Below are 53,224 nucleotides of genomic sequence, written 5' to 3'. Positions count from 1 at the left end.
CGCCAGAAAGCGGGGCAGCTGATGGCGTTCGATCCTTCAACGCTACATCGAGAAGCGCAGAAAGCGCCGCAAGTGCATCGATCCTAACAAGCGGCTGAGTTGTCAGAAACCCGGCGTCATGGCATGCCGTCCGGTCGAACATCCATGCGGGAACTTCCAGCCAACGGTCTGCTTGCGATCCGTCCAGGGTGCAGCGAAAAACGACATCGTCGGCCTTGTCGATGGCCCCATGAACGCAAACTCGGCGCCCAAACCAAGGATGATGCCGATAAAGAACCTCGCGAAGAACGGTCCTGTGGGCGTTCTCAAACGCGTTGTACAACGATGCACGCCCACACTCGCGACTCGGATGGAAGACGCCTTCCGAGTTCGCCTTCACCTGCCATCCGCGACGGGATCCGGCGCTGCGCTGCGCTATGCCGAGGGCTCCGCGCCAGCTCCCGTCGCTGCCACCGCCCAACCGGGCAAATCCAACAGCCAGAGCGAACTCAGGTCTGGATAAAACTTGGGGGCAAGGTCAACCCGTGCTGGAAAAGGGAGACCATCCCCACAATCACCACGCCCACATCCTGCTTACCTTGCGGCAAGCAACACCGGAAGGATTGCGGCGGGTGAAGACCCGCGAGTGGAACAGCGACAGGGGCCCTTGTTGAGTGGCGGGCTCTTTGGGCCGAGCACCAGAACCGGGCGCTGGAGCGCGCCGACGTCGCCGAGCGGTTATTGGATGCCGCTCGGCAACGGCGGCTTCGTCATCAGCAACGTTCCGCAGCGCAGGCGACCGGATCGACCAGATAGTGGCTGCACATCTGCAAGAAGCGGCGATTGTAGAGACGCCCTTTACCGACGAAGATCGTCTCTACCGCGGTCTTCATGTTGTCGTAGATGCCGCGAGTGCAGGTGCCTTTGAACAGGGCGAACGCCCGGTCGTGGGCGTCGAACACCATCTCCTGCGTCTCCCGCGGATAGGCTCGCACGAACAGCATGCGGCTGTGACAGAGCCGGACATGGGCGGCCTTCACCATCACCGTGGTGCCGCTCCCCAACCGAGCGCGGCCGCGTGTGCGCCCGATTCCAGCTCGGCGATCAGAGGCGTCAGATCGGACACGTTCTGCAGCCTCTGGCGTTCCTCTTTTCGGCGCGCTTGCGCGGCTCTCGTCGCATCCTCCTGGCGCCACGTTTCGACCGTGCAGCGCGTAAGCCTCTCGAGCAGAGAAGCATATTCGCAACGCTCGACCCGATCGTAGGTCGACCAATATGCGTCGGGATCACTTCCACCGTTGACGATTTCGACGACGACGGCGAGTAGCCATGGCCGCCCAGAAGGTGCGATATCGTCGGCCTGCCGCAAGAGATCTTCGACGACCGCTGCGGAAGGGATTCGACAGGCAAGCGTGATGAACTTGTTGGTTGGAAGCCAAGGCCCGTCGGTTTCGTTCGCGGAAGCGATGATCTCGTTGAAGAATGCGACCTCGCGCGCCGGACAGTTCTCCAGCCATGTCTTGAATGCCTTCGCTGCCTCTGGCTTCAGGGACGACAGCCCGCCTCTTCGAGTGTTCGCAATCCACCGCCACAATGAAGTCGCCCTCGGCGCAGGGGTCGTCCGGATTGCCGCTGCAAGCGCGTAATCCAAGGAATGTCCGACTTCGACGCGATGGTCGCGTTGATTGTCATTGCCGGGCCGAGCCGGCATCCAGTCCGCGAGCGGTATTTCGAAGAGCTCGGGCATGGGATCGGCTTCGATTCGATCTTGCAATGGGCTTGTCCGACTTCACCGACACGAGCGTGCTCGGCATCACCGTCGCCGGCGTCGTGCTGGGACATCGGCTATACCACTTCCGGCTCGCCTTCTCGGGCTTCGAGCATGCCCATGTCGTGCTCGGCGGCGAGAGTTTTGTCGCGCTGGCTGAGGGTTTGCAGAATGCGCTGTGGGTGCTGGGGGGAGCGCCGCGCGAGCATCGTAGTGATAGTCTCTCGGCGGCATTCCGCAACTTGGACCGCGACGCGGAGGCAGATCTGACGCTGCGCTATCAGGAGCTGATGCGTCACTACGACATGATACCGAGCCGTAACAACCTCGGTGTTGCGCACGAGAATGGCTCCATTGAGAGTTCGCATGGGCAGAAGGCGCTGCAGGATGCACTGCTGCTGCGCGGCAGCCGCGACTTCGATCACCTGGACGGATATCGCCGCTTCGTCGACGAGATCGTTGGCCGACGCAATGCCAACAATCGCAAGCGGATCGAGTTGGAGCGACCAGCGCTCACTGCGCTACCCAGGCGCCGGACGGCCGATTACGAGGAGAAGATCGTCACCGTCACGTCGAGCGGCGGCTTCATCCTGCGCCGCGTCTTCTACACCGCGCCGTCACGGCTGATCGGCCATCGCCTGCGCGTGCATGTTTATGATGAGCGGCTCGAGTGCTTCCTCGGCGCAACGCCGATGATGACGCTGCGGCGGGGCCGGCCGGTATCGGAGAGCAAGGGCGGTCACGTCGTCGATTATCATCATGTGATCCACGCGCTGCGCAAGAAGCCGATGGCGCTCAACAATCTGGTCTACCGCGATCAGTTGTTCCCGCGTCCGGCCTATGCACGAGCCTTCGAGGCATTGCACCAGAGCCTGGGCGACAAGCGCGCCTGCAAGTCGACCGTCGAGTTGCTGGCGCTCGCACACGATCGCGGCTGCGAAGCCGAACTGGCAGAATTGATCGAGGCCGAATTGGTTGTGGGGCGATTGCCAGATTTGGCATTGTTGCGTGAACGGTTCGCTCCAAATCCGGCATCCGTACCGGCGATCAACGTGGCGTTCGTCACACTCAGCAGCTACGACGAACTCGCGGCCGTCCGCGCCGTCAGCCCGACCTCCAACCGGGAGGCTGTGGCATGACGACGACCAACCCTGTTGTTGATGCCGCCCGCGTCGAACTCCTGTTGCATGAGTTGCGCCTGCCGAGCATCAGGCTGATGTGGGCCAAGCTCGCCGAGCAATCCGACAAGGAGGGTTGGCCGGCGGCCCGCTTCCTCGCGGCGCTCGCCGAGCACGAGATGGCCGACCGTGGCCGCCGCCGCTTCGAGCGGCATCTCATCGAGGCGCGGCTGCCTGCCGGCAAGACGCTCGCCAGCTTCGACTTCGAGGCAGTGCCAATGGGCTCGAAGGCGCAGGTGATGGCGCTGGCGTCCGGCGATGCCTGGTTGGAGAAGGGCGCCAATATCCTGCTGTTCTGCCCGCCCGAGTCAGATTCATACTGCCCATCTCGCTACCCCCTTAGAGTTGAAGCTCTTTTTGACCCGGATCGCCAGACGATGGCCGCCGGAACCGCCGCGCATGCGCGGCGCGCTTGACATCGGGATGTTCCAGATCAACCGCTTTGATCATCCACGGTGCGCCTTTGCACAGCTGCTGCGCAGGCAAGCTCTGTTCTTCGATCAGACGGCGAACCGTCGAAGGACTGACTTTCAACGCAGTTGCAGCTTCGTCCAAAGTGACATCTCCACGCTCGGCGCGCTCGCCTTCTCGGTAGGCCGCGATGGCGTGTTGGTTGCGCAGGCTGCGAACGCGGACACGGGTCCAACTGTTGCCCCGCCCCGTCGACTTACTGGCGCGGTTGAGAACCGCGGCGATGGTGCTGTCGGGCATCTGACGCGCGAGGACACGAACGAGATCGACCACATCTGCCGCGGTGCTCCAGCGGTGCTCGCCGGTGCGGTTCTTCCTCACCTGCAATGCCGTGTGATCGCCGCCATGCCAGTGGACAATCAAGTCCAGCACCTCGTCGCGGATGCGCACAACAATCTCATGGATCAAGCTTCGGATGATCCTCTTGCGCGTCGCAGCCGTTGCACCCGGACTTTCCCAAGCTCTCTCGAGATCGGCACCAAGCGCAAGTAAGCGATCGCGATCGATGTCGCTCAAGGTCATCTCCGGCGTAGCCAGCAATGTCTCGCGCTCGCCCTCAAGCTCGCGGACAGCGACCAGGCGTTCGTTCCAGCGCCGCTCCAGCTCGCCGGCAACAAGGCGATTGTCCGGATCGACAGCCTCGTATCGCCGACGAGCGCGAGTTGCCTCGTAGCGTGCCTGCTCCAGAGTCAACTCGAGCTGACGCAGCTTGTCGGCGTGTTCACGCCCGCGCGCTTCCATGGCTGCCAGCGCCGCCTGTACACCCAGCGGCTGCAGCCGCGCGATGACCTCCGCGCTGATCGCGCGATCCGCGCGCAGACCGCCGAATGAGATGCACGGATCTCCACCATGGTTGATCTGGCTACCGCGGCAATGATAGCGCCCGACAGTACTGTGCGTGCCGCTGTAGGCAACGTGAAGTTTGCGGCCGCAGTGGCCGCAACGAAGAAGCCCCGCGAGAAGGCCTTCGCCGCGGCGGACCGAGCCACGACTCATGAAGCTTTTTCCGTTGGCGTTGTCGGTGATCAGGCGCTGATTCCTCTCGAACTCCGCCCACGTAATGTAGCCTTCATGGTGGTCCTTGATCAAAACCTCCCAGTCGTTTCGCTCGCGCCGGAAGCCCCGCACGATCCTCTTGCGGCCGGCCTCGATCGTCACCCGACTGCCCGAGCGCCCGAAAACATAGGCGCCAGCATAGGCGGGATTGGTCAGGATGTGGTAGATCGTATTGTACACTGGTAACTTCCATTCGACGTGGCGGCCCTCGGGGCCATGGCCGACCGCGGGCAAAGTGATTCGCTCCTGCCGTAACCAGAGGTGGACCTGGCGCAGTGTCTGCATCTCCGCAAACTTGGTGAACACGAGTGCGAGCGCCTCCTGAATGCGCCGATCAGGGTCCTTCTCGATCCGATCGTGGGAGACCTTGAGATAGCCGATGGCGACGTTGAGGAAGAGCTCACCCCTGCGTGCCTTTTGCTTCAAGGCTTCAAGCGAGCGTTGCCGAAAGATAGACAGCTCCATCTCGCTCATCGTGCCCTTCATGCCGAGCAGAAGGCGATCGTTGGGGTAGCGCGGATCGTAAACGCCATCCTCATCGACGATCAGTGTTCCAACGAGCCCGCAGAACTCCAGGAGCGTATGCCAATCCCTGCCGTTGCGGGCCAGCCGAGAGGCCTCAATCGAGACCACAGCGCCAACTCGCCCTTCGCAAATGGTGGCGAGCAGCTTCTCGAACCCGGGACGCGCGATGCCGCCACCAGAGCGACCGAGATCTTCGTCGATTACGACCACCTCGCTCCAGCCCAGCTGCCGCGCACGGTTGGCCAAGCCGTACTGGCGGCGCTGGCTCTCGCGGTTGTTGATAACCTGGTCGGCCGTCGACTGACGAATGTAGACGACGGCCTGACGAGCAAGGTGCTCAGGCGTGATCTTGCTCACCGCTGTCCTCCCGGTTGTGTGCCTCGACTGCGCTGTCGGTGAGCGCTTCGGTCAGAAGCTCCTTTAAGAGCTCCAGCATTTGCTGATGGGCTTCGATTGGATGCTGCTGTATGTCGGAGGGCTCTCGAACAGATCCCCCTGACGACGTGATGCGTCCGCCATGACCGCCTCCTCGCGAATGGGACGATTCCCTGGAAGAGGAGGCTAAGAGCGCGTCGACAAGAAGACGCGCCTCCAGTAGACGATCCACCGGAAGCCGCGGTTCAGCTTTGACATGGAAGGAAGCGGCGGCGGGAGCCGCCATCCATGCCGGCAGCAGCGTTAACGTGGCGTCAGGTTGTCTGATAACAAAATGCGTCTCACTCCCAAGTCGCTTGCAGGCGACAACGACGACTGACACTCCGCATCGCGGATGGAACGGGTAAAGGATCTCCACCTCAGATCCCAGACACCCGGCATTATGACGCTGGTCCGCCTGGCGGCGGCAAGAGCCATTTGTCGGCAGCGCTCGGGCTCGCTTTGGTCGAGAGTGGATGGCGCGTGCTGTTTGCCCGCACCACCGATCTCGTGCAACAGCTCCAAGTCGCTCGTCGCGAACTGGCACTCGAAAGCGCGATCGCCAAGCTCGACCGCTACGATCTGCTCATCCTCGACGACATCGCCTACGTCACCAAGGATCAAGCCGAAACCAGCGTGCTGTTCGAGTTGATCGCCGCACGTTATGAGCGGAGATCCATGCTGATCACCGCCAATCAGCCATTTGGCGAATGGGGCAAGATCTTCCCCGACCAAGCTATGACCCTCGCCGCCATCGATCGCCTTGTCCATCACGCAACGATCCTGGAGATGAATGTCGAAAGCTATCGTCGCCGCGAGGCCCTCGATCGAAAGCGCGGTCGCGGCCGGCCACCAACCCACGCGACAACCAAGGAAACGGAAAAGGCCGAAGACTGATTGACGCTCCGCGTCAATCAAAGCCTTGCCAAGACCGCGGCCAGCGTCAATTATCCATCCGCTCGGCTGCCTCGTCTCATCCAGATTGTCGCGCCGTTCTCATCCAGATTGTCGCGCGATACCTGAGAGGCGGATCAGAAAAGCGTTGTATCGACGAGGTCTATCCGTCCCGGATGCAAGATACAAACGCGGCACCGCATAGGCGTGCGGAGCTTGATGGGGCTCGACTTCGCGAGGTGATGGGAACTCTCGATCGCGCGTGTCGATCTCAGAATTTCTATGCGTTCTCAACTGCTGTGGTGGATCGTCTCGCCTCCTACGGCCACAGTGCCGTCAAGGCTTGAGCCTGATAGCTAGGCTGGGCAAGGCCTTCGGCAAGGGCAGCTAGGCGCCGCTGGAGGTCGCGCGAGAGTCCTCCCATGCCTGCGCCGAGACGTCGCAGGGCCGAGACGCGATGCTCAGGGTCGTTAAATCCCTCCGCCAGGGCAACGAGGCGCTCCTGAACTGCGGGCGCAACCCGTGCCAAGCTCCCCCCGAGGCTCTGCAAAGCCGAAACACGATGCGCAGGGTCGTCAAGCGCCTCGGCCAGGGCGACGAGGCGCTTCTGGAGCTCGGGCGCAAACTCCGCCAGGCGCTCTCCGAGGCCTTGCAAGGCCGCGACACGATGCCCAGGGCTAAACACCTCGGCAAAGCCAACGAGGCGCTCCTGGAGCGGGACGGCTAGCCGGCCTACACGCGCCCTTAGGGCCCATAGCGCCGAGAGGCGATCCATGGGTTGAGCCAGCCGCTCAGCGAGGGCAACGAGGCGCAGCTGGAAGTCGGGCGGAAGCCCTCCTACATGCATTCCAAGAGCCCACAGGGCCGAGACGCGATGCTCGGGCTCGTTAAGCCGCTCGGCGAGGGTGAGCAGGCGCCCCTGGAGCTCGGGCGCAAGCCCTTCCACACCCACTCCGAGGCTTCGCAGGGCCGAGACACGATGCTCGGGCTCGTCAAGCTGCTCGGCGAGGGTAATGAGGCGCTCTTGCAGTGGGGCTGCAATCCCTCCTACGCGCACGCCAAGGCTCTCCAAGGCTTGAGCACGATGCTCGGACTCGTTTAGCCCTTCGGCGAGAGTGACGAGGCGCCTTTGGAGTGCGGGCGCAAGGTCTGCCACGCGCACTCCGAGGCCCTCCACCGCAGAGACCCGATGCGCGGAGTCGTGAAGTCCTTCGGCGAGAGTGATGAGGCGTTCCTGGAGCGCGGGCGTCAGCTCTCCGACGCCCGTGAGGCTCGCCAGGGCTTGGGCGCGATGCTCGGGGTCGTCAAGCCCCTCGGTGAGGACGACGAGGCGCTCATGGAACCCGGGCGCAAACTCTCCCACATGCGCTCCGATACCCTCCATAGCTTGAGCGCGATGCTCGGGGTGGTTAAGCTCCTCGGCGAGGACGACGAGGCGCTCATGGAGGGCGGGCGAAAGCCTTGCCACGCCTGATCCGAGGCTCCACACGGCCGAGACGCGATGCTCCGGATCGTTAAGTCCCTCGGCGAGGACAACGAGGCGCTCTTGCAGCGTGGACGCAAAGTCTCCGATGTGTTCCCCGAGGCCCTCGATGGCGGAAACGCGATGCTCGGGGTCGTCAAGCCCCTCGGCGAGGGCAACAAGGCGCTCCTGCTGTGCGCGCGTAAGCTGTCCTGCGCGCGCTCCGAGGCCCGCGATGACGGAGGCGCGATGCTCCGGGTCATCAAGCCCCTCGGCGAGGATGAAGAGGCGCGCTTGGAGCGCGGGCGAAAGCCTTGCCACGTGCGCTCCGAGGCCCAACAAGGCCGAGACGCGATGCTCGGGAGCGTTAAGCTGCTCGGCGAGGGCAACGAGGCGCCCTTGGAGCGTGGGCGCAAGCTCTTCCAAGCGTGCCCCGAGGTCCTCTATGACGGAGACGCGCTGCTCGGGGTCGTTAAGCCCTTCGGCGAGTGCAACGAGGTGCTCCTGCTGCCCCCTGGTCAGGCAATTGACGTTGGGCGCGAGCGTTCGGATCGCACCGGAATTTATCAGCGCACCAAAGCGATCCGCGATGCCTGGGCGAGGCGTCGTCACCCTGTCCCAGACGGATTGAACCCGGATAGCTCTCTGGCGCGTTTCGTGAAGCTCCGGAGATAGCTGGGCGGCATCACGCAGTTGGCGACCTGCCCGCGACGTCATCAACAGATCGATCGGGCTGAGCTGCTCGGCAATCACACCGAGTACGTCCAGCGTCAGATGAGGGCCGCGTCCCTCAACAGGCAGTGCACCAGCATTTGATCCGTGAGGGTCAGAACGTGTCTGCTCCACGGCAGAATGGGATGGGCCGGCTCCTTCGAGGTCAATCGCTGGCCGAGTGGGAGAATCGTCCGCGCTGTCAACTTCGTCAGTGTCATATGCCACGATCGGCGCCTTGCCGCGTTCGTCAATACCCTTCATGATCCACCTCCTGCAAAGCGACAAACTGGATGAGTCCTCGTATTGCTGCACGACGATCATCATCCGGGCTGCCGCCGATAAAGGCGCGCGAGCCGTTCTTCCTAACGATCGCCTTTCGGTCGCTGAAGCACCCAGTCGACAAATATCTCTCCGCGCAGCGTCACCTCGTCGAGTGCTGTCTAGGCAAACTGAAGTAGTTTCGTCGCGTGACAACCCGCAACGCTAGGCTTCCGCAAGCATCTCGCTACCGTCACTGTCACAGCTACGCTGCTATGGCCGATAAATGTTCAAGTGACCGCGAAGAGCATCAATTATTCCGGCTTAAAGTTGATATGTATGAGTCGAGGGGCTCTCCAAGAGAGCCCACTCGCGTCGACGTGCATCTTGGCAGCAAGACGTCGAGGCCGATGGGACCGTCGCATTGGGCGGCGCCCATTCCTTTCCCACGTACGTGAAGATAGAGGCTCGCAATCTCCAGAACAAATAGATGTTCGTTATGAAGCAATATCTCTTGCCTATGGCTGCTACAAGAACCGCAGATCCGTCGCACCGGCGGCATGTTTCGGGCTGTTGAAAACTGCGAGCAACCATCAAGCTGAAGTCAGGACCGATAACCGGTCTCAGCCGCCAGTTTTCCGAGCGCCCGCAGAACCGTCGCGAGAGGTACAATCAGGTGCGATGGAATATACTCATCCACCAGGCCGTCCTTCAGGAGCGTGCGCGCTAGCGGAATGTTTCGCATCACCGGCACCCCCGCAGCGGCCGCGGCATCAATCATTTGCTGCGCCAAGCGATCGGTACCTATGGCATCGATCATGGGCAGGGGGGTGCGCTGCCGATCGTAGTAGATCGCCACTGCAATATGTGTGGGATTGGTGATCAACACGGTCGCTCTACGCGACTGCTCAATCGCGTCCTTGGCTAACAATTGCGAATGGAGGCGCCTGCGTCGGTCTTTGATCAGAGGGTCGCCCTCATTTTCCTTAGCTTCTCGTTTCACTTCGTCCAGCGACATCAAATTCTTGTTCGTGAACTGCCATCGCTGGAACGCAAAATCCGCAATTGCCACCACAAGATAGCTCGCCCCCACATAACCAGCAATCCCGAGCAGCAGGTTACCCGTCACGGCACTTAGGCACGATATGCCACAGCTCGGCGTCCACACAAGCGCATGCACACCTTGGCGCAGCACAAGCATTATGACGAGGCCGAGTATCAGCACCTTCACGATCGCCTTACCCAGATCGACGAGATTCTGCAGCGAGACTATCCTTCTGACGTTCTCACCGGGGCTCAGCTTTTTCAGCGACGGTGTGACAGCCTCGGGGGAGAAAATCGCCCCGTTCTGCAGCAGGTTAGCGCCCACGCCAAGGACCAGGACGATGCCGAGGAAAGGTGCGACCATACTTTGTACTTCACCGAAATAAAACTCGAGTAGCTGTCGGCTGACAATTAGGAAGTCCTCTTCAATAAACGATACGGGCAACAGGATCGTTGCCTTAAGTCGGTCTACTAGGCCAGGCAAAGAGGCGAAGAACAGCGCGAAGAACCCAAGGGTCACGGCCGCCGACACGACATCCTTACTGTGCGGAACCTGTCCCTTCTTGCGCAAGTCCCGCAGCCTCCTGGGGGTCGGCTTTTCGGTCTTTCTGCCGGTCACGACAATCACCTGGCGATGCGATTGACGATCGCGAAAGGCGACGGCATATGCTTGTCGGCATTGGCCAAAACAATCGTGAGCGATAGAATCAGCAGCAGAAGGGCGACTGCGCTCTTGACCGGCATGGCGAGAAAGAAGACCTCCAGTTGCGGCGCGAACCGGCTGACCAGAGCCAAGCCCAACTCGCTGAGAAACATCGCAACGATGGCTGGACCGGCGAGAAGCAATGTCAGCAGCATCACGAGGTCTGCAAGATCTAACATACCGGTGACGAAGGCCGGACCAAATGCAGGATGAAAGCTCCACAGCGGCCAGATGTCATGGGAGCGATAGAGCGCTTCTAGTAGTTTGGAAAAGCCGCCGCTGACGAACAGCCAAGTAGCGTAAAGCTGAGCTAGGAAGGTCCCAAGCGGCGAGTCCAAATTGAGGTTTCCCGGGCTCAAGAGGCTTGTCATCGTGGCCCCCCTCTGGTGGTCAATGAACGTGCCCGCGGTTTCCACACCCCACATAGTAGCGGCAACTGGCATGCCCAGGAGGCACCCGAGCAAGAGTTCCTTGAGCCCCAGGCCCAGGATCGGTGTTAGACGTGTGATGTCGAGATCCGCAGGCCTCGTTGTCCAAGCAAACACCATTATCGGGAGCGCCAATGCCATGATCATGCCGTTGCGCGCTAGCGCTGTCACCATGCCGCGTCCCAGAAAGGGCATGACCAGCATGATCCCTGTCACACGCGCTATCGCAAGCGCAAGAACAACAAGGAAAGTATGCAGATGAGCCAGATCAAGTGGCGACATGGCATGGATTGGTCGAGCCATGGACAGCCAGCTGGCGCCATTGCTCCTGTTGCGTGCCGCGCGGTGGGAGGCAATCGAGCAAGTCCCTGGAGCCTTAGCCTACATCCCGGCGATCTGGTCGAAGATGTTCACCGTATACCGGTTTAGTTCGCCGAACCAATTCGCGGTCGCGACCAGTATCAGGCTCACGCATATCAGCTTCGCCGCGAAGGAGAGTGTCTGCTCCTGAACTTGGGTCAGAGCTTGCACAACACTAACGATCAGTCCGACGCCCGTAGCGACGAGGACTGTGGGCATCGACAGGACAAGTGTCAGCTTGAGCGCGCCAATGGCGATGTTGGTGAGTGTGGCGGTATTCATGGTGCTGCTCCCGTGTAGGAAAAGATGAGGCCATGAATTAGGCGCTGCCACCCGTTCACGGCAACGAACAGGAACAGCTTGAATGGCAAGGATATGGTCATTGGCGAAACCATCATCATGCCCATTGCCAGAAGGATGTTCGAAACGACGAGATCGATGACGATAAAGGGCAGAAACAATAAGAAGCCGATCTTGAACGCGTCCTCCAGTTCGGATGTGATGAAAGTCGGAATCAAGATTATGAATTCGCTGCCCGTTATGGCGGCGGCGTCCTCCTTGCTCCACAATCCCCGAGTCGCATTGACGAAGAATTGCCGTTCCCGTTGCGACGTGTTCTTCAGGAGAAAATTGCGAAGGGGCTCAGCAGCTAGCGTAATCGTTGTCCCCAGTTCGCGGAGATCTTGGGATGCGATTGGCTTGTCGCGCACTGCTTCATACGCACCTTTGGCCACTGGCTGCATGATGTAGGCCGAGAGCAGGATGGCGATCGCATTCAGCGCCATGTTCGGCGGAATGTTCTGAACGCCGAGGGCATTGCGAATGAGCCCAAAGACGACGACGAGCTTCACGTAAGAGGTGACGGTAATCGCAACGAAGGGGGCGATCGCAATGGCGGCGATTAGGAAGATCAGCGTCGTGGGATCAGGCAGCTCCATCATCGTTCTGCTCGTGCTAATCGCAAGTCCAGCACGCGCACACCTGTTCGTTCGGCGATGCGCACCAGTTCACCGGTTGCGACGACCTGGCCATTGACGCGCAAGCTGATATTGGTAGTGGCATCAAAACCAAGATCCAGCACCTGCCCGATAGCCAATTCGCGAAGCTGCCTAAGCGACATGGTCAGGCGTCCAGCATCCACATCAACGGGTAGGTCAATGCTGTCGAAGGTTTCCGGTGGGAGCGGATCCGGTCTATCCATCATACAGTCCACAGCTGAAAGGACGGTAAGGCGGCCATTGCAGATCGAGGCGCGAAAGCAAGGATCGCCAGAGAGGCATAGGAGAACAGTTATGATGCCGTCATTACCCACCGGGCTGGTATCCAGCAGGATGACGTCACCTGACGCGAGTTGATGCAGATCCGTCAAGATAAGGCTGATGGGCTCGACCAGCAGAACGAGAGAAAGGGACAGATCATCGAGCGCGGCGCATACGACCGGAAGCCCAGAGCAACAGTCGGCGATCCATTGCAGTCCGCTGCCATCGAATTCGACCAGCCCGAGGATGTCGCTTGGACGCTCCAAGCGAAGAATCTCAAATGCGTACGGAAACCCTTCAGTGCTTTCGGCCGAAGACCAGATCGGCCGATGCCCACACCATTGTTCCACCTGGATCGCGAGATCTCGGAAGATAATGTCGAACAGGATTTCTCGCAGGCCGTCACCCGGAGGCAATGCGGTAATTTCCGGCCAATGTTGCACAGCCACCGCCGGAAGGAGCGTCGAGTCAATTGCGACTCGAATCCTGTGGCCGCGTGGGCGCATCAAAGCCCGGCAGTAATCCGCTGGAAGCCGCGGAGGTGTCGAGCCTGGCATGACAGCTTCCACGTCGATGCCAGCGATGTTGAAGGGGACTGGCAGACGTGTAGCAAGACGCGAAACGGCGGCAGCCTCACGTGGGCCATAGCAGGGTAGATCGATCACGCGCCCTTCTCAACTTTATAGTAGAATAGCGTCTCAAATGCGCGAGATCGCCGGTTACTGCCTTGTTCGTCCAATATTGAGCTGCAGGCGACGACGACCAGCAGGATGCGCATTTCAAGCTGATCGGACAAATCGCGCGCAAATGGATAGCCATGTACCTGCAGGATAGGCCAAAGCCGCTCGGATTCGATGCAAACCCTCAGGGTATCATGCTGGAAACTGACGATTACACGCGCATTGCCGAACAATTCGCGGTTCAGCATGATCTGCACCCCAGTATTGCCGGCATAGTCGCGGCTGACCAAAGTGCGCTCGGTGATCCTCCTGGTCAACTCGGCGAGTTCAACCGATCGTGACAGCTTTTCGGGCGCTCGCCGGCGCTGTATAGGGCTCGGCATGGCACCGATGATTGAATCGGCAATCAAGGGAGAAGACGTGGCGCTTTCGCTTTCGGCCAGATCATGCGGATCATTGTCGAAATCCTTGCAATTGGGTGCGCGATCGGATCCCTCGCAAGCGTCTAAGTTCGTCTCTTCGATCATTTGCGAGAACCAAGCGATATCCCCGGCACGCACGCACGTCGGCACCGGGGCCGCCACCGCAATTGAACGGTCACGTGGCGTGATGCACGACATCGCAGCCCTTTTCGCTAGTTGCATCCAACTCCCTCCGCTGAGTTTGACCGCTATGGGAATGCGTTACCTGGCGCAGCCGCGTTGACGCGCTCGGCAGGAAACTCCATTCACCATCACGGCGACTTACCGAACCACAAAAGTAGTTTTCACTGGGCCTACGTCTCCAGGACATCGTATTTGTCGGAACCTACTTCCTAGGAGAAGAGCAGGCAGCCGCTCAACGGAGTAGCATCCACCTCTCCATCTACTCACGGTCGACCAGAAGCCAATACAATTTCGATATGGTGTCAGCTGATGACGTTATGCCTTTCAGGAACAACATGCTCAGCGTCCGATGGCCGATTTGAATGAGCAGAGACCTGTGCGATTTTCGGAGGTCACTCACACATTCGGCTGATCGGCATGACGTCCCGTGACTGGCAAGGGTCTTCGCGGCGTGCTTGTCTGGTGAGACGCAGGCCATGTTATGTTTGGAGTGCTGGCCGACTAAGATGGACTCGATTTTCGATTCAGAGGCTTGACTGGAAACAGTCGCGCCGTTTGACAGATGGGCCGGTTAGTGTCCCGGCGTCTCGTGTGCGTGGAAAGCAATGATGCTTGCAAGCGAAGCGGTTACCGGATGGCTATGATCAGTTCACGATGGCTTGCAGTGCGACCGCTCGTCCGGAGTATCCCCGATCCCGGATGAGGCGTGGTCCATCTTTTTGGTGGCTGAGCTTAATCGAAGCGAAGTGTCCGATCCGTACGGAGTCGAAAGGCGCGCTTCCGTCGGAATGCCTCCTTCAATGATATGGGCCGGCGCCGGCGCCTGACGACGCCGTCCGCGTTCCTGAAGGCGTACTTCGGACGACGCGTGACGATCACACGGAACTTCGCCGGCACCACATCCAGACGCTCCGCCAGACGACGCTCACCGCCTTCGAGGAACTCCTTGGACCAGCCATAGTACATTGAGGCGGCAATGCCCTCGCGCCGGCACAGCTCGGGAATATTCTCCTCGCCCCGCAGCCCTTCCAACCGGGTCTTCTCTTCAGCTGAATACTGCCCGCGTGTCTGGCGCCGAATGTCCTTTACCACTTGTTCTGCCGGCGCTTTGCGCGGTCCGGGTTTCTGCTTCATCTTCGCTCTTGGCGGCTACGGTGAACCAGAAATCCTACCCCTCCGCAAAACCGTTCAATTTGTCTCACAAGCCCTGACGGCGAACACATCGCCGCTGCGATGCTCTGGATTAGAGCCGTCAACGCGACCTAGCTTTCCCAAGGTGAATGGCTTTCAACATAGAGCGGTCAGCTTCCAACTAAGAAGCCGGTTCAAGCGGTCCCGCCACGCGGGGTCCATTTCACGGCATCCTATTGCCGGGAGGCGCGGTCGGCGGCATACCGGAACTGGATGTATCGAACATCTGATGCTCATGATGTGCTTTTAAAGCGAGCCATTCCGTCCAGGAAATGGCATCCGCTTCTTACCTGGCGTTCTATGATCTGTGCACATTGCACTTTGTCGGAATTGTGCAACATGTCTGCCAGGGTCATCAGCAGCGTTGTACGCCCCATGCCGCTCCGGCAATGAACATGCAAATGAACATCACCCGTATGAGCGACGTTTCGCAACTCCGATACAAGTTTATCTATTTCAGCATCGGTGGGGCGCGCATGATCTGGTGTCGGAATGCGCAGATACGCCGCACCCTTTCTTTTAACTAATTCCTCTTCCGTTTCTATTTTCACTTTACCGAAGTCGAGAGCCTTTGGAGGCGCCGAAGAAGCCTTTCCCTTTACGACACTCCCGGATTCTATGGTCAGACCAGAAGGAAATTTAGTCGGTAGTTTTGCGAGCTTCTTTGTCTCCTTCGCGGGAATAATGTCAGCAGGCTTTTCCACGTTACCCCAATTGTAATTATCTGCAGCAAACCAGGATATTGGTTCTCCATTTGCGAATCCATGGAACTCTTGCCTAGTATCTATAATGACGAGTCGTTTTGAAACGCGCCGCTTGCCGGATCCGGCGGTGGGACCGAACACTGGACTGTCGTCGCGTCCCAGGTCGAGACCTGCAAGCTTAACGATGTCGATCCGCTTGCGTAACTCTGACGTCCTGATTAAGGTCACCAACGGACATCCCAACCGCGACATCGTACAGTTTCTGTCCTGCGCCTACCGCGCCCAAGCCCCCAAAGCCGTGGCCTGAGAACGACGCCCACGTTGGGGCGTCAGGTGCCGGCCGAGATCGGGGGCTAGCGATTCGAACTTCTCCCGCAGTTCCTCAGTCAAAGCCCGCGCATCGGCGCCACTCTCAACCACCCGAGGATTCAGTAACACCAAGAGCTCGGTTCGGTCCTTGGCGTGCTCCGTGCTGCCGAATAGAGGCCCCAACAACGGAATGTCCTTCAGCACGGGAGCCCCAGAATCCATCCGGTTGGTGCTATCCTGCATCAAACCGCCGATCGCGATCGTATCACCGTTTCGTGTCGATACGGTGCTTTGGAGGCGACGTACCGAAATGACCGGGGATTGGACGTTGGTCAGTGTGTTCTTGTTCGCCGTACTGACCTCCTGAAAGGTGTCGAGCGTCACGCTACCCCCGGCGCCGATGCGAGGTGTTACAGCCAAAATGACCCCCGTGTCGCGCAGTTCGACGTCGCTCACGATTGATGAACTCTGGCTTAGCGTGGATTGTGAGGATCGCGTGAGGACCGGAACCTGATCGCCCACTTCAATTGTCGCGGTTTGGTTGTCAACTGTGAGAATACGTGGCGCCGATACGACCTTGACGTCCCCGAGGCCACTTAGCGCGCGTAGCACAACGTTGACATCCCTATTTGGGAACACATAGGACAAACCACCTTGTGGAACGGCACCCAAATCCAGAGAGGAGAGAAGATAGTCGACACCGTATCGCAAATGATCGCTCAACCGCACCTCCGCGACAATGACCTGGATCAGGACCTGCCGCGGCTTGACGTCAAGCCGATGAACTGCGGTTTCGATGATTTTGTCGTCGTTCGGCGTTGCTAAGATCACGAGTGCATTTTGGCTGGGATCCGCCTGGATCCGGACCGGCGCCGACAGGCCAAGACTGACTGCGGAGACCACCGCATCGTCCTTTGCTTGCGTTGTTGACGCGGCCGCATCTGATCTTTCGTCCGACAGGCCGGGAACGTTTAGGGGCAAACTCGATCGATCGGATGCGCTTCCGATTGACAACTTTCCAAACGCTCCCGCGGGCTGCGCGCGAGATACGGCACTGGGCGGCTGAGCGCCAAAGATTCGTGCTAGTACCTGCGCCACTTCCGTAGCCCTTCGGTACCGAAGTGGACGCACGTGAACGTTTGCCGCCGCCGCCGACGTCTTATCCAGCTTGGCGATAACCCGACGAACTTGCTGAAGTACCGCAGGGTCGTCCGCTACCACAAGAATGCCGTTCAGCCGCTCGAGTGGCGCAAGCCGAACGCGCACTCTGCCCTGGTCATTCTGGTTGAACAAGAAACTGAGTTCTCGCTCTACCGCGGCCGGACTCGCCTGAGCCAGCGTATATAGCGCAAAGGATTTGTGAGCCATAGCATCGGTGTCAAGTAAACCGATGAGTTCGCGCACGGAACTCACCGAGCCGGGCGGCCCACTGATGGCAATACCTTGTTCTCCCGGCGCGGGTGTCAGACGCACGCTCTCCTCGACGTTTGGTCGGATCACCTTGATGACGTCGGCTGGATCGACATAGCGAACGGGAATCACTTGAACATCGCTTCGTACTCCGCCGGCGAGGTCGACCAAGCGCCCCACCCGAACTCCGCGGTCAACCACGGCCAGTCCGTAGCCGTACGGTGCTAGCGCTTGGTCGAGCAATCGCGGCACATCACTCACGGGGATTTTGCCCGAGGTCCGAAGTGTCATTTTTCCCCCAACGCCCGGATCGATGATGACGGGCATGCTCATAATCTCGCCCACGACGTCAATCACAACTTGCCGAATATCGGCATTTGCGTAGTCGAGGCTCACGCGAGTGCTATCGGAGGTGACCGGCAGCCGCCGCTCCACCGAGGCGGTGACCGGCCGAGTCGGCGGCTGTGCCAGCAGTTCAAAGCTACGTGCTTGCGGTTTCCCCGCCGAGAGGGAGGGCTCCGACGCATGCCAGCGGACGCTTGGCGAAGACAGCAGAACACCGCGTTCAGCAATCGGGTCGGAGCCGGCACATTGGGTGAGTAGCAGACAAAGGAGGGTTAGCAAAATCCTGTTAGACATTGAGGAAGTAGCGTTCCCGCGAAAGAATGCGCATCCATCCAACTTTCCATCCAGCGCCGCGCCCGCGCTCATTGCGACTGTGAGGACAGTCGGGCAGAACAGGGATGACGACCCCGTTGCACTACTTGTTGGTGCGGCCTCTCAACGAGAGTTGCCAATAATCATCTCCTTGATCTTTTGATCTTTCGAAAGAAGGTTGGACATCAGTTCAGCAACCTGATTGAGCTTATCCAGCAGCCCCTGCAGGTAAATCAACGCCATCTGTCCTTCGCTGTTGGCACCGTCAATCGATGCCTTAAGATTCTGGATGGCAGCATCGAATTGAGGCTGCACACCTCTCTTGCCGCCATTTTGCGTGTCGTCGAACATAAGTTCGAACCTATGGCTATTGAGGTTTACGCCCCAAGTTAAACTCCTTTTCTGCTGGTCCTCAGTTGCCTCGATGGGAATGCCTTTTTGGCGCATCCATTCAAACACATCCTGGGTCTTGCCCTGCGAATCGACGAAGGTGCCGTAGTCCTTAGCCGTCTTTTCATCGGTCGGGCGATTGGCCCGCAGGGCCGCCAATGCCTTATTCATATCCTTCAGCAAATTGTTTCGCGCTTGCATATCGTCGTATTCGGATCGGACGTGATTCAGGTAGATGTCATGCCGTTCCATCAGAACCAGCATCATGATCGAGCACAAAGGCAGGCCACCCGGGAGAACATTTCCTACGCTGTTGGCCGACGCATAGGGCTGGTATCCAGAAATTGCATTGATCATCTTACGCCATTCTCAAAGCTCAGACGTTTGTCGTCGAACGTGCATTGCACTCAAGCCATATTGACGATCTTGCTTCTCGCCTCGGTATCGGCACGACGAATTTCAGCAAGCTTGCCCAGAAAGTCCTGAATCACCGTCTCATAGCTTGCCATGAATTCACTCTCGTCCTCCATCTGCGCCCGCGCCTTGGTGCCGTCCGCCTCTAGCTTCGCCTTCTCCTCCTGGTAGTGCGTCGCGCCCATGTTCAGGCCGGCTCCCGGAAGCTTAAAGGCTTCTGTTGCGATTGTGACCATGCCATTCCATCTCATCGACGCCTGCTGGGCTGCTGTCTGTGCCTGGACAGCGCGCGTAAACTCAAGAGGGTCCGTCGTGCTATCGGGCGCGTCCAGCCTAAGTGGGTCGCCAGGTGTATTGCCTCTGCTCGATGATGTGCCCCCATCCAGACGTGTCATCTCGATGTTGTCTTCCGAGGGCCGCGCCTCGCGCTCCGGAGCTCGGGTAGATTGCGCTTTGCCGTGAGGCGTGTCGTAGAGCTCCGGCCCGCCTTCCGGTTTGTCTAAGCGCTGCGTTCGACATGAAGGGCTGTTCGGGGGCGTCTCCACACTAGACTTCGGGAGCGGCGTCTGGATCTTGGCCTTGTACAGCTCGTCGAAGCGCGCCTGAATCTGGCGAGCACCCTTGAGGTTCACACCGGCGCCTAACATCGCGCCGCCAGAAATGGCTATTGCGCCGAACAACTGGCATAGTCCTGAATTACGAAGCGCCTTGGCTGCGGCTTCCTGCGCAGCGATCTCGACGTTAAGCGCAGCCGACCGGTCCGACCTCGCCGCCTTGCGGAACTCCGCATTGAGCCGAACGATGAGCGCGGCGACTGCTGATATGTCGTTCCCCGTAGCAAAGTCCTTCAGCTTGACCTGGATGTTGGAAAGCTTCTCGTGGATCACAACGTCCGCGAAATTCGGTACACCAACCGATCCCCAACCCCGCGCCCCCTCAACGGGATCTGTAAGAGGGCGAGTGATCTCGCCTTCTGGCGCGTTTCTGCCGCGGACCGTAGCAGAGCTCGGCACGCGCGGAAATTGTTGATGCGAGGCAGGATCCAACAGGTCGCACCCGCCAACGGTCGTTTCACGCTCGATCGCAAATACCATAGCTACATTCCTCAAGTTCGATAAGTGGCCCCACGCAGCCTGTCAGGCGAAGTGCCTTACGAGATTGGCGTTGGAGTCACTCTGCCTCTCAATCGCCTCGGCAACCCTCTGTGTGGTCATCGTCCTGTCGAGAAGCAACTGCTTGATGAAGTCCATTTCATCGTTTTGCAGTGCTCTCAATCCTGCAATGCACTTGCTAATGTCCAACGTTTCCGCTTGGGCGTCCGTTGCCTCCTTCTGTTGGATGCCATTGGCGGTACCGGCGCCAGCCTGGCCCAGCGATGCCACTGCCTCGCCGACTCGAGCCGCCGTCGAAACTCTCTGGCCTATCTGAACAGCCTTGACAGAGCTAGACGGTATCAAGGCGGTGATCCGCAATCCACTCGCAGCTCCATTAACGAAGCCGGCGCCGACCGTTAGCACCGAGATAGCAAATATGATGCCAAACGTGATGAGCGCGCCCGAGGTTTTGGCCTTGCCGCCCTCGATTCCGTCTTTCTCGAGACTCTTCACAATTGCCGCGGTCATCCTATCGATGACCCCCGTCTCGATGAGAGTCGCCACTCCAACGCTCACTGCCGCCGCCATGACTGCAAGAGTTCCGCCAGTGGCGACGGCAGCCAGGACCGTCAATCCGACCGCCAGCCATCCGAAGAACTTCATGATGCCGGAGCTCTTCTTTGCTTCTGCCAATCTTTTTGCCGCTTCAATGATGCTTTTAGCGGTTTTCTCGTGCAACTGCCTTTGCTGCTCTCCCCAGTGTCGCGCGTCCTCTATTCCGGCTGCGACCTGTCCATCCGTCATCTTGGTCTTCAGAGCCAGAAACGTGGCAAGGAGGTCAATCGCATCGAATGCACGTGGTGCTGGTAAGCTTGGAATCGAACCTGACGCGACAGCCTCTCCGGAAACCGGTTGCAGCAACAGGTTGGCGTCGGTCTTGCGGTCATTGCCCGACAGACCGGTGGCGGAGGCACTGAATGGCAGCGACCCGACTTCAGGGAGTGTTTTGCTCGTCAAAGCCCTCATGTTCACTCTATCCATGGCTGGACCCTAGTTGGGATTTGAGGCGATTAAGCATCATCAGCCCACGCCCGGCCAAAGCCTTGTGTTCGGGCCTTCCGACACTCAGCGCCAAGGCATTTTCGAGTGCGGTGATGGCCGCTGTGGGATGATTTAGTTTGATGAAGCATTCCGCAGCTCGAAGCGGGATCTGCGGGTTCTCACTATCCAGGAGCCTGGCCAGCCGGTAGGCGTGCATGGCGTTCTCTGGGTCCCCAAGCATCTGACTACTAGCAGCCAGACCAAACCAGAATCGTGCGTCGATGTGCCGGTGTAGGCACAAGAAGCGAAAGAAATTCCGCGCCTCTTCGTACTTGCCGCAAGAATAGTAGCGATGGCCAAATACATATAGGGCCTCAAGCTCATCGTCCGTGATCCCAATGACGCTAGCTAGGTCCGCGGGCCCTGCCACGAAGTCGATGGCGAGCTGTGCCAGCCGCTCGGTGTCTGTCGCATCACCACCATTCAATAGCTCACCGTCCGCCATCCTCATCATGTCACACTCCGTTGAGACGGCTTGGTGCTTGGAACATGCGACATTGATTGGGGGGCTGGCAGGATGTGACTGAGCGCCGCCTGCTCGTCCGCATACGCCCTTTGAAACGCTTCGTCCTGATCGGCGACAAATGCAGAAATTGAAGCGGCACTCATAGTGGTGTCGCCCAACGGGCAAGCACTACGGCCAAGTTGTTCGCGAGCCCGCGTCAAGAGACTATCCATCTGTGCGATGGTCTGTCGCGCAGCCTCCATCGTGTTATCGAGGTTCATTGCTCCTCCCAGACGGTCTCCTTGGCAACGCACTGTAGCGCTTGCAGGATTCGAAACCGCTTGCGCCACCAGCCCCGCTCAAAGGGGCAACGACCTGCTCTCAGGAGCGAGCGCTCAAGGCCACCGACAGGCATCGTCTGCTGCCGATGATAAGATGTGCCAGAATCCCCTTTCTCCTCACGACGAGAACTTTCCCGCAACTGGCCTAATGGCATTCCCCCGTGTCCCGGTTGGATCAACGCCTCCGCACGTCACTACTAGAGGCGGCGCATGGCGCAAAATACTTGATCGCTATGGAGGCATAGGCGCCCGGTATGGATCGGTGCGTCTCGGTGCGAGCGCTTGAGACGGCGGGCTAGCCCTGAAGTACGTGTCGTTGCGTTAAACAGCCGTTCGGCACGAACTCGTCGCCGTGTAGTACGCATTTTTGGCCTTAAGCAGGTAACGATGAGGATCGCATTGACGGCGGATTGGGTTCTGCAGTCGCCTTGGACGAAACGCCGCGAGCAGCTCACACTTCGTGCCGGACCGAGCGGCTGGCGGAGGGCGCCACTATCCATAGGCTACCGTTATGACTCCATGCCCGTATTGTATTGGCGCCGAGCGAGACGCCGAATTAGATCATTGTGAGAATAGATCGCTTGCAGCGCGCAACGCCACTCGGCAGACGGTCTCGTTATGTGGTGGCGAAATGAGTGCTTGGTCGCGGCACGTGTTGCGAGCGTGCGCACTTTCGGAGCTCAGGCGCGATGTTTTCCCGGCGGAGGTCGGTGGCAGGATATGACATGGATGATCGGCAAACGACACATGGCTTGGTTAGGGACAGGGATTCGGTATGTATGTCTTTGTTGTCGACTTGTGCGACACCCGACAGTCGCTCCGGCCTGCTGCGACGTCTCACCGAGGCGGCGTTCTTGGCTTGTGTCACGAACGACGTGGTGAGGGCGAGGCGGATTGCGAAGGGACTTGAGGTCGTTGCGCCGGGCAGCCGGGAGTGTGTCATTGCTTATGCGGTTGCAGATCTGACGGCAGGCGATGTTGCAGCAGCGCTGGAACGCCTCGATCCTCTTGCCAAGGCGAATGATGCATATGGGATGGCGTTTCAGGCGCTGGCTCTTGGGCTTAATGGACGCCTAAGCGAACGCGATACTGTGCTCAGGAGCCTGCCAAGCGGCCAGCCCGGCCTCGAGGGGTTCCTCACAGCCTTGGGCCAGACCTAGCCAGCCCATACCGCAGGAAAGGACATCTAATGAGCAGCGTAGGTAGTATCCTCCCGCAAACAGGGCCAGCCTTTTTGGCGGTCGAGATGCCAGTCACATCGAAAGTATCGGCTGAATACGTCGAGGCGTTTCGAGCCGCACTCGAGCCGCCTGTGCCATCGCAGCGAGCTGACGAACCGCTGATCATGGCTGGAGGCGAGCTGACGGAGGAGGGAGGGGGGGCGCTCGTTCCTCGCCTATCCGATGATATCCTCAGTGGCATGGAAAAACTGAGCGCCGGTTTTGCAGAATCCATGCAAGGCGTGCACAGGGCCGCCGAAGCCATGAACGCGGGGAGCATCCGCTCGGCTGAATGGCTCGATGCGCAGGTCCAGCTGTCAGCTATGGGCCTGCAATACGACATCGTGACCAAGGTGGTTGGGAAGGCGACCCACACTCTTAACACTTTCCTGAGCGGCCAATGAGCCACGGTGACGCGGGGCGTGGTGTTTGTATTGAAGCGGGCGGTGGCACTTCTGGTGCTATTCACGCTGGTCGGCTGCGGATCGAAGATTGAGCTCTATCGCAACCTTTCAGCGCGCGAGGCCAATGAAATGCTTGCATTGCTTATGCGGCAAGGCATCCACGCGGAACGGACGGCCGAAACCGGCGGCACGACCTCGCTCGTGGTGCCAACAGAAGACGTGCCGCGTGCCATGGCTGTGTTGGACAGCGCCGGCTGGCCTCGCGATCATTTCGCCGATATGGGCACTCTCTTCAAGAAGGACCGGATGATCTCATCGGACACAGAAGAGCGTGTGCGCTACATTTATGGCGTCACACAGGAGCTTTCGCAGACTCTGTCCAGTATCGACGGCGTGCTCAATGCCCGAGTCCACGCGGTGTTGCCGGAAAGCGCGAGTGACGATCGTAGTCCACCCGCCCCGCCAACTGCCGCTGTGCTCGTCCGTTACAAGCCCGGTGCCCCGATCGATCAGGTCGTGCCGAAGATCAAGGAGCTGGTCGCAAATAGCTTGAAGGGCCTGTCCTATGATCGGGTCTCAGTTGCCCTTGTGGAGGCAAATCAGGACAATACCACGCTTCGCCGAACGGAAATGACTGCCGGAGCGTTCGAACGTGGCGACTCATCGCGCCTCTTGATCGGCCTCGTCGGCGGCATGGCGGCATCGCTGATTGGCAACGCAGTGCTCGTCTGTCTCATATGGCGGCGGCGCTTTAGCGATAGGAACGGTATGGCAGCGTCATGAACTTCGGCGAAGCGAACAATCCGACTGTGCTCGCAATGAGCTCAGCAACAATCCAGGATGAATGGCTTGATACGTCGTGGGCGGGAGCGATGATGCGCTGCATCGCCGATCCTGCGGCCGATTTCGATGATACAATAGCAACCGATTGGCCCGAATGGATGCCTCTGGACCTTGCTCAGTCCGACCCGTTTATTCGCGTCAAGCTTGGACGTTGGCTGCTTCGTGGCCAAGGTGGTGAAGCGTCGGCGATTATTTCGGCCGGCAACGCACCACGAAGCCGGCTCGCATTTCTGCCGACGCCGGACGCTGCACGCCTTATCTGCTTCGCTGGAGCTTGGACCGGCGTGTCCAGCCTCATCGGCCTTCTTCGGACAGCCGATGTTTTGGCGGCACGCGCCGTTCTCGGAGAAGAGGCTTTGGCATTCGTTTCGCATGCGGCCTTGCTACCGCGACCGACCGCCGAACTGATGTCCGCGGTTAGCGCTTCCGAGATGCCGGCTGGGCCTAATGCATTCCTCTACCGCGGTGCGGCGATGTTCGGCCTTGCGATAGGCGCCATCCCACATGGGCTGCGCGCCCGACTACGATTGCGCCGACCTGCAGCGATCTGGATGGTGGTGGCGGACGCCTGCCGTGACGACAGTGCTGGCGAAGATGCCTTTCGTGCGATGCGGCGCCTGGCCGGCAAAAAGATGCCAACATGGTCGCATTGGTTCAACTGACGTCTGGCAGGGTCCGCATCCTGGGCCCAGGGCGAGTCCTGCCGGCGGAAAACGCACAGAGGATCGTCGACGCGGAGCAATTGCTCGCTCAGGCGCGACGCGATGCGGACGCGCTGGTGGATGAGGCGCGCGAAAACGCAGGGATGATCGAGACGGCAACCAAGGAAGCCGCGCTGATAGCGGCGCAAGCGACCATCGAACAACGTTTGACCGCGATCGCCGTGGCGTCTCTGCGGATCATGGAGGAGAATCAAGAGCGGATTGTCGACATGGGCCTACAGATCGCACGTCGGCTAATCGATACCATCGCGCCGGATGATGCGGCGGTGCAGATCGCTTTGAGTAGCCTCAAATTCACGGGTCATAGCTCCCTCGTCCGCTTACGCGTGGCACCGGCGCATGTCGAGACGGTTCGCAGAGAATTGAACGAACTGCTCTCGACGGCGACGTCGCGCGCCGTCGTCGAACTGATTTCTGATCCGCGCGTCAAAGATGCCGGATGCATCCTTGAGACTGATGCTGGACTGGTCGACGCCACGATCGAAAGCCAATTAGCGGCGATCGAAGCCGGCCTGCGCAGCAGCCTAAAGGCCTCTGCAACGTGATTTCCGAGCGACCCGAGCAGCCAACGGCAGTCACCGCCATTCATTCTTCGCACGACGGAATCGATCGCTTGTTCCAGCTTGCTCACACGGTGGTGGCGCAGACGTCGGCAATGAGCGTCCGCGGCCGAGTCCTTCAAATCGTCGGGACAATCATCCGTGCAACCGCACCTGGCGCCCGCATAGGCGACCTGTGCACGCTCCGCAATCCCGAGAACAACTGCGAATTGTCCGCGGAAGTCATCGGGTTCCAGCACGACATCGCCATTCTAACACCGCTTGGCGAAATACAGGGACTCTCTACCCTCACTGAGGTGATCCCGATGGGAGAGCCCCTCACCGTGCCCGCGGGCTGGAACCTGCTTGGCCGGGTGCTTGACGGTCTCGGCCGCCCTCTCGACACATCCACTCATGGGCCCCTGCTTCCAGAAACCCGCGTGCCAGTCCAAAGCGAGGCACCGGGTCCCTTGACCCGGCGCACAATTGATCGCGCTCTTCCAGTCGGCATACGGGCGATCGATGGTCTTTTGACGTGCGGGGAAGGACAGCGCATGGGCATCTTTGCCGCAGCGGGCGGCGGCAAGAGCACACTACTGTCGATGCTGGTGCGTAGCGCGGCGGTCGACGTGACAGTGATAGCGCTGATTGGCGAGCGTGGCCGAGAGGTGAAGGAGTTCATCGAACACGATCTCGGCTCAAAAGCCCGACGTAGATCAGTTCTTGTCGTTGCGACCTCCGATCGTTCCGCGATGGAAAGGGTGAAGGCGGCCTACGTGGCGACGGCGATCGCAGAATGGTATCGAGATCGGGGACAGCGTGTGCTGCTTCTCATGGATTCGGTTACGCGCTTTGCGCGCGCACAGAGGCAGATTGGTTTGGCGGCCGGCGAACCGGCCACCCTGCGAGGTTTCCCGCCTTCGGTCTTTGCAAAATTGCCGCAGCTCGTTGAACGCGCCGGCAACAACGAGCGCGGATCGATAACCGCGTTTTACACCGTGCTCGTTGAGGGCGATGACCTCACCGACCCCTTGGCCGATGAAATCCGTTCCATCCTGGATGGCCACATTGTGCTCTCACGCACCTTGGCGATGTCGAACCACTATCCTGCTATCGATGTTCTGGCAAGCGTCAGTCGTGTCATGAGCACTATCGTGTCGTCGCGGCATGAGAAGTTAGCAGGTCAGCTGCGGGCGCTGCTAGCTAAATACCAGGAGGTGGAGCTATTGATACGGGTCGGCGAATACAAAGAAGGAGCCGATCCGCACGCTGATGCCGCAATCGCCAAGATAGAGAACATAAGGACCTTCCTGCGACAGCCGAGATATGAACAAATTAGCTTCGACGCAATGCTTCATGAGCTTGCCACGTGCCTGGAATAACTCCCGAGGCCGTACATCAATTGCTTGAGTTGAGGAAATTGCGGCGCCGCCGGGCCGATGAGACTCTACGAGTGCGGCAGTCAGCCATCGAGAAATCCGATGCCGCTATCGAAGGGGCAAGGACAATCCTTCGCACATGGCGGCAAGAACGGCCTCGTCTGGAATGCGAGATATACGGTTCGCTGATCGGAAAAAAGGTCGCTCTCAACGATCTTGAGGAGGCGAAGGCGAAGGTGATCTCACTGCGCGAGCACGAACGGCTGCTTGAGCGGCGCCTTGATGAGGCACTGTCGGAAAGCGAACAAGCCAAGCAGGCGCGTGAGGAAGCCCACAACGCCGCACGTAAGGCATATCGGGAGCTCGAGAAATGCGACAATTTGGTGCGTGCCTGGAAAGTCGCGCCGCTGAAGGAGAGGGATCTCTGATCTGTGGATCTAAGGAGCGGACCGCCCAAGGGTGCGGGTGCAGTCGGTTGTGGTTGGTGGACTTAGAAGTTTAGGAGCGCCCCTGTAAGAAGTCTGCGATATCAGCGACCAGACCCCACCGAGTCCATCCGCTGAGCTTGCGAAGTGCTCGCCGAACTGGGTGGCAAAACTGGCAATTGCGTTCATGTAACCGATCATCGTCAATCGTCGTCAGCATTCCTGATGGCGAAGGAGCAGCTTTATCGCCGGCTAGCCGTGGGCGGTCGGCATAAGGATTGCTGCTTTCAAACACGACGCGCTGGTCGATTGCGTCAAACTGTTCTTCGCGAGTGACAAGCACATGAGGTCCGCGCTGCACTGGCTGCGTCATCATCGTGAGCCCGGTGCTCCACCTCCTCTCAGGCGAGTACTCCCCTCGGAGCATGACGAGATGCTCATTGACGAGGCGATCAAGCAAGCTGCTAGGCGCCGGAGATGGGAACCGGGAACCGCAGAGTGCTATGCTCGGGTTCTTCGCAGATTGTCGCAGGACCTCGCACCGCGAGGGCAAACGATCGCTGCATTCGATCACAGCGCGTTGGCCGCTCACGCTATGCAGACTGCACCAGAGTTCGAAAAGATAAAGCTTGGCCCGGCTCTGATGGCGCTTCGTGAGTACCGGCAACCATTGGAGGATCTCTCCTCCAAATCCCCGCCAAGCTTTGCTGCGGCGAAACGTTCGAACGCGGCGGATCATCTAGCTCCGTTGCCAGGCGCAAGTTGGAACACCGCAAACGTTTGCCGAGGCGTACCGTCAGCCCACTCGCGAGCTGACAGTGCAAATCAGCCAAGCTCTTTCGGAGTGGGGGAGTTCGAGGCATCGAGCTCCAATCCGCCAAATTACCCAGCTTACGACCCCTCTCCGCTGCTTAGTCCATCATCGCACGTCTCTCCACACTTGCAGCACAGCAACCAACAGCCGCAATCAGAGCAGCGCCAGACCGCATACGTAGTCGGCGCAATATCCGCAACTCGCGTCCGGAGGACTCTTCCTCAGGCCGCTCCCGAGGATCAAAAGCTCATCCAAGCAGCGGTCCAGGCCGCTGTTGCACGCCTAAAAATAGGACGGAACACAGCGCGTGATTGCACGAGAGTCCTTCTCAGATTGGCGGATCATTTCAGGGGGCGCGGCCAGACCCTTGTTGCACTCGATCACGATGCCTTGGTCGCTCACGCCGATCAGGTCCTCAAGATGAGCCCTCGAATCCGTCGCGCGTTGACCATGCTCCGTAACTATCGAGAGCCCGGTGCCTCAGCTGATCGGGTTCCTCGACGTCATCCTTTCTCTCAGGACGACCAGCTTGTCATCGAACGCGCGGCTCATGCTGCCGTTGTAGAAGGGCGTTCCTTGACCGCCGTTGACCGTTATTCCCGCAGTCTTCGCAGGTTTTCAGCAGTGCTCAATCGTAATGGCGAAGGCATCAGTACGGTGGATCATGGCTCGCTTATGCGCGTGCCAAAGAACTATTCCCAGCTGACGCAGCCCTCATCGCCGGGCTGAATATGATTCGTGATTCCTACAGTAGCGCGCCCGTGGCGGCCTCTCACGCGATCGGCGTAAGGCAGCCGGACGATCGGACAGTTCAATTTGCGGGGTCACGAGTCGAGTCAGAGGAAACACCACAGGACTACTCGAAGAGGGTCTAGTCGTCGTGTCTTTTTCGCGACTTTGTGTCGTCAATTCCTGAATGGTCGTTCTCAGCAGGCTCCCAGGTCTCTCCTTGATCGGATTTCCCGCGGCAACTAAGAGCATTCGGAAGTATGGCACTTCATGTGAAGAGCAGTATGTAAAAGCTCGCATGGACTACGTCGAGGGCACCATCCGTTCCGATAGGAGCGCTTATCTCGAGAAAACACACGATCTCCAGCTGCTCTTCACTTGCCGGCAAACCGTGAGGGTCGATTCCGCCCCCACGGACCAGCGCATTTGCTAGCGACATAGGCAAGCCCAACCTATCCGGCGCCTGAGGGGCACCCCCGCTATCCTGCCGATAAGGACGGCGTCAGCTACGTTCTATCCTAGAAATTCGTCAACAAAGTCGTGCGAATTTCTGGAGGACGGAATCGCCGGTGTTATGGCCGCGAGCTGTGTGCCTTCATCGCCGCGCATCGTCAGCATCGTCTTCGAGCGTCCGGTGCGCATCGGGTCTCTCCTTCGATCGGCATATGGCTTATCGCTCACAGACGTAATAACATCCAACGTCAGGTATTGAGCGCACTATCGTGCCGCTGCCGCCGATGGTGAGTGCATCGCTTCGCCGGAAAGCTCAGCCCGTGTCGGTTGTTCGCTCAGGATTGCACAGACCAGGCGAACGATGGCGCCTTCGTTTGGAAAAGCCCGACCATCTCGGTCCGCCGCTTGATTTCATCGTTGAGGCGCTCGATCCGATTGAGTCCGGCGCGGCAAAAACTTGTGTGGCCGAACACGTTGCGTTCGGTCGCACTCGTGAAGGGTAATAAAGTGCACAGTCTGGGTGCGCGGCACTGCCCGCGCCACAACAGCTTCATACTTGCCACCCCACCGCGCAGGCCACTTCGTCGCCTTGACACGCATTTTCAATCACGCGCAACGTGGAACGCTATCTTTGTCTAGTCATGGGAGATCGACAATAACGTGACCTACGTCGGGTGACGGATGAACAGCATCTAAATTCCGCTCATTAGACGGCGGGCACGCCTGCATTCCCGCTGAAGAAAGGTCTCCTGGTCCAAGAACGGGCCGGCATGACATTTGCTACCTTCGGACAAGGTTAAACTGATCTTGAAACGAGCTTCCTACACCGCCGCTGCGGCTTGTCGGCGTGACAAGATCAATCGAGACTTAGGAGACGGCGTCATGCTCCGGCAAAACGGTGGTATCAGTTGGACGATCCTTATTTGCTCGGGGAGCCGATGGTATTGACGCTGGATGCCCCGTGCATCTCCAATCGCTCTGAGGGCGCGAACACTATTGACCGGTTCCCGCCACAACACTGTTTCGAACGCGACCATGGGGAGATTGCAAACGCCGATTCGGAGCGATGCTTAGGACGGTCCCGAAGCCTGAGAATTCCACGTGCATACGGTACGCTAGCTTACTTCGTAAGCTCAGCGAATCTCTCAAGAACAAGGCCGCCCGGGGAATCGCAACTGAGCTGCGTGCTGAGGATGCCAGCTGCGACTGACAAATGGATCTCAACGCCCGGGCGCGTCGTACCGCCAAACGCTGAACATTGGGGGGCGCCGCCCCATGTAAGGCGGTTTCTACCATTGTCAGGGAACGGCGAGCGGCGATTTCGAATGCCACGGGTATTAGTCAAGATATCTGAGCAAGCATCAGCGCCGAGGCGGGATCCTTTCTGCGGTTCGTCCCGTCGCTCATGCCGGACACGCACCAACAGAGGATCCAGCGCGAGTGGTTAGTGTGAAGTTTCTTGACAGAGTCGGAACGGTCGCGTCTGGCCGTAATGATATTGTTCTGGTGGCGCTACTGGTCACGATCATCTTCATGATGATCATTCCACTGCCGCCGGTTCTCATGGATGTTCTACAGGCCGTCAACCTGGGAATCTCGGCACTCCTGCTGATGGTCGCGGTCTATATTAAATCCCCCCTTGCGTTCGTCTCCTTTCCGTCAGTGCTCCTGGTGACGACACTATTTCGGCTGTCGCTTGGCATCGCCGCGACACGCACTATCTTGCTTCATGCGGACGCCGGCCAAATCATCAAGACCTTCGGGGACTTCGTCGTAGCTGGCAATCTCGTGGTGGGCGCGGTGACTTTTTTGATCATGACAATCGTTCAGTTTGTCGTCATCACCAAGGGATCTGAGCGTGTGGCGGAGGTTGCTGCACGGTTTTCTCTGGATTCCATGCCGGGCAAGCAAATGAGCGTTGACGGGGACTTGCGTGCCGGCAGTATAGATATCCGAGAAGCAAGTCGACGACGCGTTGCGATTGAGCGCGAGAGCCAGCTGTACGGTGCCCTGGACGGCGCCATGAAGTTTCTCAAGGGTGACGCCATCGCAGGGCTGATCAGTATTGCCGTGAATATCATAGGTGGGATCGCAATTGGTTCGTTTCAAAAGCAGATGGGATTGTACGAGGCGCTTGAGGTCTATGCGATCCTGACCATCGGAGACGGGCTCGTCGGTCAGATACCGGCTCTCTTCACGGCGATTACAGCGGGATTTATCGTTACGAGGGTTAGTGACGAAGATAACGGTGTGGATCTGGGTAACGAAATCGGCAACGAGGTTATCGCACAACCGCGTGCGCTGATTGTCGGGTCATTCATTCTCTTCCTCTTTTCGTTCGTCCCTGGCTTTCCGACGGGAATCTTCATGATCCTCGCGGTTGTAGTCGGAGGTGGTGGCTGGCAATTACAGCGTAATCGGCGGCTGGCCACACCGGCAATGCGTCGCTACTCGGTGACAGGGGGAGCGCGCTTAAGGGCCTCGGACGAGCCGACCGCCGGGGCTGATGGAGCCGACGACAATGGCATCACGTTCACTGTGCCGCTGATGATCGACATTGGTCACGACATTCAGGCGGCCATCCCTCCTGATCTGCTAACGAAAGCATTGGATGCAGAACGGCACGCGCTCCTTCTTGAGCTCGGGGTCCCTCTTCCAGCGATCAGTGTGCGGGTGAACGACACCTGCAAGGATGGAGCGTATGTCATCATGGTAAATGAAATACCATGCGGCGAAGGGCGACTGCGGTCGCAACATCTTTTGGCGCGCGATACTCCTGAGAACCTCGATCTTGTGGGCATTCCGTATGTTCTGGACAAATCTTTCCTTCCTCAGATCGAGACGGTCTGGGTGGACGCCATACATCGCGAATCATTACGAGCTGCCAGCATCCGTTTCCTGGAATCCGTGCAGATACTTAGCTACCAAACCGGTCAAATCCTGCGCAGGCATGCTGCCGAGTTTGTCGGCATCCAGGAAACAAAAACTCTTTTGAATCGCATCGAGGTGTGGTCGCCGGAACTCGTAAAGGAAGTACTCCGCTCAGCCCCTCTGCAGAAGATTGCAGAGGTATTTCAACGACTGATCGCGGAGGAGGTTTCACTGCGTAACATGCGCACCATCCTCGCCGCACTGGTCGAACGGGCACAGAACGAAAGAGACGTTGTCCTGCTGACCGAGCATGTGCGCTGTGCGCTGAGGAGGCAAATCTGCATTCCGTATTGTATCGGCATGAACCTGCTGCCGGCCTACCTTCTCACGCCAGAAGTGGAAGATACGCTGCGAAATGCCATTCGGCAGACTTCCGCCGGCAGTTATCTCGCCCTTGACGCGCGAACAACAGGTCAGATCATTGACGCAATACGAGAAGCTATCGGCGACCTTAACCAGCAGCCGCACAAGCCGGTGCTGCTGACTTCGATGGATATACGTCGATACCTACGCAAGGTCATCGAAACCGACTTCTACGGACTGCCAGTGCTATCCTATCAGGAGCTTCCCCCCGAAATCTCCATACAGCCATTGGGACGGATATCGCTGCAATGAGAAACGCGAACGTAGCGCAAGATGTTCTGACGGGTGATCAGGGCCAACTGATCTTACGGGTCCTGTCTGGCCCCAACAAGGGGGCCGAGACATCGCTCAGCGAAGGAGTCTGGCTAATCGGCAGCGACGACGCTGACGACCTTACCTTCGCAGATCCGGAACTGATTGCCTCACATCTTCGCATCGCCGTCGAGGCAGGGCGAATCCAGATCACCGCACTGGCACCGGGTGTGCTCATCGGCGGTAGTGATTGTCCAACAGAGTGCCCGACGACCCTCGATCCACTCACTCCGGTTCAGGTTGGGCGGACGATTTTCAGTATCGGCCCAACTGGTGGTAGCTTTCCCGATATGGACTCCTCGGTCGAGCGCAGAAGGTTGCACGCCGAGCATGCCCCCCCAGGTCTCGAAGGAGCGGCGCCCAGGGGGCGAGAAACTCGTCTTGTGGTGAACTCGATGCCTCGGCCATTTCGGCTTGGCGCGGCCGCTTGCGGCCTTCTGGTCATCGTCTATGGAGCTTGTGCCGGGGTGGGGTGGGTTGCGTCCTCTTTCACCCCGGCCGCCGTTCCGGATGCTGACGCGATCAAGATTGCCAGGAACGTCCTTCGCGATTTGAATGTCGGACGCGACGTCAGCATCGCGCTTTCCGACGATAACCTGATCATCGACGGCGACTTGCGACCTGGAGAGGTTACAAGGATCATATCAGCCCTGCGCGACGTCGGGCTAACTGCAGAGGTAACACCGAAACCGGCGACCGCCACCGCCCCGTCTGATGCAAAGATCATCGACCTGTCAACCACGGTAATGCAGGCATTCGGCATCGAGGGGAGTATTCGCGTGGGAAGCGCCGGAGAGATATCGATAGCCGGATATGGCTCGAGTGATGCAACCGTCAAAGCGGCCCTTCGTCACCTGCAGCAGGATGTTCCCGGAGTCCGCACAATTGATGACACAATCGCAACGCCGGACCGCGCACGAACCTTTCTAGAGACAGCGACGACAGCGGAACTCCGTCGTTCCATTCGCATCGTGGTAAAGCCAGACGTCATCCTCGTTTCTGGGACGCTTACCCCAAGTGCCTATAGCGAATGGAAGACCGTTGCCTCCCAGTTCGAGAAGAAGTTCGCGCCTCACATTCGGCTCGAGGCACACTGTTCGCCAGTGGTGTTGCCGATAGCGAGAGGCGTGAACCTCGGCCGGTCTCCGTTTATCGTAGTTCAGAACGGAACACGCCTGAAAGTCGGCGACAATATCGATCATTTCGGCAAGATCATTGTCATCGATCGTGACGGAATGCTTGTGCGTGTCGGAGAGGCCGACGTGCACGTTCCCTACCCGAACAAGCCGGAATGGATAGCAGAGGAGGATCAACTGTGAGCGAGCATCTAGTCATTCTTGAGCTGCAGAAACAGCTGGTAGATGACGTCGACGGCGCGGAGTTATCCGCCGTCGAGAGAGAGTTCGAGAGTTGGAGACAATCGTTGAAACGCGACATGGATGGCGGCATCACGCGGCATCATTTCGAGGCGTTGTGCACATTGCTTGACGCAATAGATGCCGCAACAGACGTTGTTAATTTAACATGGATGCGCCACCACGGCGGTCTATCCTCTGGCTTGGAGAGGTAAGGTGGATTTTAGGACTATAAGCGGCTCCCTTGGCAGATCTGTTGCGGCATCGGAACGCAGCCTAAGAAGTCACGTGGCGACCATGAACCCGGACGACACCATGGATCAGCTCAAGCTTCAGCTCTCAATGAACACACACACTACACTCTTGAGTCTGAATTCGACCGTTATCAAAGCGGTTCACGAAGCGCTGAATGGTATTATCCGGAATATCGCCTGAGCTACGAACGATTCTAGGCTGCTATGTCTTCCAGCTTTATGCAACTACGTCATCTCCGATATTTCACGGGCATCGTGGATGCTGGTAGTTTTTGCCAAGCAGCGGCGACAATCCACGTGGCGCAGCCGGCCCTGAGTCAGCAGATGGCTGCCTTGGAAGCCGAGCTTGGCGTCTCGCTGCTGCACCGTAGCGTTCGCGGCATTCGCCCGACCCGCGAGGGCAAGGTCTTTTATCGTGAGGCCACGTCCATTCTTCAGCAGGTTGACCAACTGCGCAGCATCATCCGCTCTAAGGCAGGAGAACCGGAGGGTGTTGTAAGGCTCGGCATGTCCTCCGCGCTCGCCGCTTCGTTCGCCCGCCTCCTGATGGAAGCCAGCCGGACAGTGCTTCCAAAAGTGCGCCTTCATCTTGTTGCGGGTGACTCTCTTCAGATGAAGCCGCTCATCGTATCACGCGCGCTTGATATCTGCGCTGTGCTTGAGGATGAACCCACTTCAGGTGTTACTCGCCAGTCACTCTTTCAACAGCGACTCCATCTGGTACGTCCTCCCGATACAGGGGAAGCCGCTCGCGCCATTTCGGTTGAGGAATTGGCCGAACTCCCTCTTGTATTGCCGACGCGCCCAAGCACAATTCGCGATGTATTAGATCGGACGTTTGAAGCGGCCGGCGTGATGCCGAACTGCATCGCAGAAGTCGACACCTTCGCCAGTGCGCTCTCTTTGGTCAGGGCGGGTCTCGCAAATGCGATCCTGCCCAAGGGCGAAATTCCCGATATTCCAGGCGACGAAGATTTGAGGCCCTTCGCGATAGATCCACCGGTCCATATGACAGCTTGCCTCATCTCTTCTGGCGACCTCGGTCCCGCCGCCGAAGCCGTGAGCGCCTTGCTGGTTGCGCAGGTGCGAAAAGTGCTTCAAACGAGACCTCTTGCAGGACGCGAGCTGATGACGACACCTTGATCTCGATTCAAGGCTGGGGTCCTATCGGCTGCCGAGTGACAATTCAGTGGCAGGTGGTTTGCGTAAGAGGTGATAGAAAGTGGGTATCACAAATAGTCAATCGGGAACGGTGTTTCAGGCGGTGCAACGCACCGGGATCGCATCACAGGGCTTGATGGTGCACCGCAGCTGGTCGCGGCTAGAGTGGTAGTGTCCTGAACCAGAAGTTCGCAAAGCGTTGTCTTTTACTGGGCACTGTAACTGCAGAAGCGCTCGATGGAAGGAAGTACCGGAATTAGAAGCTCCGTCGTTGTTCGGCTCTCTCCTTGGCAGGGCGACACGAATGTATTGCGAAACTACGATTGGGAACTGTGACTCGATACATACCTCACGGACCATTTGATCGCGGGCTATCATGACGGGCATTGGCCGAATAGGGAAGCTGCACATTTCAGGCTTTGAAGCCGACGGTACCCGTGGAGCGAGCGCGTCTCGCCCTGACCCCGCTCTGCGCGATGGAGAAGGTAGCCAAAGCTATCCTTCTGTCGTGGGGCGGATGCACGCGCCTCGAAAGGCCTCTGCTCGCGCAGCGTCTTGTCCTAGTGATGTCTTCCGTGACGGGCTTGCCAATCGCTCCGGTGGCTCACATCAAATCCACGCGGCTGCACAATGGGCAGCCGGTGGGAGGCGCGGTGATCCTTTCTCAGTGTCGGAGCGCGGCGTACAAGGTGGGGGCGCAAGCTCATCGCGTTCAGGCGATGAACAATGGCGAATCGATGGAGGAGGCAGAAGCTCGCAATCAGGCGCGGTCTCATCACAGAAGCAATCCGCGTCCAAACAGAGGGCAGGACTGGCAATGCAGCGCACCATGGAGGTGGGCGCATACAACCTGCACCTTACAGACTTGAAGCGACATAGACGTGTAGATCTTGAAGCAAAGCTTCGTACAGCGCTGCAGGCCATTCAACGCGCTTGTAAGGCCGTGGCAGAACAGGTATCGCGGCTTGATTACCAGCTAATCAAGAAGGTGAAGCCGAGGGCGCTTTCGCTCTTCGCATTCTCATTTGGCCGCCGCGAAGCAACGACGAAAGTCGCCAAGTCGTATTGCAGCGAAAACAGGGTGCTTGAGGAGCCGAACGGTCAAGATCTGTCATTACTGGTAGACAGCTTCAGCAAGTGGCCGAAAGAACGCTCCTGTCGACAGGCGGGAGCTGCGATCGCCCGTGAGATGCTTTCCCGCAACCTATCCGACTGCAAGCCGCAGGAGCTGGCGTATCTGGTAAACGATTTCAGCAAGTGGCCTGACGAGCCCGGTTGTCGTGAGGCCTCAATCGCAATCGCCGGTGAGGTGCGTCCCGGCGAGCTCTCCCATTTTGAACCGCAGCGCTTGGCGAACCTGGTGAACAGTTTCAGCAACTGGCCCGACGAGCCCGGTTGTCGTAAGGCCACAGTCGCAATCGCTGGTGAGGTGCGTCCCGGCGAGCTCTCCCATTTTGAACCGCAGCACCTGACGAACTTGGTGAACGGTTTCAGCAAGTGGCCGGACGAGCCGGATTGTCGCAAGGCCACAGTCGCAATCGCTGGTGAGGTGCGTAGCGGCAAGCTCTCCCATTTTGATCCGCAGGCCTTGGCGGCCCTGGTGTACGGCTTCAGCAGATGGCCGGACCAGCAGAAGACGCGTGAAGCGACGCTCGCCATCGCCGGCGCGGTGGTTGCCCGCGCCGGCAATCTTGACGGATTCTCGGATCAAGAATTGGCCAATCTGGTGAACGGTTTCGGCAAGTGGCCGGAAGAAGAAAAAGCACGCAAGGCGATCGTTGCCATCGCCGGCGAGCTCGGTTCCAAGGGCCGTCGCTTCAGCACTTTCAGCACGCCTGCGCTAGTCAGGATCGCCAAAGGCCTGTCGCGGAGTATCGAGGAGGGAGAGACCGCCGGCGAGGTCGCCGAACCCGCCTTGCTGAAGGACCGGCTGCAGCAGCTGGCGCACTACCTCCAATATGCCGAGGATCGGCTGCAGCAGGCCGATGTCCGTGCCATCGCGAGTATATTCAAGGCGTTGGGCAAGGCGCAGTTGTTGGACGATCTCGGTGCTCTGGCACAGCCGGGGCTGGGCAGGCTCGAGATGTTATGTGCCGCTCCCGAGTTTAAGCTCGACAACAACCTCGAGACGATGGGCAATCTTTGCGCCTCCCTGCTGCCACTGGTTCGCAGCCCGAAGCCGGTGTTGCGCTGGCACCGCAGGTCGGCGCTGAACCTGCTCGACGACATCCAGCCGGTGGTGGAACACAAGATCGATGCCCATCTCAAGCCAGGCCAGGCCGAGCGCACCAGCGGCGCCAATGCAAGCCGCTGCCCGGGGCTTTCGATCTATCAGGTGCTAGAGACCCGGGCGGTGCTGGAGACGCTCTACCGGCTGCCCTATGTCGACGGCGAGGAGCTCGCCTTGCAGGCCAGGCGGGAAGAGCTGCACGGCAAGACCAGGCAGATCCTGGACAGTGCCAGCGCCCTCATCTACGCCGACCTTTCCTACATGAGCTGGAACGTGATCGCCGAGATCGAGGCGAAGGAGCCGCTCGAAGCGCTCGACACCTTCATGGCGCAGAACGCATCGCTGGTCCAGGCCCAGCATGCAGCCGCCAGCTTCGATGTCCATCGGGTCCTTCAGGCCATGGACCACGAGCCGAGACCGCCGCAAGGCGATGCCGGACTGATGCGGCTGCCGGTGGTCAACATGCAAGGCCGGCCGCTGGGCAGCGAAGCCGAGTTGCGCTATTCCATTTTCCACCGCTTGACCTCGGGCGCGGTGAAGGTGGTGGCGGTGCAGCTAGAGAAACCTCCGACTGGTGCCATGCTGACACGCACGTTCGCCGTGGAGGGCGTGCCCTACCGCATGGACCTGTTCGGCGGCAGCAAACTGAAGCCGCGGCAAAAGAGCCTGAACCAGCTTGCCTCTCAGCTGCCCTTCGCGGCCGAAGAGGCCTCAAGCAGCAAGCTTTTGGCGATCCCCTATGCCGAGATGGCTCCGGGTACGGCCTTTGAGCAGCTGTCGCGGGCCTGGGCGCCGTTCAAGGAAGCCTATTACTATACCCAGCGCCGCGGATTTGCCGCGCCGCCGGGCATCCCCGACGTTGGCCCGCATGATTATGCGCTGGAAGGGTGCTTCAAGCTGTCCCTTCTGCCCGACCGCCCCGCAGGCGCAGTGCATCCCTTCCGGTTCGAGGGGCGAGACGGCGAGATCGCCTTGCGGCCGCATGACGGCTGCGGCTTCATCAGGGCCTCACTGGCCGAGCGCATGCCGGCCATTGCCCGGGCTCGCCACGGCGCTCCCGAGCGGATGCCTGCCTATGCCGATAAAAGGCAATCGGCGGTACCGCCCTCGGCGCTGCAACATTATCCGCGCAGCGTCGAGGTGGCACAGGAGACCCGCGAGAAGGCTCTGGCTTGGCTCGAAACCCATCAAAGCCTCACCGCCGAGGAGCTGTTCCGGACGGTCACGGGCGGGCATATCGAGGGTTCGGGCGCTATCGCCGTGCCGTCCAGCGACGAATGCCTGCATGTGCCGACGGGCAAGAGCAAGACCTTGACCCGTGACGCTGGCGTGCTTGTCGGACGCTCCCCCTATGACAAGCCCAACCTGCGCCCGTTCGCCGCCGACCGGGTCAGGTCGGCGCGCGATGGCGATCGGACCGCGGCGTTCCTGGATCGGTGCGTGGCCTTCCAATACAGCTTCAACGTCGCGCACAGGTCGGGGGCCGGGCTTGCCGCCGACGATCCGACCTTCTTTGCCAAAGGCATCTTGATCGTTGTGCCCGACGAAATGTGGCCGGCGGATTTCGCCGAGCGCGGGGTGGTGATGTCTGCCGAGGACGTAAAGTGCCATTCGCGCTGGCTGGAGGCAAAGGAACGGGTCAAGGCCGACACCGCGCTCGAGTGCGTCGGCATCCTGCAGGCGACGGAGGTGTTCGCGCCCGGCTCTTTGGTTGCGGTTCCGAGCGCCGAACAAAAAAAGCTCGACGGCGATTTTGACGGCGACATCGTCGTCATCATCGGCGACCGGCCTCGCCTTTACGAGCATGTGCGCCAGTTCGACGCGCAGCTGCAGGCGCGCGGCATCGCCTCGCTGAAGCCGCCGAAGTCGCACACGCCGGCCATTGAGAAAGGCGGCTACCAGTTCAGCCGGTCCAAGCAGATCCTGTCGGCCACCGGGCTGGTGCTGGAGACCTACAGCTGCCTGCAGCGCAACGTGCTGGCGCAGCCGCTGGAGGCGCAACGCTGGTTTGCCGAGCGTGCCATCTTCGGCACCTACGAGGGCATTCATCATGAGCTCAAGGCCGACATCCGGGCACTGTTGCAGGAAGATCGGCCGGATGGCCAGACCCTCCATGAGCTCATCGCCAGGTCGGAGGAAGACAGCAAGGCCGCCAGCCATCCGGTGGCCTGCGAACTGGCCGCCTTGCTAGTGGCCGAGCTCCAGGACTGGAACCTGCAGCTCAATAGCGAGCCGGCTCATGAGCAGTCGGACGTCAACGTCAAGCAGCAGTTAGCGCGATCCGTGGCCTCAACCGGCGCGAAGCCTGCCGTCAGCGCCGACGCCGGCGCGCTCTTCCCGAAACTCAGCGAATCCTATCCGGCAACCGCTGACGCCAGGAAGCGCATCGACTTCCTGCTCAACCACTACCAGCCGCGCATGGATCCGCGGCCCGACGGCTACAACCCGGACGATCTGCATGAAAGCGCCATCAATCTGTTGACCGTCGGCATCAAGGTCGGCACGGATGCCTACAAGTCCGATACCGGTGCGCGGGTGTTCATGGAAAAAACCACCGAATTGCAGCGGCTCTTGGAGCGGAGGCCGGGCTTCAAGTCGGCGCCCTATGTCAAGGCGCAGGCGGCAAAGCTCCACCGGGGCCGGTTCGACGTCGATGGCAGCCTGGCGGATCTGAAGGACAACCCCACGCTGGCGGCCTCGGTCATGGAGGCCTCGATCAGACTCGCCGTCGAAAAGCGCATCCTGCCCAGCGCCTTAGCAATCTCGGCCGACGACGACCCCGCCAGCAGGATAACGCTGAGCAGCGAACAGGCCCTGGAGCGCGCCAGGCTCGAAGCCGCCCCCGCCGAAGCGCAAGAAAGCGCGATTACCGAAACTGTGCATGCGGTTGCCGAGCTTTTGCGGCAGGACGGCATCGAGGTGAAGGTGCCGCATCTCGACCAACGGTCGCGCGGGCAGGTCTGGATAGCCGACGAGTTGACCGGCCAGAGCGTGAGCGCGGCGCCGGAGGCCCAACTGGTCACCCATACCATGCGCCATGTCTTCGAGATCCCGGAGGAGGCTTTTACGCGCGCCTTCAGGAAGGCCGCACTGGCCTTCGAGGAGCGGGACTGCAGCGAGGTCGAGACCACCAACTGGTTCATCAGGATGGACACGCCGCGGTTACGCGGCGTTCACACGGCGTTCAGAACCGCGCAGAACTATCGCTTCGAGGTCGCGTTCCATACGCCGGCCAGTTACCGGGCAGAGCGCGCGCAGAGCGAACGCGAGCTGGTCCCCATTCCCCGTGGTACCTGGGACATATTACACTTTTGCTCGTCAGGAGAAAGCAGATCGAGGGCGGCAGGGACCTCCAGGTGGCGCACCGTCGCAAGACAACAGATTGCGGTCGCTCGCTCGCCGCAAGCCGGCGAGATCCTCCCGTCCCTCGGTACGCGGCCGGTCGTGCTTGTCGGCATGCCGGCGAGCGGCAAGTCGACCATCGGCGACCAGCTTGCCAAGGAGTTGGGGGTGGAGTTTGTCGACATGGATAAGCGTATCGTCGCCGAGCACGGCAATCTGATGGAGATGTTCGCCGACCCTGGCCGCGGCGAGACGTACTTCAGGGACCTGGAGGCCAAAGAGCTCGCCAAGCAGCTGGAGAGAGGGCCCATCGTCATCGCAACCGGCGGCGGCTGCTTTAACAAGGAGTCCAATCAAGCCCTGATCCTTAATAAGGCGAGGTCGATCTGGCTCGACACCGAGCTGAACGAGCTCCGCAGGCGCCTCAAGTGGGACACCACCCGGCCGCTGCTGCAAGGCGTCGACATCGAGCAGAAGGTTGACCAGCTGTACGAAGAGCGCAGTCCGTTCTACCAAAAGGCCGATATCAGGTTGGCCCTCGTCCCGCCCATCAAGGACAAGAAGAGCGCCCGTATTTGCGTGAACAAGCTCTACGCTTTCCTGTGCAGTGACATAGAAGGCGCTCCGCCGGCTGCAGAGATATCACATTCCGCCGGTACTTCCGGGACCGCCATCAGCATGTCTCCGACCGCGCAGCGCATGCACGATGATCATCACAACGGCGGCGATTAGGGGGCGGCGTCGTGGAAACCATCCAGGCGCCGGCACCAATGAGTGAAGGGGAACGGCGCATCTCGACACCCTCACCGCCGACCCGCAGCCTTTGCTGGCCGGCAGTAACGCACGAGCGGATTTAGCGTTTACCGCGAGAAGCAGAGAGCGCTCAACTCCAGGGCGATAAGCGGCAACGATCAAGGCGTTCTTTCGCAGGTTTGGTGCAGCAGGGTGTGGGTTCGCGCCGAATGCTAATAAAAGTGGGAATCGCCGTATCCCTCCGGCGGCGACCTCACCGGATGCTTACATTGAAAGTGACGCCGGAGAAATACGCTCGCAATATCCTTCAGAACGACAAACTATTTGTCTCGGATGTCGCGGCAGAGCACCCTCATTTTACTGTCTGTAATCGCTGAGTTATGGCTTGCGGCAAGCACCAGCTGACGGTCGATCGAACGTCTAGGAGCAGCGTCGGCATCGTTTGCCGCAAAGTGACATTGCCGCCGCTAAAAGTTGGTACGCCCACCTCGAGCTCGCGTTCACGCACGTCCTCGCTCTCCCACCCGACACCCGCAAACGTCCGGGTCGCTTGATCGAGCAGCTGCTTCTTCAGACATAGATCTAGCTTGGGCGAACATCATAGCGCTGGGTCAGATCAGCCACCGTCGTCGGCTGCTCCCGCACAGCTTCCACCGCCATCTTTGCTTTAGTGCCGTGTCGATCTTGCGGCTCGCCTTCCTCATGCTTCCCGTCTATCAAACGGAGCGGCCTCTTCCAACCGAGCACGTGGTTCCGAGAGCCGGGTCCATTTCACTGTTCCATTTGGTGGACGAAACGAGGGGCTCAATAGGTGTGGAGTATCGCTTCATAACGAACATCTATTTGTCGTTGTCGTAGGAAAGGAGCACAGAAGATTCGAATGCGACGGATGGCTGTAGTTGCGCGGTCAAGGTCGCTATTGTGCATCAAGGATCACGACCAGAGCATTCGTGCTTGTATTGAAGGCGCGTTATGACTGGCATCAGCGGACTCGGGAATCGCATTTGGCAATCTACAAACGACAGCGCTGAAGTCGCGGTCAAGTCTTACGCAGATAGGGTTTCTAGCGAGGAGGGGCAAACGAGCGGTTCTGTCCTCGGGCCGATGGACCCTGAGCCTCAAGATTTAGAAACTTATTCTGCTCGTGTCCCTTTCGACGATACGGCTGCGCAGTGCGGGCATCGTGGAATCGCCGAGATCCCGTATAGATCTTATAGTCACGCACCACGTTGGGCCGAAAGTTCGTCGCGTTCTGACGGCGAGCCCTGGCGGAGCGATCGAGCAACCGGAAGCTCGCGCACAGAGGCGAGCCGCCTGCATGGGCAATCCGTGCCCGACCGGGCGGCTGAATCAGGAAGACGGCGTGTCGATGATGTCGCCACGCAGGGCGTCCATGGTACAGGCTTAGGGCGCCCGTATAGGTCTACGAATGCGCTTAACAGCGCGCTAAGGGATATTGATCGGGCTCACGACGTCCGTGGATTCTCAGGTGCAGTGGTGAACTATGCCAAGCGGCTGCAAATTCCAGAGAAGGCAACGCTCCTGCAAGGCCGCCGCTGATTTCCAATACAGATTTGTCGCGCGCTTCGAGCAAAATATCCGCTCTGGTGAATCACGGAGCTACGCCAAGACATGCAACGAGGTGCGCAGAGAGGCTGGCGGTCAGGAAGGCATGGAAGCTTGCAAGGCATTGGCAGCTCGAGTATCGAGGCTCGATAACGCGCTTATCCGGTGCGGCTGATGTGTGCCGTGCTCGAGGTCTCGCCGGCGGGCTACTACGCTTGGCGAGAGCGCCCGGTGAGCGAGCGCGCGACCGCCAATGCCGCTCTCCTGACCGCGATCAGGCAGGTTCATCAGGACAGCGGCCAGCGTTACGGCAGCCCGCGGGTCCATGCCGTGCTGCGAGCCCAAGGCCGCGGCGCCAGCCGTCGGCGGATCGAACGCTTGATGCACCGGCATGGCATCCGCGCCATCATGGCGCCGCCGCGCCGGGTTCGCACGACCGACAGCCGCCATGGCCTGCCGATTGCCCCGAACCTCATCGCCCGCAACTTCACCGCTGCCGCGCCGGATCGGGTCTGGCTCGCCGACATTACCTACATTCCGACCGCTGAGGGCTGGCTCTATCTTGCCGCCATCATCCTGGATGCGAGCGCCGATGCGGCTATTTGGCTCGACACGTGGTCAGCTTCCCGAGAACTAAACCTGCTAGTCCTAAGAGGTAGAAATAAGTGGGGCTGAGAAATAACTGGAGGCAGATCCGCGAACCGCATCAAACTGAAACATCATCAACGGAGTTACGAAATGGATCGAGTCCATGGTGCGCTCAAAGCGGCGACATTGAGCCCCGATGCTACATTACATGCCGCTCAGCAACCTGAAGCGATAGGCCAGGGGGCGTGTGATCAACGCCTGAGCGAAATCCCACTGCAGCTAGAGCAACAAGCCAGCGGAGGTCCTTCCCAACCTGGTATCTCGAACGACCTTAACGATCGTCTCGATTTGGTCGGCCGGCCACCAATAATGAAGCTGGTCGTCATTTCGAACCGCGGCGCTCGCTTCGATCCCAATATACCCCAGACCGGCGGACTTGCAGCCGGCCTCGAGCCAGTCTTGGAATGTTCCGGCGCCATCTGGATGTTCTCCTCGGATATCCGCGGCGAGGGGACTGAGAAGCCCCTGCCGCTCGAGAAGGTTGGCAAAGGTCATGTGGCCAAGCTCGATCTTCCGGTTGAGCACTATCCCGGCTACTATCGAGATTATTCGAACTCGACGTTGTGGCCGGCATTGCACTCCCTGTCCGAACGGATGTCGAGCACGCAAGAGGGGTACCGCAGCTATCGAGAGATGAACGACTTTATCGCGCGCGCGGCGTTTGGCTTGCAGGATAGGGACGCATTCTGGGTGCACGACTATCATTTATTTCCTCTCGCGGCCGATCTGCGTAAGCTCGGCATCGAAGGGCCGACCGGCTTTTTCCTGCATACGCCATGGCCCGCCCCTGACATGATCAAGCTCGTGTCCAATCATCGCGAACTGATGAAGTCGATGTTGGAGTACGATCTGTTGGGTTTTCAGACGAACCGAGACGTGAATAACTTCCTCGCTTGTCTGCGTTCCCATCTCGCGCTGGAGAGCAAGGATGGCGTTGTGATCTCGGAGCGGGGCCAGACGCGATGTCAAAAGTTCCCAATCGGTATCGATCCGAAGCGGTTCGCAGCATACCTGGCTGCAGACTTGTCTCCCGCAGAGCAGGAGAAAGTTTCGTCCCTTCTGAAAAGCGTCGAGGGCACCACGTTTGCGATCGGCGTCGATCGGCTCGACTACACCAAGGGCATCGACCAAAAGGTCGAAGGGTTCAATCAGCTTTTGGTGAAGGCCGAGCCGCGCAGCATCTCGCTGTTGCAGATCGCGCCTCCATCGCGTGCCGACGCTGAAGAGTATCAGAGGTATAGAAACGAGGTAGAGAGCCGGATCAACCAAGTCAATGCCGAGCACGGCACGGACGAGTGGAGCCCGATCCACTACATTAACGAATCGTTCAGCCAGTCGGCACTTGCGCGTCTTTACCGAGCTGCGCGTGTTGGCGTCGTGACGCCGTTGCGGGACGGCATGAATCTCGTCGCGAAAGAATATGTTGCTGTGCAGAATCCAAAGGACCCCGGCGTTCTGGTGCTCTCGAAGTTCGCGGGTGCGGCTGAAGACTTCAACGACAAGGAGGCGCTGCTGGTGGATCCGAACCGTCCTGAAGAAATCAGGGAGGCAATTTGGCAGGCGGTCAACATGCCGCGAGAGGAGCGTATCAGGCGCTGGCGGTCGATGATGGACAAACTTGAAGCGTATACGATCCACCACTGGTCGGCGGACTACCTTCGAGAGTTGGACAAAAGCCAACTTCGCGCCGCTGCAGTGATCGCCTACGACAAGGTCAATCCCGCCCGCACGGAGCTGAGGGGGCGCCTATGCGAGGGGAATCTTTGAGGCTTTACCGGACCCGGTGAAACACACACAGGATAGCCTTTGGGCGCCGCCGCCGACGACGGCTCCGACCATCGGCCCCAACGGGCAAGAGCCGGTCGCCAGCGACCGATTGGACGAAAAGTAGTGCCCAAGGGCGAGATTCCCGATATTGCCGGTCACGAAGATCTGAGGCTGCTCGTGATAGATCCACCGGTCCATATGACAGCGTCCTCATCTCCTCTGGCCACCTCGCCTTGGCCGCCGAAGCCGTGAGTGCCCTGCTGATTGCGCAGGTAGGGAAAGTGCTTGAAGTAAGACCTCATCTCGGATGCAAACTGATCGCGATATCTGATCTCTCTTCAAGACCCGAGGTCTAATACTGCCAAGTGACAATTCAGTGCGAGCGGGTTCACCTACTGGAGGCGATAGGAAGTGCGTATCACAAATAGTCAATTCGGAACGGTGTTTCGGGCGGCGCCACGCACCGAGATCGCACCACAGGGCTTGATGGTTCGGCCGCGCACGACCAAGTCGAATACGACTCCACCGACCAAGTGCCTTGCCACTCGACAGATCCCTCCTGGTCTTCGTGGGTCCAATCAACGCTCGAAATCCAGTGGCGGAGAGGAAGCACGCGGAAACTGCAACTTGCCGGGCTTGGCCTCTCGCGTGATGAAGTATGCTTTTGGCGCGCTCGGAGCGGTCTTTTTTTATGACAAGATGGCCAACGACTTTTTCCTCTCCACTACGTCTTTGCACGACGGAAAAGGGGGCTTCAGCAGCGACACCAGACTTACCAAGGCCGAAAAACAAGCGGAAGAATACTTTCAAATTTATTGCAGCCTTTCCGATGAAGAGAAGAATCGCATTGCCAGCCAGGTCAAAGCCCCTAGACTCATTGGCGCTAACAGGTTTGCATCCATGATAGACTACCGTGCTGCCACGAAGGTTCACATCAAGAACCTGGTAAATACGGAGCAAGCACACATCTCCATCATGAAAAATATCAAATGCCTCAAAGGGGGTCGGATGACAATTGAGGGTATCTCGAAACATGCTCCAACGATCGTGCCGGACAGAGTGGATTTGACGAGTTCACCAGAATACCTGAGGAAGAACAAGTACTCCCTGTCAGGTGTTAGAAATGAACAAACCGGCTCGACCGGTTATGCATCGAGGACGATAACGAAGCCGTTTATTGAGAGAGGGCTGGATCATTTCAATGCAGAAGTTGAAAGCGACAGATCTCTTTCACCCAAGCAAGCCGTCGAGGCACTGGAAGCCCACCTCAATAGCGACAGACGCCTTGGTGAAAACGCTCAGCTGATCGCGGGCCAAGCCTTTTTGATTGTTAGCCGGGCCTATGAGAGCAAGTGGGGAACCGCACACAAGGTTCTGATGCCTTATCTTCATGAAAAGGGATGGTTGTCTCTGGCGGAAAATCAGAAATTAGGCAAGACGAGGCCATTTGCTCGGGAAGATATGGAAAAGGGCTTGCTCAGGAGAAACACCAGCGTGATCGGCCCGTTTTTTCATGATGCGTACGTCCGTGTGCATAGCGCACTTTCTGAAATGGAGCTGGTATCACCAAAAGACTTTTCGCATAGGGAAGTCAGAGAAATGAGATACCTTCCGATTGCTCATTTTAGGCTGAATGATAGCGAAGATGGATTTGAAGACTGCTCGGGTCTAAGCGACTCGTTCACATCGTTCAACATTGCCGTTTGCATCAATCACGCGAGAATGATGAATGGCGACGAGCGTTTGTCAAAGGATGACGTGGTGGCACTTGTTGGATGTCTGAATGCGGTTTTTGATAGTGCGAGCGGAGTGAGGCATACTCTACAGGAAAACGCGAGAGGATGCTTTGCCGGGGCTGGATACGCGACGGAAGACGCAGACGACTTCTACAGAACTGTATGCAAGAATGCGTCTGATGAGTTTTATGGTGGCAAAGCCAGATACGCTAACCGGAGATTTCTTGGGTTCTGAGGTTGTGAAGATCGAATCCAGCAAAGAGTTCAATTGCGTGTCGGCTTCGCCTCTGCTTGCGCAGTCAGCGCTCTTGATGCTCGCGGAGGACGCTTCAACTATTTGCGGATCTTCATAGTAGCGAATCCACCTTGGGCTGCTCGCGGAGTGGATCCTGAAATCCAAGTTGGCCTTTGTTACTCCATGGGGACGCGAAGTTTCCGGCGCGTGCCACTGGTCGACCGGGAGTTGGCTGGTGAGGAGGGCGGAGCGGCGGCCGTAGCGATCCTCCAGGATCTCCAAGAGGTCGTGGCGGGCGCCGGCATCGAGCGGCTCGAGCCCCCAATCATCGAGGATCAGCAGATCGACACGGTCGAGGCCGCGCAATAGGCGTGGATGGCGGCCGTCGCCGCGCCGCGAGAGCGAGGTCATCGAACAGCCGCGGAACACGTTGATAGAGCACGGAGCGATTGTCCCGGCAGGCCTTGTGGCCGAGCGCCGAGGCGAGCCAGCTCCTGCCGACGCCGGCCGGGCCGCAGATCAGCAGGTTAGCATGGTCGTCGATCCAGCGTCCCTCGACAAGCTTGGCAAACAGTGGGCGGTCGAGGCCGCGCGGGTGCGGTAGTCAATGTCCTCGACGCACGCCTGCTGGCGCAGCTTTGGCGTAGCGCAGGCGAGTGGCGAGCCGTTTGTCGTGCCGCAGCGAGGCTTCACGCTCGAGCAGCAGAGCAAGCCATTCGGCGTGACCGAGGCTGCCAGCCTCACCGGCAGCTTCGATGTCGACGAAGGCCTTGGCCATGCCGTGGAGGCCGAGGGCGTTGAGGCGGTCGAGGGTCGGATGGGTGAGCAAGGGATGGGAGCCGGAAGAGGCCGCGTCACCCGGGCGACATCATCCCGGAATACTCGGCGAGATCGTCTCGGAACGGGTGGGCGACTTCAAATCGGAATAGTGGGCGAGATCATCTCGGAACGATGGGCGACATCGAGCGGAATCCGCAAGCTTACGGTTCTTACCGACACCGATTGCAGTGTCATGCGTGAATCATTTGGGCGCTGTTCGGCTCTGCTCCAGGAGAGATCAACCCAAGGCTGGCTGCACCTTCCGTTATCGAAGCCGAGATCGATGCGCTGGAGAAATGGATCGCCGACATCCGGGCCCGCCAAGAGAAAGCTGCTTGATCACGCTCAGAACGGGCATGTCAAAAGCGGCACCAACGGCGCCGCCGCGACCCCAGCCACTACATGAAAAGGCTGGCTGGGTTTGCAAGGCTAGGGGCATCTGGCTACCTGTGGTAGAGAGGAGCTGTCAATCCCTCTCATTTGGCAAACGTGGAAGCCCTGTGACGATGCTCGTGGGCGCCGTCGCTGACGCGCCTCGCTCAAAAGTCAACAAGAAGCGCGTACTCAACAAGTCGGGCATCAATGCCGAGATCGCCGACACGCTTGCGGACCGCAGTAGGCTCACCGAAGTAGCTTACTTTCCAGCGCGACCGACTTGCATCGATGTTACGGATCACTTCTTGGAAATATGGATAGTCGACCTCCGAGACGGAGTGCCCCATGACTAGAATTTTCTCAACCGTCGCGAGCTTGCGGAAGAACGCTTGATACCTCTGAATGATCTCCTCAGTTGGCTTGAATGTCTCTTTGAAATAGGAATCAACCAAGGCTTGGCCTTCCACGACACGTGTATCAGCATTCTCGGGATCGGTGCTAATCCGATAGGGATCAAGATTGTCGTCGGGCTCCCAGCCGTGTCCAAGCACGAGCAGCGCCTCCGGGTCGCTCGCCGCTCCGTGGATGTGCAGGATGTTTTGATCCGGCACGTTGTAGAGGTGCTGCAGTGATCTGGTACAATTGAAGTTCAAGAAGGAGGCTGATGGATCAATCGGAAGCCGCAGGTTCTCAATTGGCGGAGCGTCTGGGATGCGCAGCTGCCGGATCCAATCTCCAAAACGCGCTCGCAATCTCTTCGAAATCGCATCGACAACTTGCTCGATCTCATACTGGTAATCGTGGTGATAGGCGTCGCTCCATTCTTCGGCGCCATAAGGCATTAAGAAATCGGATGCGTCCTCGATCAACGTATCACTATCGAAGTGCGCGAGCCGTGCCTCGAACACGGCCCAAAACGCCGCGTTGACGTCGAAATAGCGTTCCACGACCTGATACGTCGCGTGGTCGACCGCCTTCAGGTATTCACCGAATGCCCTGTAAGACGATTGAATTCCGTGATGCAAATCGAACCCATTGCCAATGATGTAGAGTGTGTCGCTCAAACCGTCGTCATCTTTCTCAATAGCGAGCCGTGCCTAGCAGGACTTCGATCAATTCCGCGGCTCGAGCCGAACAGAGTGGATGCGTCAACCCTCTACCCTCTTCGTTGTTCGAGCATCATTCGACTTCTCACGCAACAAGAAGGCAATACATGCTAGCGCCGAAGAGGCACTTCCACACAACCTGCGTCCGTCGGGAGTGGTTCGAAATCGTGCCGCCCGACATCCTGCCCTTTCTTGCGCGAGCCGGTCGGGGCGAGTTCGTCGCCAAGAACGCTTGATGCCTTCCAGATCGTCGGTTATGAGCGCGCCCGGTCTCGGTGTGTGGAAATGGGCTGACCTAGAGATTGATGATTGCTGTCCCTTCTGGGGATGTCTGTGCGGCATGCATTTTCATGGACGCCTCACAGATGGGATTACGGCATGCGCTGCGACATGCTGTGCGATTCTTAGAGCTCGGTCTGCACGACGAATATCCGCAAGATTGAAGTCTGGAATTCTGTTGCGATGAACTGGATCGAAAGGCCGAAACGGCCGGAAGGCCGGAAATACGTCGATACTGACATCCTGAATTCCGGCAATACGCCTTTGAGGGGAACGCCTTCCCCTACGCCCGAGTCCGTGGTCTCGGCCGACCCCTTCTGTGGGGAGATCCCCGCAACGCCCCCTTAGAGTCAGAGTGCGGACCGGATTTGCCGTGACGGGTTGTAAGCTGGAGGGGAGGCCTCCGGCGCCCGTCGCGGAGATACGCGATGTCCAGAACGACTACATCCGCGCGCGCCGGCTCCAACCGGGCGAACCTCTATGATGAAATCACCGACAAGATCATCGGCGAGCTGGAGGCCGGCCGCGTGCCCTGGGTCCAGCCTTGGGGAACGGCTGCGGCAAAAGCGCCGGTCGCCATGCCGAAGAATGCCGCCACCGGCCGGCAATATTCGGGGATCAACGTCCTGATCCTCTGGGGCGCCGTCATCGCTCATGGCTATCCCGGTCAGAGCTGGCTTACATTTCGCCAGGCGCTCTCGCTCGGCGGCAACGTCCGCAAGGGTGAGCACGGCACGACCGTCGTCTATGCCGACCGCTTCGTGCCGGACGACGAGAAGAAGCGCGCGCGTGAGACCGGCGAAGAAGCCGCCACGATCCCGTTCCTGAAACGGTTCACCGTCTTCAATGCGGCGCAATGCGAGGGCCTGCCCGAGGACGTGGCGATCGTCGCGCCGCCGCCTCCGCCGGACCTGATCGAGCCCCGGGTCGAGGCGCTGATCCAGGCCACCGGCGTCAACTTTCGGATCGGCGGCAATCGCGCCTTTTACGCGCCGGACGCCGACTTCGTCATGGTGCCGCCGCCGCACGCTTATTTTGAGCCGATCAACTGGCATCGCACAGCCCTGCACGAACTCGGGCATGCCGTCGGCCATGCCTCGCGGCTCGGCCGCGATCTTACCGGCAGTTTCGGCACCAAGAAATATGCGTTCGAAGAGTTGGTAGCCGAAGTGAACGCGGCCTTCTGCTGCGCCTCGCTCGGCATCGTTCCGACCGTCCGGCACGCCGACTACATCGGCTCCTGGTTGGAGTAATGGCGAGCTCGCCATTACTCGAGTAATCAGCAGCAGATCATAATGTGAAGAACGATTTTCTAGCGGAGCCGGCTTGTGGAGATCGGCTAAAAAGGCCTGCGATATGCTGCGCATTATTTCCGACATGAGACCCTTGGCTGTCGATCACGCACAGCGGAGGAAGTCTTCATGCCACATGGATTTGGCACCCTTGTCGCGGAGCTTAAGGATGCTCTGACGCGGCAGCGATATAATCGAGTTGCAGTTCACAACTATTGCCGCAACGCCGACTACTTTCTTGCGTACCTGGCGGAGCGCAAAATTGCTCTTGAAGCGGTCACGCCGGCAGACGTAACGAACTATCTGCGCTTTGCGGTTCGACAATTTCGCAAACGTCATGGCCGCGCTCCAGCTCGTTATTGGATAGGCATTCCCAGATCAGGAATCCACGCGGTGCTGAAGCTCGCGATGAAGCGCTGGCCACCCGAACCTACGGCCACCGATGCCGGCGAGCTTCTCTGTCGAGAGGTGTGTGAACAGTATCAGACGTGGCTGCGGGAGGAACGCGGGCTCGCCGCGGCTTCGGTCGACGCCTTGCTGTGGGAAGCTCGAAATTTTTGTGCCTGGCTCATCAAGCATTCGAAAGCCAATTTTGCAGGCCTGACCGTCCGCGATCTCGATATCTACATGGACATGCGGGCTCGCGGGCTGACGCGGAAATCCTTGAAAGATGTCGCCGAGCGGCTTCGGTCGCTACTGAAACATCTTCGCAGGACAGGTCGCACCGCGGCCGATCTCTCCCAGCACGTTATTGCTCCGCTTCTCTATGCCTATGAAGGCATCCCATCCGCATTAAGTTCGGATCAGATCTCGATCGTCCTGAAATCTGTTCAAAAAGACCGGTCGCCGATGGGCTTGCGTGACTATGCCATCCTTCAGCTTCTTGCGACCTACGGGTTACGTTCCGGCGAGATAAGCCGTTTGCGGTTGGAAGACATCGATTGGCGGGCGGATATTCTGCACATCCGCCGCTCCAAAACGGGTGATCATTCTCTTCTGCCTTTGTTTGAGGCCGTCGGGGAAGCGCTGCTCGAGTACCTCTGGCACGGCCGCCCTGAAACTGATGTGCGGGAAATCTTTGTTCGCACCCGCGCACCCTACGTTCCCATGGTGCGCATTTATAACGAAGTCAGCCGGCGGATCGAGGCGGCAGGCATCACACCAAGCGGCAAACGCGGCCCGCATATCTTCCGGCATGCACGTGCAGTCAGTCTGCTACGGGCGTCGGTCCCGCGAAAGCTGATCGGAGACGTATTGGGTCATCGTTCAACGGAATCGACGATCCCCTACCTGAAACTTGCCACGGAGGACCTGCGCG

Annotated in this window: 37 protein-coding genes and 12 pseudogenes; 26 read left to right on the top strand and 23 right to left on the bottom strand. The window is 59.1% G+C overall.

What is annotated here, in order from left to right:
- A pseudogene (locus tag IVB36_RS01895) lies at positions 1–322 on the bottom strand (hypothetical protein); the annotation flags it as partial.
- On the opposite strand from IVB36_RS01895, the pseudogene IVB36_RS01890 reads away from it, so the two are divergent.
- Positions 312–502: pseudogene (locus tag IVB36_RS01890) on the top strand (IS3 family transposase); the annotation flags it as partial. The pseudogenes IVB36_RS01895 and IVB36_RS01890 overlap by 11 nt on opposite strands.
- 268 nt (positions 503–770) lie before the next feature.
- Here the strand turns inward: IVB36_RS01890 and IVB36_RS01885 are convergent.
- Positions 771–1,019, bottom strand: a pseudogene (locus IVB36_RS01885) (IS21 family transposase); the annotation flags it as partial.
- 2 nt (positions 1,020–1,021) lie between these two features.
- Complete coding sequence (locus tag IVB36_RS01880) at positions 1,022–1,348, bottom strand: hypothetical protein (protein WP_247390407.1); 327 nt, start codon at positions 1,346–1,348, stop codon at positions 1,022–1,024.
- Positions 1,349–1,755: 407 nt separating this feature from the next.
- Here IVB36_RS01880 and IVB36_RS01875 point away from each other — a divergent pair.
- Positions 1,756–2,886: pseudogene (locus tag IVB36_RS01875) on the top strand (IS21 family transposase); the annotation flags it as partial.
- A pseudogene (locus IVB36_RS01870) lies at positions 2,883–3,230 on the top strand (ATP-binding protein); the annotation flags it as partial. The pseudogenes IVB36_RS01875 and IVB36_RS01870, both read left to right, overlap by 4 nt.
- A gap of 34 nt (positions 3,231–3,264) precedes the next feature.
- On the opposite strand, the gene IVB36_RS01865 reads toward IVB36_RS01870, so the two are convergent.
- The gene (locus tag IVB36_RS01865) at positions 3,265–5,334 is read right to left on the bottom strand and encodes a recombinase family protein (RefSeq protein ID WP_247390405.1); all 2,070 of its coding nucleotides are present in this window, start codon (positions 5,332–5,334) and stop codon (positions 3,265–3,267) included.
- 468 nt (positions 5,335–5,802) lie between these two features.
- Here IVB36_RS01865 and IVB36_RS01860 point away from each other — a divergent pair.
- The 5 genes and pseudogenes from IVB36_RS01860 to IVB36_RS01840 form a co-directional block, all read left to right on the top strand.
- A pseudogene (locus IVB36_RS01860) lies at positions 5,803–6,288 on the top strand (ATP-binding protein); the annotation flags it as partial.
- Between the two features lie 559 nt (positions 6,289–6,847).
- The gene (locus IVB36_RS01855; protein WP_247390403.1) at positions 6,848–7,012 is read left to right on the top strand and encodes a hypothetical protein; all 165 of its coding nucleotides are present in this window, start codon (positions 6,848–6,850) and stop codon (positions 7,010–7,012) included.
- 51 nt (positions 7,013–7,063) lie between these two features.
- Positions 7,064–7,387, top strand: coding sequence for a hypothetical protein (locus IVB36_RS01850; protein WP_247390401.1), 324 nt, complete (start codon positions 7,064–7,066; stop codon positions 7,385–7,387).
- Between the two features lie 87 nt (positions 7,388–7,474).
- Complete coding sequence (locus IVB36_RS01845; protein ID WP_247390400.1) at positions 7,475–7,759, top strand: hypothetical protein; 285 nt, start codon at positions 7,475–7,477, stop codon at positions 7,757–7,759.
- Between the two features lie 27 nt (positions 7,760–7,786).
- Entirely contained in the window at positions 7,787–8,422 is a 636-nt protein-coding gene (locus IVB36_RS01840; RefSeq protein WP_247390398.1) for a hypothetical protein, read from the top strand.
- Between the two features lie 901 nt (positions 8,423–9,323).
- On the opposite strand, the gene IVB36_RS01835 is transcribed toward IVB36_RS01840, so the two are convergent.
- The 8 genes and pseudogenes from IVB36_RS01835 to IVB36_RS01800 all read right to left on the bottom strand — a co-directional run bounded on the left by IVB36_RS01835 (position 9,324) and on the right by IVB36_RS01800 (position 15,834).
- On the bottom strand, positions 9,324–10,382 hold the full coding sequence (locus tag IVB36_RS01835) for an EscU/YscU/HrcU family type III secretion system export apparatus switch protein (protein WP_346731033.1): 1,059 nt from the start codon (positions 10,380–10,382) through the stop codon (positions 9,324–9,326).
- A gap of 5 nt (positions 10,383–10,387) precedes the next feature.
- A complete protein-coding gene (sctT, locus tag IVB36_RS01830) occupies positions 10,388–11,197 on the bottom strand; it encodes a type III secretion system export apparatus subunit SctT (protein WP_247390395.1) in 810 nt (269 codons plus the stop codon).
- 78 nt (positions 11,198–11,275) lie between these two features.
- Positions 11,276–11,536: a type III secretion system export apparatus subunit SctS gene (gene sctS, locus IVB36_RS01825; RefSeq protein ID WP_247390394.1), complete on the bottom strand. Its 261-nt coding sequence runs from the start codon at positions 11,534–11,536 to the stop codon at positions 11,276–11,278.
- Positions 11,533–12,195, bottom strand: a complete 663-nt coding sequence (gene sctR, locus IVB36_RS01820; RefSeq protein WP_247334025.1) for a type III secretion system export apparatus subunit SctR — start codon at positions 12,193–12,195, stop codon at positions 11,533–11,535. The genes sctS and sctR overlap by 4 nt, the downstream gene beginning before the upstream one ends.
- Entirely contained in the window at positions 12,192–13,178 is a 987-nt protein-coding gene (locus tag IVB36_RS40320; protein WP_247390392.1) for a FliM/FliN family flagellar motor switch protein, read from the bottom strand. Before IVB36_RS40320 ends, sctR begins: the two co-directional genes overlap by 4 nt.
- Positions 13,175–13,837 carry a hypothetical protein gene (locus tag IVB36_RS01810; RefSeq protein WP_247390390.1) on the bottom strand — a complete coding sequence of 221 codons (663 nt, stop codon included), beginning with the start codon at positions 13,835–13,837 and terminating at the stop codon, positions 13,175–13,177. Before IVB36_RS01810 ends, IVB36_RS40320 begins: the two co-directional genes overlap by 4 nt.
- A 730-nt stretch (positions 13,838–14,567) precedes the next feature.
- Positions 14,568–14,932: pseudogene (locus tag IVB36_RS01805) on the bottom strand (IS66 family transposase zinc-finger binding domain-containing protein); the annotation flags it as partial.
- Between the two features lie 290 nt (positions 14,933–15,222).
- Positions 15,223–15,834, bottom strand: coding sequence for a hypothetical protein (locus tag IVB36_RS01800; protein WP_247390420.1), 612 nt, complete (start codon positions 15,832–15,834; stop codon positions 15,223–15,225).
- Here IVB36_RS01800 and IVB36_RS01795 point away from each other — a divergent pair.
- Positions 15,796–16,000 (top strand): annotated as a pseudogene (locus IVB36_RS01795) (transposase domain-containing protein); the annotation flags it as partial. The gene IVB36_RS01800 and the pseudogene IVB36_RS01795 overlap by 39 nt on opposite strands.
- On the opposite strand, the gene IVB36_RS01790 reads toward IVB36_RS01795, so the two are convergent.
- The 6 genes from IVB36_RS01790 to IVB36_RS01765 all read right to left on the bottom strand — a co-directional run bounded on the left by IVB36_RS01790 (position 15,967) and on the right by IVB36_RS01765 (position 21,794).
- Positions 15,967–17,808 carry a secretin N-terminal domain-containing protein gene (locus IVB36_RS01790; RefSeq protein WP_247390381.1) on the bottom strand — a complete coding sequence of 614 codons (1,842 nt, stop codon included), beginning with the start codon at positions 17,806–17,808 and terminating at the stop codon, positions 15,967–15,969. The pseudogene IVB36_RS01795 and the gene IVB36_RS01790 overlap by 34 nt on opposite strands.
- A gap of 384 nt (positions 17,809–18,192) precedes the next feature.
- Positions 18,193–18,816: a hypothetical protein gene (locus IVB36_RS01785; RefSeq protein WP_247390379.1), complete on the bottom strand. Its 624-nt coding sequence runs from the start codon at positions 18,814–18,816 to the stop codon at positions 18,193–18,195.
- A 50-nt stretch (positions 18,817–18,866) separates the two neighbouring features.
- On the bottom strand, positions 18,867–19,967 hold the full coding sequence (locus IVB36_RS01780; RefSeq protein WP_247390377.1) for a hypothetical protein: 1,101 nt from the start codon (positions 19,965–19,967) through the stop codon (positions 18,867–18,869).
- 42 nt (positions 19,968–20,009) lie between these two features.
- Positions 20,010–20,993, bottom strand: coding sequence for a hypothetical protein (locus IVB36_RS01775; RefSeq protein ID WP_247390375.1), 984 nt, complete (start codon positions 20,991–20,993; stop codon positions 20,010–20,012).
- A gap of 7 nt (positions 20,994–21,000) precedes the next feature.
- Positions 21,001–21,522 (bottom strand): SycD/LcrH family type III secretion system chaperone, encoded by a 522-nt coding sequence (locus IVB36_RS01770; protein ID WP_247390373.1) that lies wholly within the window; start codon positions 21,520–21,522, stop codon positions 21,001–21,003.
- Entirely contained in the window at positions 21,519–21,794 is a 276-nt protein-coding gene (locus IVB36_RS01765) for a hypothetical protein (protein ID WP_247334012.1), read from the bottom strand. Before IVB36_RS01765 ends, IVB36_RS01770 begins: the two co-directional genes overlap by 4 nt.
- Before the next feature lie 839 nt (positions 21,795–22,633).
- On the opposite strand from IVB36_RS01765, the gene IVB36_RS01760 reads away from it, so the two are divergent.
- The 7 genes from IVB36_RS01760 to IVB36_RS01730 all read left to right on the top strand — a co-directional run bounded on the left by IVB36_RS01760 (position 22,634) and on the right by IVB36_RS01730 (position 27,389).
- Complete coding sequence (locus IVB36_RS01760) at positions 22,634–23,014, top strand: hypothetical protein (protein ID WP_247390371.1); 381 nt, start codon at positions 22,634–22,636, stop codon at positions 23,012–23,014.
- 86 nt (positions 23,015–23,100) lie between these two features.
- Complete coding sequence (locus IVB36_RS01755) at positions 23,101–23,478, top strand: EscI/YscI/HrpB family type III secretion system inner rod protein (RefSeq protein ID WP_247390369.1); 378 nt, start codon at positions 23,101–23,103, stop codon at positions 23,476–23,478.
- A gap of 6 nt (positions 23,479–23,484) precedes the next feature.
- Positions 23,485–24,261 carry a type III secretion inner membrane ring lipoprotein SctJ gene (sctJ, locus tag IVB36_RS01750; RefSeq protein ID WP_247390368.1) on the top strand — a complete coding sequence of 259 codons (777 nt, stop codon included), beginning with the start codon at positions 23,485–23,487 and terminating at the stop codon, positions 24,259–24,261.
- The gene (locus IVB36_RS01745; protein ID WP_247390367.1) at positions 24,258–24,983 is read left to right on the top strand and encodes a hypothetical protein; all 726 of its coding nucleotides are present in this window, start codon (positions 24,258–24,260) and stop codon (positions 24,981–24,983) included. Before sctJ ends, IVB36_RS01745 begins: the two co-directional genes overlap by 4 nt.
- Positions 24,962–25,588, top strand: a complete 627-nt coding sequence (locus IVB36_RS01740; protein WP_247390366.1) for a FliH/SctL family protein — start codon at positions 24,962–24,964, stop codon at positions 25,586–25,588. The genes IVB36_RS01745 and IVB36_RS01740 overlap by 22 nt, the downstream gene beginning before the upstream one ends.
- 68 nt (positions 25,589–25,656) lie before the next feature.
- Positions 25,657–26,964 (top strand): type III secretion system ATPase SctN, encoded by a 1,308-nt coding sequence (gene sctN / locus IVB36_RS01735; RefSeq protein ID WP_256467212.1) that lies wholly within the window; start codon positions 25,657–25,659, stop codon positions 26,962–26,964.
- Positions 26,952–27,389 carry a YscO family type III secretion system apparatus protein gene (locus IVB36_RS01730; protein ID WP_346658360.1) on the top strand — a complete coding sequence of 146 codons (438 nt, stop codon included), beginning with the start codon at positions 26,952–26,954 and terminating at the stop codon, positions 27,387–27,389. Before sctN ends, IVB36_RS01730 begins: the two co-directional genes overlap by 13 nt.
- A gap of 2,053 nt (positions 27,390–29,442) precedes the next feature.
- On the opposite strand, the gene IVB36_RS40070 is transcribed toward IVB36_RS01730, so the two are convergent.
- Together IVB36_RS40070 and IVB36_RS01725 are read right to left on the bottom strand one after the other, a co-directional pair.
- Positions 29,443–29,571, bottom strand: coding sequence for a hypothetical protein (locus IVB36_RS40070; RefSeq protein ID WP_256467211.1), 129 nt, complete (start codon positions 29,569–29,571; stop codon positions 29,443–29,445).
- Between the two features lie 75 nt (positions 29,572–29,646).
- Positions 29,647–29,819, bottom strand: a pseudogene (locus tag IVB36_RS01725) (transposase); the annotation flags it as partial.
- 1,012 nt (positions 29,820–30,831) lie between these two features.
- Between IVB36_RS01725 and sctV the strand changes: the two are divergent.
- The 8 genes and pseudogenes from sctV (at position 30,832) to xopAG (ending at position 48,035) form a co-directional block, all read left to right on the top strand.
- Positions 30,832–32,928 (top strand): type III secretion system export apparatus subunit SctV, encoded by a 2,097-nt coding sequence (gene sctV, locus IVB36_RS01720; protein WP_346731032.1) that lies wholly within the window; start codon positions 30,832–30,834, stop codon positions 32,926–32,928.
- Complete coding sequence (locus IVB36_RS01715) at positions 32,925–34,307, top strand: FHA domain-containing protein (protein WP_247390365.1); 1,383 nt, start codon at positions 32,925–32,927, stop codon at positions 34,305–34,307. Before sctV ends, IVB36_RS01715 begins: the two co-directional genes overlap by 4 nt.
- The gene (locus IVB36_RS01710; protein WP_247390364.1) at positions 34,304–34,558 is read left to right on the top strand and encodes a hypothetical protein; all 255 of its coding nucleotides are present in this window, start codon (positions 34,304–34,306) and stop codon (positions 34,556–34,558) included. Before IVB36_RS01715 ends, IVB36_RS01710 begins: the two co-directional genes overlap by 4 nt.
- Before the next feature lie 243 nt (positions 34,559–34,801).
- Positions 34,802–35,740, top strand: coding sequence for a LysR substrate-binding domain-containing protein (locus IVB36_RS01705; protein WP_247390363.1), 939 nt, complete (start codon positions 34,802–34,804; stop codon positions 35,738–35,740).
- 835 nt (positions 35,741–36,575) lie between these two features.
- The gene (locus IVB36_RS01700; RefSeq protein ID WP_247390362.1) at positions 36,576–42,062 is read left to right on the top strand and encodes a shikimate kinase; all 5,487 of its coding nucleotides are present in this window, start codon (positions 36,576–36,578) and stop codon (positions 42,060–42,062) included.
- 1,746 nt (positions 42,063–43,808) lie between these two features.
- A pseudogene (locus IVB36_RS01695) lies at positions 43,809–44,225 on the top strand (IS3 family transposase); the annotation flags it as partial.
- 162 nt (positions 44,226–44,387) lie between these two features.
- Complete coding sequence (locus IVB36_RS01690) at positions 44,388–46,064, top strand: trehalose-6-phosphate synthase (protein ID WP_247390360.1); 1,677 nt, start codon at positions 44,388–44,390, stop codon at positions 46,062–46,064.
- A 627-nt stretch (positions 46,065–46,691) separates the two neighbouring features.
- Positions 46,692–48,035 (top strand): XopAG/AvrGf1 family type III secretion system effector, encoded by a 1,344-nt coding sequence (gene xopAG / locus IVB36_RS01685; RefSeq protein WP_276576950.1) that lies wholly within the window; start codon positions 46,692–46,694, stop codon positions 48,033–48,035.
- A gap of 204 nt (positions 48,036–48,239) precedes the next feature.
- On the opposite strand, the pseudogene IVB36_RS40255 reads toward xopAG, so the two are convergent.
- The 3 genes and pseudogenes from IVB36_RS40255 to IVB36_RS01675 all read right to left on the bottom strand — a co-directional run.
- Positions 48,240–48,446 (bottom strand): annotated as a pseudogene (locus IVB36_RS40255) (ATP-binding protein); the annotation flags it as partial.
- Positions 48,361–48,813: pseudogene (locus IVB36_RS01680) on the bottom strand (ATP-binding protein). The pseudogenes IVB36_RS40255 and IVB36_RS01680, both read right to left, overlap by 86 nt.
- Positions 48,814–49,393: 580 nt before the next feature.
- On the bottom strand, positions 49,394–50,293 hold the full coding sequence (locus IVB36_RS01675; protein ID WP_247390356.1) for a bacteriophage abortive infection AbiH family protein: 900 nt from the start codon (positions 50,291–50,293) through the stop codon (positions 49,394–49,396).
- Positions 50,294–51,042: 749 nt separating this feature from the next.
- Between IVB36_RS01675 and IVB36_RS01670 the strand changes: the two genes are divergently transcribed.
- Together IVB36_RS01670 and IVB36_RS01665 are read left to right on the top strand one after the other, a co-directional pair.
- Positions 51,043–51,867, top strand: a complete 825-nt coding sequence (locus IVB36_RS01670; RefSeq protein ID WP_247390354.1) for an ArdC-like ssDNA-binding domain-containing protein — start codon at positions 51,043–51,045, stop codon at positions 51,865–51,867.
- Positions 51,868–52,035: 168 nt separating this feature from the next.
- On the top strand, positions 52,036–53,224 hold a 1,189-nt coding region (locus IVB36_RS01665; RefSeq protein ID WP_247390352.1), incomplete at its 3' end, for a site-specific integrase.

The sequence above is a fragment of the Bradyrhizobium sp. 35 genome, from assembly GCF_023073215.1.
Classification (GTDB): domain Bacteria; phylum Pseudomonadota; class Alphaproteobacteria; order Rhizobiales; family Xanthobacteraceae; genus Bradyrhizobium; species Bradyrhizobium canariense_D.
This window is presented reverse-complemented; position numbering and strand designations above follow the sequence as displayed.

Excerpts from the sequence above, each read along its gene's own strand:
- IVB36_RS40070 (WP_256467211.1), bottom strand. The coding sequence starts at position 29,571 with ATGCGCACCGGACGCTCGAAGACGATGCTGACGATGCGCGGCGATGAA.
- IVB36_RS01785 (WP_247390379.1), bottom strand. The coding sequence starts at position 18,816 with ATGATCAATGCAATTTCTGGATACCAGCCCTATGCGTCGGCCAACAGC.
- IVB36_RS01740 (WP_247390366.1), top strand. The coding sequence starts at position 24,962 with ATGGTCGCATTGGTTCAACTGACGTCTGGCAGGGTCCGCATCCTGGGC.
- IVB36_RS01855 (WP_247390403.1), top strand. The coding sequence starts at position 6,848 with ATGCGCAGGGTCGTCAAGCGCCTCGGCCAGGGCGACGAGGCGCTTCTG.
- IVB36_RS01745 (WP_247390367.1), top strand. The coding sequence starts at position 24,258 with ATGAACTTCGGCGAAGCGAACAATCCGACTGTGCTCGCAATGAGCTCA.
- IVB36_RS01840 (WP_247390398.1), top strand. The coding sequence starts at position 7,787 with ATGCTCCGGATCGTTAAGTCCCTCGGCGAGGACAACGAGGCGCTCTTG.
- sctS (WP_247390394.1), bottom strand. The coding sequence starts at position 11,536 with ATGAATACCGCCACACTCACCAACATCGCCATTGGCGCGCTCAAGCTG.
- IVB36_RS01810 (WP_247390390.1), bottom strand. The coding sequence starts at position 13,837 with ATGCAACTAGCGAAAAGGGCTGCGATGTCGTGCATCACGCCACGTGAC.
- IVB36_RS01760 (WP_247390371.1), top strand. The coding sequence starts at position 22,634 with ATGTCTTTGTTGTCGACTTGTGCGACACCCGACAGTCGCTCCGGCCTG.
- IVB36_RS01705 (WP_247390363.1), top strand. The coding sequence starts at position 34,802 with ATGTCTTCCAGCTTTATGCAACTACGTCATCTCCGATATTTCACGGGC.
- IVB36_RS01845 (WP_247390400.1), top strand. The coding sequence starts at position 7,475 with ATGCGCGGAGTCGTGAAGTCCTTCGGCGAGAGTGATGAGGCGTTCCTG.
- IVB36_RS01755 (WP_247390369.1), top strand. The coding sequence starts at position 23,101 with ATGCCAGTCACATCGAAAGTATCGGCTGAATACGTCGAGGCGTTTCGA.
- IVB36_RS01765 (WP_247334012.1), bottom strand. The coding sequence starts at position 21,794 with ATGAACCTCGATAACACGATGGAGGCTGCGCGACAGACCATCGCACAG.
- IVB36_RS01700 (WP_247390362.1), top strand. The coding sequence starts at position 36,576 with ATGCAGCGCACCATGGAGGTGGGCGCATACAACCTGCACCTTACAGAC.
- IVB36_RS01670 (WP_247390354.1), top strand. The coding sequence starts at position 51,043 with ATGTCCAGAACGACTACATCCGCGCGCGCCGGCTCCAACCGGGCGAAC.
- IVB36_RS01780 (WP_247390377.1), bottom strand. The coding sequence starts at position 19,967 with ATGGTATTTGCGATCGAGCGTGAAACGACCGTTGGCGGGTGCGACCTG.
- sctR (WP_247334025.1), bottom strand. The coding sequence starts at position 12,195 with ATGATGGAGCTGCCTGATCCCACGACGCTGATCTTCCTAATCGCCGCC.
- IVB36_RS01770 (WP_247390373.1), bottom strand. The coding sequence starts at position 21,522 with ATGATGAGGATGGCGGACGGTGAGCTATTGAATGGTGGTGATGCGACA.
- IVB36_RS01690 (WP_247390360.1), top strand. The coding sequence starts at position 44,388 with ATGGATCGAGTCCATGGTGCGCTCAAAGCGGCGACATTGAGCCCCGAT.
- IVB36_RS01715 (WP_247390365.1), top strand. The coding sequence starts at position 32,925 with ATGAGAAACGCGAACGTAGCGCAAGATGTTCTGACGGGTGATCAGGGC.
- sctT (WP_247390395.1), bottom strand. The coding sequence starts at position 11,197 with ATGGCTCGACCAATCCATGCCATGTCGCCACTTGATCTGGCTCATCTG.
- IVB36_RS01775 (WP_247390375.1), bottom strand. The coding sequence starts at position 20,993 with ATGAGGGCTTTGACGAGCAAAACACTCCCTGAAGTCGGGTCGCTGCCA.